We start from the raw sequence: 57,671 nt of genomic DNA, 5'->3' as shown, positions 1-57,671 counted from the left end.
GCTGGACTTTCAGAGCAGTTTCCGTGCGCGTGTGGCGCTACTGAAAGGTATGGATGCTTCTGTATTGCCTAAAATTGCAGAACGTTTAACGATTACTGAAGGTGCAGAACGTCTTATTTCAACCCTGAAATCTTTGGGTTATCGTACGGCTATTTTATCTGGTGGCTTCCAATACTTCGCTGAATATTTACAAGCAAAACTTGGGATTGATGAAGTTCATGCCAATATCTTGGATGTTCAAGATGGGCAGGTCACTGGCGAAGTTAAAGGGCATATTGTGGATGGCGCTCGTAAAGCATTTTTATTAGGCCAAATTGCGGATGAAATGGGCATTTCACTTGAGCAAACGATTGCAGTAGGTGATGGTGCGAATGATTTGCCAATGCTCTCTATAGCGGGCTTGGGCGTTGCATTCCGTGCTAAACCATTGGTGCGTCAAAATGCAAATCAAGCCATCTCAAGTGTTGGTTTGGATGGTGTTCTGTACCTGTTAGGTGTACATGATAAAGATTTAAGTCGAGCTTAAAATCAAAAAAAGCTTATTAAAAAGGCGACCAAATGGTCGCTTTTTTTTATCTAAGTGAATCATTCTTAGACAAATTTTAATCAGCTAAGTTCAGACGAAAAAACAGATGGTCATCATCGAAAAAAAGATGTTTTTGACAAAAAATTACGAGGTATTTTTTTGTAATGACACGCCAAGATTGACTGATCCTGATTCTATGAAAAATGTCTAATCTTAAAAAATGTAATGACAAAAGAATGTTGCGACAATATGTGTCGCTTACAAAAGCATCAGGTCTTTTTTTCTGAAAAAAACTCACCATAATGCTTTCATAGACGCCAACAAGACCATTGAAGAAAGTGAAGCGTTATTTAATTTGTTGTGAAACATCATTGGACAGTATTTGAAACATCTAAATTTTGACGGAGATTTTTATGGTCACTTTAACTTTTGCAACGATACTCGGATTTGCTCTGATCGCTGTAGCATTGGCGGCCGTATTCTTTTCACCTTATCGTCATTGGCTAGGGTTTATGTTGGCGGGTATGGTCTTCTGGGGTTTACTTGAAGGTATTCGTTATAGTGTTCAACACGTCTTTGACATGTCCTTGGCATATAGTTATTTAACAGCGATTAGCTTAGCCATGGTGGCTTTAACGGCTTTCTTACTTCGCGAAGATAGTCGTGCGCAAAAGGCTTTAGAAAATCGTCGTTATATTGAACATACTCCTGTATATGAGGACGATTAAATCCAGCTCATGACAGATGAGATGTAGACCAAAACTGCGTAGTAACAATTTTATATTTAAAGGTGTATCAAAATGATATACCTTTTTTTTGCCTATACGTTTTGTTAAACAAAGCTGCATTTCCTTACTTATAAGATATGCTAGGATGAATCAATTATTTTTGATATTAAAAAAACGGACTTAAATTGTCATGAAACTATCTTCAATACCTGTTGTGAAATTACCTATCGTTGATGCAAGCACAGATCCACTAGACCTTTTGGTGTTAGGTTTGGCGTTGCGTATGAAACAATTGTCACGTACGAGTCCAAAATTTATTGAGTTAATTCATGATCGTGAGTTCCGTATTCAAATTGGTACAGATCTAGGTGTTGCACGTCAGATTTTAGTCAACAATGGCCAGATTGATTCTGTTTCAGGTGATGCAGAGAAAGCAGATTTCGTACTTCAGTTTGCTGATAGCGAGCAAGGTGTTAAAACCCTGATGAAAGGTGATCCAACTGCATTCATGACGGGTATGCAAAATGGCAGTATTAAAATGGAAGGTGATTTCAGCTTATTGGTATGGTTTAACCAAGTCGCTAAATTAATTCCACCGAAAATTCCTAAACCTGTAAAAGAAAAAATACAATTTGCTCGTCAATTTATTAAAGAAAAGACGGGTAAGTAATACAGCACCTATACGGAATTTTCTCGTTTTGATTCTAGAAATGAGTATTTAAATGCAAGAGAAAAAGCCCTCATCAGAGGGCTTTTCTAGTCATTCAACTTCAAGATTGAAGGTTACCGGACCATCATTGATGAGATGCACTTTCATATCCGCTGCAAAGATTCCTGTTTGTACATGTTCAAACTGAGATTTTGCGTATTCAACTAACTGTTCATACAGTTCTTTTGCTTCGAGAGGCGGCATTGCAGGGCCGAAGTCAGGACGCAAACCTTTTTGGGTTTGTGCCATCAGGGTAAATTGCGAGACTAATAATAACCCGCCTCCGGCTTGGCTAAGATTCCAACCCATTTTTCCTTGGTCATCATCAAAAAAACGGTATTTTAAAATCTTATCGATGAGCTTCTTACCTTTTTCAAAGTTATCTTCTTTGCCAATACCAATAAAAACTAAAATCCCTTTTTCGATTTGACCAGTAATCTCACCATCCACAACGACTTTCGCTTCAAGGACGCGTTGGAGTAAAGCACGCATAATTCAACCAAGTTTGATGTTTTTTAATTCAAATGAATTGTATCAAATTGGAAAAAAGAAAAGGGATAAAGTCGTCATCTATCCTCATAAGTTGTTGTTAAAAAAATAATTAATCTGAGCATATACCTTTGATCTGATAAAGCGATTGAAATGATAAAAATTAACCTTTTTACCAATTTTGTTAAAGAAGGTACTTTACGCCTGCAGGAAAGGTAAATTTGAGAGAGAAAACGATGTTTAAGCGTTCAATGTTGGTTGCAATGCTTGCAACTGCGACAGCAGCATCAGCTGCACCATTAACAAAAGATAACGGCGCACCAGTGGGTGATAACCAAAATTCAATCACTGCAGGTCCAAATGGTTCTGTATTATTACAAGATGTACAGTTGATTCAAAAACTTCAACGTTTCGGTCGTGAGCGTATCCCTGAGCGTGTTGTACACGCACGTGGTACGGGAGCTTATGGTGAATTCGTTGCAACTAAAGATTTATCAGATCTTACTATTGCTTCACTTTTCAAAGCAGGTACGAAAACTCCAGTATTCTTACGCTTCTCTACAGTAATTCATGGTAAGCATTCTCCAGAAACTTTACGTGACCCACATGGCTTCGCAATTAAGTTTTATACTCAAGAAGGTAACTGGGATTTAGTTGGTAACCAAACGCCTGTATTCTTCATTCGTGATGCGATCAAGTTCCCAGACTTCATCCACGCAATGAAACCAAGCCCAATTGACAACGTTCAAGACGCTAATCGCGTATTTGACTTCTTGTCTAGCCAGCCATGGGCAACAAATATGTTGACTTATGTATATGGTAACCAAGGTGTTCCTACGAGCTACCGTGAACAAGACGGTTTCGGTGTACATGCATTTAAATTGTACAACGACAAAGGCGAATATAAATACGTTAAATTTAACTTCCGTTCTAAGCAAGGTGTTAAAGGTCTAAACGTTAAAGAAGCTGCTGAATTACAAGGTAAAGACTTCAACCACTTAACGAATGATCTTTATAAGAACATCAATGCGGGCAATTTCCCGAAATGGGATCTTTATATCCAAGTGTTGGATCCTAAAGATTTGAATAGCTTCGATTTCGATCCACTTGATCCAACTAAAATCTGGCCTACTGATTTAGTACCAGAAACAAAAGTGGGTACTTTGACATTAAATCGTATGCCGAAGAATTTCTTCCAAGAAACGGAACAAGTTGCTTTAGCACCAGGTAATTTAGTACCAGGTATCGAGCCATCAGAAGACCGCTTACTTCAAGGTCGTATCTTCTCTTACTCTGATACACAAATGTACCGTTTGGGTGCAAATCACCAGCAAATTCCAGTAAACCGTCCATTGGTAAATGTGAACAACAATAACCAAGATGGTTATATGAATGTTGGTGCAACTTCATCTAACGTGAACTATGAACCAAGCCGAATGGAGCCAAAACCATCGACTCCTAAAGCACGTGCTGTTGAAACTCCACTTTCTGGCACAGTTCAGCAACGTGGTGTGAAAGAGCAAAACTTTAAGCAAGCGGGTGATTTATACCGTTCATACTCTGCTAAAGAGAAATCTGACCTCATTATGAACTTAGCAGCTGATCTTGGTAACGTAAAAGATTCAGAAACTAAACACATCATGTTGTCTTATTTCTATAAAGCAGATGCGGATTACGGCACACGTATGACTAAAGCTGTAAACGGTAACTTAGCGACTGTTAAAGCGAAAGCGGCAGCTTTAAAAGACTAATCAAGATTAGTCTTTGAATTGGTGATTAGGGTCTAAGGTGTCACCTCAAAAAAGTCCTGTAAAACTCAATTCCTTTCCTGCAACCCTAGGGGAGTTTTACAGGCATTCGTTATCGAATTTAAACTCAGGTGAGGGAAGAATGAAAAATATTGTATATAGTTTATTAATCGCTTTACTGAGTTTAAGTTCAGTAATGCTTCACGCTCAAACGACGTCTGTCAGTGGCTCACAACAATCAGATCAGAAAGAAGTGATTGACTTATTTTTTGCAGCAGCGAAAACAGGAAACAAAGAAGTTATTCATGAATTTTTGAAACATGGTTTTCCAGTCAATATTAAAAACCATGCTGGTTTTACACCATTAATGATGGCGACCTACTATGGTCATCAAGATATTGTAACGACTCTATTGGAAAACGGCGCAGACCGCTGTGCTCGTGATAATAAGGGTAATACAGCTTTGATGGGTGCTATCTTTAAGCTTGAATGGTCAATTGCCAAACAATTACGCCAGGTCGATTGTGATGCTCAAGCAAAACAGACAGGACACAAGACCACAGAAGAATTCGCAAAAGTTATTGGGCAAGATAAAGCATTGAAAGCTTTGACTGAGTCATATAGTCAAGACAATGCAAAAAAATAATCAGTTTAAGTTTTAGTAATTAGTCGAATAATCTTCGACAATTACTAAAACGAGCTATGAATCGCAACAAAATGTGCTTTAATGCAATAAGTTGCTAAAAACTGAAAAATAATATGTCTGCCATTATTCAATCCTTACTTGATACTGACTTGTATAAATTCACGATGTTACAAGTGGTATTACATCAATTTCCTCAAACGGATAGTGTCTATCAATTTCGTTGTCGTAACCTTGAAGATACAGCCTATCCACTCGTGGATATATTAGAGGAACTGAACGAACAGTTAGATTTACTGTGTCAGCTCAAATTTAAAGAAGACGAATTACAATATTTAAGAAGTTTGCGCTTTATTAAAAGTGATTTTGTAGACTATTTAGAATTATTCCAACTTAAGCGCCGCTTTATTAAAGCCAGTATCGATGATCAAGGTCGTTTAGATATTCGTATCGAAGGACCTATGGTTCAAGCAATGATGTTTGAAATTTTCGTGCTTGCAATCGTCAATGAGCTCTATTTTCGTCGTATTCGCGATGAGCAGGTATTGGCAGAAGGAGAGCGCCGTCTTAAAGCTAAAATTGAATTGTTGAAACACTATGAAAGTAGTCAACAACCGAATGATCCACCATTTCTTGTTTCCGATTTTGGAACACGCCGTCGCTATAGTTTTGACTGGCAGAAACATGTGGTGGAAGAGTTTAATAAGGCTGCACCACATATTTTTCGTGGCACAAGTAATGTTTTATTGGCAAAGCAGTTGGGTATTACACCCATTGGTACGATGGCGCATGAATTTTTACAAGCTTTCCAAGCACTTGATGTTCGCTTACGTGATTTCCAAAAAGCTGCACTTGAAACTTGGGTGCAGGAATATCGCGGAGATTTAGGCATTGCACTGACAGATGTTGTTGGTATGGATGCATTCCTAAGAGACTTTGATTTGTATTTTGCCAAATTGTTTGATGGTCTACGACATGACAGTGGTGATCCATATGAGTGGGGCGATAAAGCCTACGCACATTATAAAAAATTAAAAATTGACAGCAAAACTAAAATGCTCACTTTCAGTGATGGTCTAAACTTAGAGAAGGCATGGGATTTGCATCAATATTTTAAAGATCGTTTCCAAGTCAGTTTCGGGATTGGTACTAACCTCACCAATGATATGGGACAAACTGCTTTGAATATTGTTTTAAAGTTAGTCGAATGCAATGGTCAATCGGTAGCTAAACTCTCTGATAGTCCAGGAAAAACGATGACTGATAATGATACCTTCCTCGCATATTTGCGTCAGGTATTTGATGTTGAGTCTCCTTAATCATAATTTCCCTTTTCTGATTTTTTGCTAATACCATGCAAAAAATCAGAATAATTTTGAAAAAGTCTTGTGCTAAGATTTGAACAAGGCCAATAGAACTATTCAATAAATATGACCACTAACGCTTTTGATTTCGGTCTGCTCATTGAAGCAGAACAACTTGTTCCTCATTTAGGAAGTGAAAAGTTACGTATTGTTGATTTGACCCGAAGTTCGGTCTATGAGCAATTACATATTCCGCATGCTATACATCTGAAGCCAAAATTTTTAGTGCGCCAAGAGGAACAAGCTACGGGTTTATTGCCTGATGATGAAGGGCTTCAGCAGCTAGTCCAGATATTAAACATATCACCTGAGCATCATGTCGTGGTCTATGATGATGAAGGTGGGGCATGGGCTGGTCGACTGATCTGGAATCTACACTGTATGGGTTTTTATAACACCAGTTTATTAAATGGTGGTATTCATGCATGGTTAGGCGCCAACTATCCTACGTCTTCAGAAGTTGAAGAGGTTCAGCCAATCACATGTCTTTTTGAAGTGGAGACATCCAATGTTGATCAACACCGTATTGATTATTCAAATTTAATAAAAAAAATTGAAAATAAAACTTGCCAAGTATGGGACTGCCGGACGGCTGAAGAGTATACCGGGCAACGTCTCGCAGCACGTCGTGGTGGACATATTCCAACGGCTAGACATTTTGAGTGGAGTACTGCACTTAATCGTCAAAATCATTTAAAATTGCACCCCTTAGAACGCACGCAACAACGTTTAGAACAATTGGGGTTTCAATTTGATCAGCCAGTCGTCGTATATTGTCAGTCTCATCACCGTTCAGGTTTAGCTTACATTATTGGTCGATTACTGGGTTGGGATATCCAAGCTTATGATGGTGCGTGGAGCGAGTGGGGCAACCGCCTCGACAGTCCAATCATTACTGGAGAGTCACCTGAGTGAGTCTGACAAATTTAAAAAAGAAACTATTTATTCAAGCGCAGCAAATCGTCCCGCAACAAAAACTCAGCCGTTTGGTGGGTAAAGTCGCAGCTAGTGAAAACCCAGTATTAAAGAATGTTGTCATTCAAGCATTTAAAGCAAAATATGGCATTGATATGTCAATTGCTGAGCAACAAAATGCCTTGAAATTTAAATCCTTTAATGAGTTTTTCACTCGCTCTTTGAAAACAGGCGTTCGTTCAATTGATCCTAATCCTAAAAGTGTCGTGTCACCTGCAGACGGTGCAATTTCACAATTGGGTAAAATCAATGAGGGCGATATTTTTCAGGCAAAAGGTCAAAGCTTTTCAGTTGAAAAGTTAATTGGTGATCCTCAATTGGCAGCACCATTCAAAAATGGTGAATTTGCAACAGTGTACTTATCACCGCGTGATTATCATCGTGTGCATATGCCTTATTCTGGTACATTGACTGAAACTTTATATATTCCAGGTGAATTATTTTCAGTCAACCAAACTACAGCTGAAAATATTCCGGGTTTGTTTGCACGTAATGAACGAATGGTATGTTTATTCGATACTGATATTGGTCGTATGGCTGTTGTTTTAGTTGGCGCAATGATTGTTGCTGGAATTGAAACTGTTGCGACAGGTAAAGTAAAACCAACAGGTCGCTTAGAGCTGAACCATCATGCGATGAAACTTGAAAAAGGTGATGAGCTCGGACGTTTTTATTTGGGTTCAACGGCTGTAGTTTTGTTTGAGAAAGATAAAATGCAATGGGACCAAGCATTTAAGGCGAACTCAACTGTAGTAATGGGTGAAGCGTTGGGTCATCTTATTTGAGTATATCTTTTGAATAAGAAAAGCGCCTAAGGCGCTTTTTTTATTCGTGCATTTTATACAAGCGTTCTTTGGGAAACACGGCAATAAATGTAGAGCCTTCGTTTTCTTTCGACTCGATTTCAATATGTGCGCCATGTTGCATAAGTACGTGCTTAACGATGGCAAGGCCTAAACCAGTACCACCTGTTTGACGACTGCGTGCACTATCCACACGATAAAAACGCTCAGTTAAACGCGGTAAGTGTTTTGGATCAATTCCAATACCAGTATCCTGAACAGAAAAATAGCCACGTTCTCCATCATCATGCCAGCCGATGGTGATGGTGCCACCTTTCGGGGTGTACTTTATGGCATTGGTAATTAAGTTGCTAAATGCACTCGCCAATTCCATATCTGAACCAATTAAGTCACAGTGGCTGTCTATATCAAGGTTAAGTGTATGACCATAATCAATATTGTAAGCTTGCGCATCATCAAACAGATGGTTCATTAAACTTGGCATTTCGATAATTTGATTTTTCGCAATTTGTTTTTCATTTTCTAAACGAGACAAAAGCAAAAGATCATTGACCAATGCATTCATGCGTTTAGTTTGCGATTGCATTTGTTCAAAGGCACGTTTCCAACGCGGATTGATATCTTCTTGATCTGTGAATGTTTCGATATACCCACTTAACACTGTGAGTGGTGTTCTTAATTCATGTGAAATATTGTCAACAAAATCTGAACGCATTTGCTCGAGATTTTTCATACGCGTAATGTCGTGAGCAACTAAGAGGCGACTTTCATTGCCAAAGCGAGTCAGTTTGATTTGCGCGTACTTATTATCATGGTTCACCAATTTAATTTTTACACCATCTGGTGCTTGATGGGTATTATGAAAATATTCAATAAAATCTGGCTGGCGAATAATCGTGAGCAGGTTGCGGCCACGATCAACAGCTTGAATGCCAAATAACTTTTCCGCAGCAGGATTCCACCATTCGATTTGATGGGAATCATCCGTAAGAATAATCGCTTCTGATAAAGCCACGAGAGAAGATTGAGTTCGATCGATCAGTCCAACCATTTCAGACTGAACAATACGTTCTTGGCGTTGAGCCCGATATACATTGAACAGTAATGCCCCCCAGATTCCATTTAAATTTGGTGGTACATCGTAAGGACGATTCGAAATCCAATCATTGACTAAATATAATGAGCGTAATTGGATACCAAAAAATATGAGACAGGCAATGCCTAAGCATATCCAAAGATAGCCAATCCCTAACCCGATACAGCCCGCAATAATCAGTAGAAATACCAGTAAACGTAAGTCTTGCTTGGCAAAAGTCCATAAACTGCTATATAGAAACTTTTGATGTTCACGTGCCAATTCTGGGACGGGGTAGGGTTCGTACATAAAATCTAAATTAACCTAAAGCAACATCAGCTCGTGTTGAAAAACGATAGCCAGTACCACGCACAGTTTGAACATAACGGTCTGCACCATAAGGTTCGAGCACCTTACGTAAGCGACGGATATGGACGTCGATGGTTCTGTCTTCAATATACACATTTCCACCCCATACCTGATCAAGTAATTGAGCACGGGTATAGGCACGTTCTGGATGAGTCATAAAGAATGCCAATAGACGATATTCTGTTGGCCCCATATCAAGAATATTTTGATTATAGCTGACACGTTGGCTTACTGGGTCAAGAATTAAGCCATTTGCATCAATGGTTTTTTCGCCATTTAACGCATTTGCACGTCTTAACACTGCTTTAATACGGGATACCAACTCACGTGTTGAAAATGGTTTCGTCATATAGTCATCTGCACCAGCATCAAGACCTTGAACTTTATGGTCTTCTTCGCCACGCGCAGTCAACATAATGACTGGAATTTCTGAAAGTGTTTCATCACGCTTAAGGCGACGACACAAATCTACGCCACTCACGCCACCCGGTAACATCCAGTCGAGTAGGATAAGCGCTGGACGTTGATCAACAATCATTTGATGTGCTTGTTTCGCATCTTCTGCTTCCAAGCATTGAAAGCCTGCCATATCTAAAGAAGTATGGATCATTTCCCGAATTGGGAGCTCGTCGTCGACAATTAAAATGTAGTCATCTTTCACAACGCAATATCCTATGATGAACGGTGAACCGTTTTATATTTATGACAGGCTTATTACAAAGATTAATTATGACAGTATCATTGCAAGATGGAAATCGAAGTTAAATATAGCAATGTTTTGTGACAATTAGGCTGATATTTTGTCTCATTGATATTTATTAATCTGAAATTAAATCAATATCTTAAATTTACTTACGATTTGTCACAATTTCTTCATCTTAATTTGATGCTACTTTTTCATTAGATCATTCAATAGGGCGAGAAAAACGGTTTTACATGCCTGAACGACCTCAGCACGTGGAAGTTTAAAACCACCTACTACCCAGCGAACAGCAACTTGAGTGACATAGCCATTTAGACCAGTTGCAATCAAGGAGATCTCTTTTTCAGTGAGATGGGTATGTGGCATCATTAATGTGACAAAGGCATGAATCATTCGGTCGAAACGGCCCATTGTTTCTTGAATGGTTGCATGATTATGAAGTTCTTGGACGAGCATTGCATCAATATAAATAATCCGAGCGGTACGCGGATCATCTTCTAAAAAACTAAAGAACGCATTTAGACCTGCATCAATCATGTTTAGAGGCTCAGGAGAGGCTTTCATAATAGCTTGCATTAATGTTTGTTGAAGCTTCTCAATCAGTTCTAAAAAGATCGTTTGGAATAAGTTTTCACTTTTCTTAAAAGATTCATAAAAGTAACGTTCAGTTAATTTCGCTTGTGTGCAAATATCTTTAACGGTTACTGAGAAAAAACCATGAGTTCCATATGCTTCAATACCCGCTTCAATAAGTTTCTCACGGCGTGCTTGTTTGCGTTCAGTTAAGGACATCCCTTTAAATTGACGCTCTTTTGCGGGAGGCTTTTCAATCGCTTGCTCGTGTTCTGATGGAGTGAGGTTCTCTGGGTTCATAGCAATTCGAGTCTTTTTATAAAAGTGTTATGCTGCGGTCAGTATAGAGTACTGATCAGCTAAAGATACTAAATTGGCCTATAGTAACAATAAAAATGGTCGATAGTTACATTGACAATAATAATTGTCAAAATTATAGTGAACATGAATGACCCAGATCAACGCTGTGGTGCATAAAAATCAAAAAAAGGATTCACAATGAAAAATTTTAAAAACAAAGTGGCTGCAATCACAGGTGCAGGTTCTGGTATTGGTCAACAACTTGCAGTGTTACTGGCTAAGCAAGGTTGTCATTTGTCTTTAAGTGACGTAAATGAAAAGGGCTTAGCAGAAACAGTTGAACTGACGAAGAATGCAAATGTACGAGTCACAACCAAGAAAGTAGATGTTGCGAATCGTGACGAAGTTAAAGCATGGGCGGCTGAAACTGTACAGAATCATGGTTCAGTGAACATGATTTTCAACAATGCTGGGGTGGCATTGGGTTCGACCGTTGAAGGCGCAACATACGAAGAGTTGGAATGGATTGTTAATATTAACTTTTGGGGTGTCGTGTACGGCACTAAAGAATTTTTACCGTATATTAAAAAAACAGGTGATGGACACATTATCAACATTTCAAGTTTATTCGGTTTAACTGCGCAACCCACTCAGTCTGCTTATAATGCAACTAAATTTGCTGTACGTGGTTTCACTGAATCTCTTCGTCAAGAGCTAGATATTGAAAATGTGGGTGTGAGCGCGCTGTGCGTACATCCAGGTGGCATTCGTACCAATATTGCGAAAGCTGCAAAAATGAATGACAGTTTAAAATCTTTGGGCATGAATCCACAGAAATCTGCACAGACATTTGATAAGTTATTACGTTGTCCACCTGAAGAAGCAGCGCGTCAAATTCTAGAAGCAGTACAAAAAGATCGCCGTCGTTTACTGATTGGCAACGATGCGAAAGTGATTGATTTGATGCAACGTGTGATGCCAACGGGCTATCAAAAAGTGACTGCATTTGCGACTAAAATGAGTAAACGTTTCGATTCTAAATAATCGTTAAAAAAACCCGCGTCATGCGGGTTTTTTATTTTCCTGATTTCTAATTTAAATCAGTACTTGGACAGTTTTCTTTTTCCAAACAAATTGATAATACAAACCTTGCATCACACATAAGCAAACGAAAGCCAAAGCATAGGCGTACCAGATTCCCGCCAGCCCCCACCATGCGCTAAATAGATAAGCTGCTGGGAGTTCTATACAAAGTATGGCCACTATATTGATGATCATTGGCATAGTGACAGTGCCACTTGCACGCATAATTGAGGCGAAAATAGCACTCGCGCCAAAAAATAAAATTGACCACAGCACAATAAACAATAATTGTTGCCCGAGTATCACAACTTTATCATCTGTAATAAATAATGCCATGAGATATTTTGAGAACAAATAAGCCAAGATTACGAGCCCGCCTGTAAAGACAAAATTCATGCCCAGTGCTGTTTTAGTTACACGTGATAAAGAATCCGCTTTACCTGCACCAATCGCTTGAGCCCCAAAAATAGAAGCGGCAATTGCGATAGACAGAGCAGGGAATTGGATATAGTTCAAAACCTGATTGACTGCGCCATAAGCAGCTGTTGCTTCTGAACCATAGCGATTGACCAAGCCGACAATGACTAAACCTGCCACAGAAGTCGTGACCATTTGAATGCCAGTAGGAACGCCAAGCCTGAGAATAATTTTGCTTAGTTCAGGATTGTGGCGTACATGTTTACACATTGCTAAATCTGGACGTAATGGATGATTTTTTTTATTTAAATAAACGTACAGAAAAATAAGCACGGCCAGATAACCCACAATCGTGGCGATGGCAGGTGCAATGATACCCAATTGAGGAAATCCAAAATATCCAGCGATGAGAACAGGGGTAATAAAGAGCCCAATTAAACTGGTCATTCCCAAAGCGATGAGAGGTGTAATGCTATCACCGACACCACGTAAGATAGAGGTATAAATAATATAGATAAAGAGGAGTGGGCTACCTGCTAACATCCATTGAACATAAGGCAAAGATAAATGCATGACACTTGGGTCTGTGCCCAAGGCCTCAAGAATGTGGCGTGCAGATAGAACACCTAAAATGGCAATAATCGTCCCGCCGATCAATGTCATAAAAATAGTAGAGCCGACAACTGCTCGAACTTTTTCTAAATTTTGTGCTCCCCACGCTTGACCAACCAATACCGTCGAGCCAGCCGAAAGCCCAATTACAAAAGCCAAGAGACAGAACAAAATAGGGAAGAAGACTGAAACAGCAGCAATTGCTTGGACGCCCATCATTTGCCCGACGAAGATCGTATTAATTGTGCCTGATAAATTTTGCAGGATATTGGTTGCAATCAGCGGAACTAAAAAAACTAAAAAAACTTTCCAGAAACCAGGTTCATCAATCGGCCGTAAGGTTCTCGCCATATATAAGTCTTATCCATTATTGTTTTCTATATCAACGGATTGACCTTAGCACCTTATCATTCAAATTGCTTTAGTAATAAAGTAATCCGTTGCATCTCTTTTCGTTATTGTGATTAAACCTTCGTTAAAATTTCTCCTGCAAGATGCAAGGTTTCTTCTTGTTTTGCAAAACAGACTCGAATGAGCTTCAGATCTTGAGGTGGCTGTTGATAAAACACTGATATAGGAATCGCTACCAGTTTGTGTTGTTCTGCAAGATATTGGCACATTTCTATATCTGTGAGCTCAGGTCTTAGTGTACTGAAATCTAAGTTTTGAAAATAAGTTCCTGGTGACGGCAGATATTGAAATTTTGAATGTTGAATTCCATGGATGAATAAGTCACGTTTAGCTTGATAAAAATTGGGGAGATCTAAAATATGTTCAGGATGTTGTTCGATGAATTGATTAAGCGCGACTTGAATCGGATGGACACCACAGAAATTGGCAAATTGATAAATTTGACGAAATACTTTCATCAGTGCCTGAGGTGCAACGCAATATCCAGTTTTCCAACCAGTAACATGAAACGTTTTTCCGAATGAACCAATCACAAAACTACGATCTCGAAGTTCAGGAAAACTAAGCGCAGAATAATGTTGTTGACCATCAAACACTAAATGTTCATAGACCTCGTCAGAAAGTACACAAATGTTTTTATCCTGAATCAACTCGATCAGTTGTTGCCAATCTTGCTTGGACCAAATTGCACCTGAGGGATTATGTGGTGTATTTACAATGATTAATCGCGTTCGTTCATTTATTCGATCTTTCACCACATTCCAGTCAACATGGAAGTCTTGATGTATCAAGTTGATATGGATCGCTTGCGCCCCAGCGAGTTTCACTGCAGGTGCATAACTATCATAAGCAGGATCGAAAATAATTACTTCATCTCCAGCATTTACAACAGCTTGAATCGCACACAAAATTGCAGTCGTTGCACCAGGTGTAATGGTGATTTCGCTGATCGGGTCTAAATCGACTTGGTCTCGTTGGCAGAATTGGGCTGCAATTTTTTGTCTTAAACTCAGCAGACCGTCACCAGGTGGATATTGGTTATAGCCTTGTTGTGTGGCTTGAGCTAAAGCTGCAATTAATTCAGGAGGAGGTGGAAAATCAGGAAAACCTTGAGAAAGATTTAATGCGTTCAACTTTTGGGCGAGTGCTGACATCACGCTAAAAATAGTGACACCTAAGTCTGGTAATTTAGATTCAATTTTAATCATGCTGGATAGTAATATTTAGCCCGTTTCTTCGTAGTTTAGCAGTTGAAATGCCTGCACTAAATACAAATATCTGCGACATATTCGTTTTAATTTTCATAAGATTCTAATGATCTTCAATTAAGTTTAAAACCTTAGATGATCTATGTGATCTCATGTTAAAAATGATTGATCTGACTTTGCTTCATTTCATTTTTTAACCAATTTAAAAAAATAATCTTCCGAGGATCTTCAATAAATCTAGTATGGGACAGTAGATAATAGGCAGAACCATCCTGAAGAATTGGTGTTATTTTTTTTACAGACTTGAGCTCTAATTCTTTTTCAATCATGTAGATAGAAATGATCGTCTTTCCTAGGCCAGCCAAGCAGCCTTCTAAACATAAGTAAAAATGCTCTAATTCTATTTTGGAATGTTTCTTCAAAATATCTTTGAGTTCATCCAATTGGTGTAATTTTTTTGAAAAATAAGGGCGTGATTTAGAAATTAACAATTCTTTGGTTTTAGGGTGGTGAGATGCTTGGACTGCCACAATATATTCATCGCCAATTTTCTCACTAAACAGATGCGACCCCCATTCAAAATCATTTCTTCGTATTGCGATATCGATATTATCTTTTTCAAAGTCGACTACACCACCACCTGTGAGCAAAACCACTTCAAAATCATGTCCAAGTTTTTTAAATTCAACAAGTCGTGGAATTAACCACTTCATCGAAATGGTTGGTTCACAGGACAGTACCAATTGTTTGTTTTCAGTTTTATTTTGAGTTAGTCCAATTAAACAATCATCCAATTGATTGAAAATATTCTGAGCGCAATGAAAAAGAGTTTCTCCTTCTTTGGTGAGTATCAAGGTTTTATTTCGTCGTTCAAATAATGTGATATTTAATATTTCTTCGAGATTGTAAATTTGCTTACTGACGGCACTTTGCGTAACAAATAATTTCTTTGCTGCAATCGTGACACTGCTGTATTTAGCGACAAAATAAAAAAACTTCAGTGAATTCAAAGATATTTTTTCTATCATTCCAAAAACTCATATATTTTTAGTCGATTTTATTGATTTTATTTTTTTAACTTTTGTTCAAAATGAAGATTACCAAAAGCAAAATAAAGCTAATACAATGGAAAATATATTAAAATTCAGTCCATTTAACAAGCAGCATCTCCATGAATACACATATTCAAAAGAGATAATCAAAAAGGGGTATGCGTTTATTGATTTAAATACATTCCAAGAAATACAGAAAAATAATAATTTTCACGATGTTAATGAGCAAGATGTCAGTGATTTTATAGACAGTTGGAACGCTCTAGATTTAGATCAATTTATGTCGGATAAAGGTAAATATCGAACAAGAAAACATGCAACTTTTACTATTAATGATAAGCATAAAATTTTACTGAAAAATTCTTATATTCCTCATTTTCAGACGATTGAATACAACACTTTGAATGGTGGAATTGCGAGATATTTTTCAGAGATTGATAAAAATACAATTGAAAATCCAATTTTTAGAAATTTACTACAATTCGCATATCTCACCTTTTCAGAAATTGAAACTGAAAATTGGTTTATCGAAGCGCATCAATTTCGCATTGAAGCAAAATTTAACGATAGTGGTAAGCCAACCCCTGAGGGGATACATCGAGATGGGGTGGATTTCGTTTTAATGGCCATGATCAACCGTCAAAATGTTCAGGGTGGAATGACCCGAATTTATGACTTAAATAAGAATTTGAAAGCAGAATTTATGCTTGAAAATTTTTTAGATATCGCACTTGTGGATGATCATCAGGTCTATCACAGCGTAACGGAAATCAAAGTCAATGATTTTACGTTGGGTGATACTGGATTAAGAGATGTATTAGTGATCACGTTTAAAAAGGCATAATGAATGGGTGAGTTTATAGCAGTTATTCTCATCACCATACTCGCTGTTGTGAGTCCTGGTGCTGATTTCGCTATCGTGACAAAAAACAGTTACTTATATGGTAGAAGGATAGGTGTTCTCACTTCACTGGGAATTTCTTTAGGTGTGTTGATTCATGTGACTTATACGCTCATTGCTGTCGCATTTGTCATGGCGTATACACCTCAAATTCTAAATATTGTGAAGTATATTGGAGCCATCTATCTCATCTATATCGGTTATAAAACTTTTGTACAAAGTCCGGTTGTCGAGACGTCATCAACTGCTGCAATTAATCCTTTTCAAGCAGTGAAATATGGCTTTTTCACCAATGCACTTAATCCTAAAACGACTTTATTTGTGATTAGTACATACACTCAGATCATCAGTGTGAGTACGCCGAAAGCGATTCTGGTCGGTTATGGGCTATTTATGTCTTTTGCTCATTTTTTATGGTTTGGATTGGTGGCTTTGCTTTTTTCATCGATTGTTTTAAGACAGAAAATGTTAGCTAAGCAAGTACAGATTAACAGAGTGATTGGAACTGTATTATGTCTGCTAGGGATAGCACTTCTGTTTGCTAAATTTCAATAATAGGGTAGCAATATGAAAAAGATGGCTTTTATCGATATGGAAGGTGTTCTTGTCCCTGAAATATGGAAACACTTTTCAAATGTATACAATATCCCAGAGTTGGCGATTACAACTCGAGAAGTCGCAGACTATAAGTCTCTGATGGAATTTAGAATTAATTTACTGAAAGAAAATAAAATTCCTTTAAAACAATTAATCGATGACATTAAAGAACTGGATGTCATTCCAGATGCTAAGGAGTTTTTAGAATATTTGCAAAAGGCTGAAAATTTTGAAGTTAACATTATTTCAGATTGCTTTTATGAGTTTTTATTTCCCTTTTTTGAAAAATTAAATCTTCCTGTTAAAAATACATATTGTCATCACTTAGAAATTGGACCAGATGGATTTATAGAAAATGTTCTGTATACACGAGATAAAGGGAAACATGAAATTATTGTAAAGTTCCAAAAAGAAAACGTTTCAATGACCAATAGTATTGCGATCGGTGATGCATTCAATGATTTTTCGATGTTGCATTTAGTTGATTATGGTTTTTTATTTCAACCTTCAGAAGACGTGAGAAAGAACTCCCCAGCTTATTTTTGTAAAGTAGACTCTTATCAAGATATTATTTCACATTTAAATCGTAAAAAAAATATGTAACCTTATAATATTATTATGGTTTATATAAGATGAAGCAGATAGGAATGACTCTAGTGATAGCTTAGTTCTTTAAATGGATTAAGAATAATAAATACAGCCCATTCATGCAGAAATGGGCTTTTTGATGACGTCAATTCACAATGAATTCAATTTTAGTCAGCGACCAAATTTAAATTTCATTTCTAAGTTAAATCAAAAATTCAACTGCTGCTCGGATGATCCCTAACACTAAACCGATAAATGCACCAACGACAACACCGTTGACGCGAATCATATGTAAGTCACCACCGACTTCATTTTCAATTTTATCGATCATTTCTCGTGAGTCCCATTCGTGAATGCGTTCACTGATAAATAAAATGACTTTTTCGCTGTATTGATCACTGAGATTGACTGCCATTGAACTCATTTTTTCATTTAATAATTGGCGTAATGCAGGATTGGAAATGATGTTTTGACCGACTTGTTGAATCGCAACACGTAAATTTTCAGCTATACCTGAATCTGCTTTCTCCAAATCTTCACGAATGGCATTGCACAGAATGACGACGGCACCAGTAATAAAATTTAAAACTTGAGGACTATCTAACAATGCATTTTTAGTTTCATTTAATTTAAGACTCGCCTGACTTTCAGGATTTGCCAGTTCAGTCATTAAATGCTGTGCAATACTCTCAATTTTTTGACGCCATGGATGCTCTGGATCTGCCAACATTGACTCGACACGCTCTATTAAAGAGTCAATCGTTCTTTGTTGAACATCGATACCGATCCAACTTGCGCCTTTGGCTAAACGCCACACTCCGAGTTCTTTAAATAGGGTGCGGGTTAGCTCCCGAGTTTGTTCAGGATGTGAAGTCACCCAACCGTGCGCAACATCGAGACCACGTTGTAAAACATCTTGGTGGAAGTCATTTTCTAATACGGCACGCATCATTTCACTGGCCAGGGTATTGATTTGAGTGTTCTTTACCCATTGCACACTGTTAGTTTGAATAAACCTACCGACTTGTTCTTGTCCAACAAACTCAAAAACTTTAGGCACTGTCTGTTGAATCACTTGAGTCACTTGACGATTGTTATCTGGATTGGCTAGCCATTGTCCTACTGCCAAACTCACATCTGTTTGACTCAAGCTTTTTGCCACAATCTGTGGCGATAGGAAGTTTTCTTGAACAAAACGTCCCATGGATTCTGCAATACGCGCTTTGTTACGTGGAATAATTTCGGTGTGATCTTTTAAAAACTTAGGAATAGGGATACGGCCGAATGGGTTCCGAAACAAAACCGTAATGGCATACCAATCTGCTAAACCACCAACCACACCTGCTTCAGCAGACAACATTAAAATATGAATAAGCCAAACATATTCTGGAAAAATTTTGGCAGCCACCATGAGCGATATCCAAGCCAATACAGCGACAACCAGTGCGATCATGGCAAACCGTTTGCTTCGATCCAGACTAGGGGTAGTCATTGTTGGTGATGCACTCATGCATAATTCCTATGTAAGCTGTTGTATTAATATTATTTTATTGTGATTGAGAAGGCTGTGTTTGTACAGGCAGTACGTCGCCTGTAGCACTTAAACCATATTTAGACCCTAAGGCCTGTAAAATTAAACGTGCATCAAAAGCATCTTGAGGTGCTGTTTTTTGATCTTTAAAACAGGTGATGGTATAGGCTACTTGAACTGGCTCTAAACTGACCACCTGTGGCACATCATAAAAAGGATCAAAGAACATAGGATGTCTACGATATCCATAACCATACGGGTAAGGATTGGAATAAACCACAGCTTGACGAGGTGGTTGTTGTGTGCGATTGCTTGGATCATCTTGGACTTTAAAAAAATGAAAGCCCTGTTTGACCGTTGTTTGTGCAGCTTTAAGTAAGGTTATTTCTTCAGCTGTACCATAGCTCATGTTGGATGAGCCTTGAAAACTAATACGATACGTTGATTGGTTCAAGGGAATAGTTGCGAATTGCCCAAGCTGATCAAATGTACGCGGTTTACTTGGCGTCGTGACACAACCAGACAGCAGGATCATGCCAGATAATCCCAAAATCATGCATAAGTTTTTCATTTCGCTCTCCTGAAGTCTGTTGTATCAATATCAATTTAGAAGCTACTGTTTGGCTGTTTTAAGAATTCTATTTCCTCAGGCGTAGAGAGACGATTTAAAATTTCATTACGATGAGGATAGCGACCGAAACGTTCAATGATGACTTGATGCTTCTTCTCAAAGTCTAAATTTACAGGGTTGCCTAATGCCTCAAACAAACGAAGTGCTTGAGTGTGAATGATTTTTGATTCGCTATGCATGAAAGGCATATATAAGAAGCTACGTTGTTCAGGTTCCAGTTCGAGATCTAAACCAAGACGAACCGCTTCTTGAGCTAGCCCAAGTGCTAACGGATCTTGGGCAAAAGATTCAGCTTTGCCACGATAAACATTACGAGAAAATTGATCTAAGACAATGATTTCTGCTAAGCGTCCTAAAGCAGTTTCCCGCCATGTCCATAGTTCGCCTGCGGCAGCTTGTTGGATGGTGTGACCAAATTGCGCTTGAATAAGTTGATCGAAAGCATCGCTTTTCGCAAACCAATGCGGTTGAGTTTCAGCACTGAACCAAAAATCTATAACGTTGTGATAATTCATATTCTTTACAGTTTGTTAGCATTTATTCTGCAATAAAATCACAAATTTCAGATGTCTTAAAGACTAAGATTGTGTTAAAAATTTGCCAAAATAAAAGGTTTATCCAACTGAAATGTATATGCAAACTGCATTTAGGAATATAAATCACGGTATACTTGATATAAATCAATAATTTTTTATCTCAGTCGATCTTCTAGATAAGCGAGTAAGTAATGAGTCAATCCGAAGCGCTCTCTGAAACAATTTTACCAAATTGGGTGGATTCGACGGTTTTTAAAGGTATGTTACGAGGCATTGAGCGCGAAAGCCTAAGGATGCAAAGTGATGGCTTTATCTCCCAGAAAGATCATCCTAAGGGTTTAGGCTCTGCGTTAACTCATCCTCATATTACGACAGATTATTCTGAAGCTTTACTTGAGTTTATTACGCCTCCTCAATCTTCAATTCCTGAAGCATTAAGCTATTTAGAAGATATTCATGCTTTCACCCATCGACACCTAGAAGATGGTGAAAAGCTATGGCCAATGTCGATGCCTTGTATGTTGGATGATGAAGAAGAAAGCATTCGTCTTGCGCAATATGGCTCATCCAATATCGGTAAATTCAAAACCTTATACCGCCGTGGTTTAGGTGTACGTTATGGTCGTCGTATGCAGACGATTTCAGGTGTACATTACAATGTTTCATTCCCTGATGCGTTGTTTGAGCAGTTGCAAGCAAACGAGCAAGATGAAGCTTTAAAACAGCTCAGTTTGCAGGATTATCGCAGCCATCGATATTTCGCTTTAATTCGAAATTTCATTCGTTTAACCCCATTGGTTATGTTCCTGATAGGTGCAAGCCCATCGGTCTGTCGTTGTTTTATGACGGGTCGTGAACATCATTTATTGCCTTTAATTAAGGGAACATTGTATTTGCCATATGCCACTGCATTGCGTATGGGGCGCTTTGGATATCAAAACTCGGCGCAGAAAGAGTTAGGTATTCATTACAATGATTTGAAAGGATATTTAGCAGGTTTACAAAAGGCGGTGAAAACGTCTTATGCTGCTTTCAGTCGTTTGGGATTAGATGACGAAGCGGGTGAGCCGATCCAAATTAATGATCACGTACTGCAAATTGAAAACGAGTACTACAGTCTTGTACGTCCTAAACAAGTACCACAGTCTGGTGAAACACCATCTGATGCATTAGCAAACCGTGGGGTAGGGTATGTTGAATTACGCGCAGTAGATGTGAATCCATACAGCCCAATTGGTATCAATGAAGATACTGCAGGCTTCCTTGAGGTATTAGCGCTTTATTGTTTATTAAAAGACAGTCCTGAACTGCTAGATGATGAACTTGAAGTGATTGAGCAAAATCAGCAAGAAGTTGTGAATCGTGGGCGTGCACCAAATGCTGCCATTGTTGAAAATGGTCAATCAATTGAAATTGAGACATGGGCAAATCAATATCTCAAACAGATGCAGCCTTTAGCAGAAACGTTAGATCAAGCTCACTCGACCTCGTTGTATTCTGATGCAATGCAAATTATGCAATCACGAGTAGATGAAGTGGATGAAACCTTCTCTGCGAAAATAGTAGAAGATACAGTAAAACATAGTGGTACTTGGAGCTTAGGTAGTGTGCTCGCGCATCAACATGCTGATCATTATCAAAACTATGTGTTATCTCAGGATAAAGTCACCTATTTTGAACAACTCACAGTGCAATCACTTGAACAGCAACAACAGTTGGAAGCAGAGTCTAGTTTAAGCTTTACAGAATATCTAAAAGTATATCGATAAAAATATTGAGGAAAGTATATGCAGTGGCAAAATTACCGCATGGTGAGTGGCCTGTTGTTTATAGCCAGTGTGATTGGAATGGCCTTCGCGTTGTATCTCGAACATGTCCAAGGTCTTGAACCTTGTCCATTGTGTGTATTTCAACGGTTAGGTCTGATCGGATTGGGGCTGATTTCTTTTATTGCGTTTCTACACAATCCCGTCCGTAATGGTTTAAAACGAGTATATGCTTTCCTAGGGACATTATCGATTTTATGGTCAGCGTGTGTTGCTGCACGTCATGTCTGGCTGCAGAGTTTACCTCCAGATAAAGTGCCAAGTTGTGGGCCTGGCTTAGATTATTTGGTAGATGCTTTGCCGCTTAAAACTGTGCTTCAACAAGTGCTGTCAGGATCAGGCGAATGTGCGGTAGTAGACTGGACTTTCCTAGGTCAGTCTTTACCTGTGTGGTCTTTGGTATTTTTTAGTATTCTGCTGATCATCTCGATTTGGCAGTTATTCAGAAAGTATCCTGCTTAAAATAAAAAAGCCAACTGATCAGTTGGCTTTTTTATTGAAGATGGTCAGGTTTCTACGATTCCTTCCATGCTTTCTAATTTGATTAAATATTTACGGATTTGCTCTTCAGCTAATTCATCGTGATGTGGATAGAACCATTTAACGATTTGCTCAGCAACACTGGAATGGTATTGAATCTCCATATGATTGAGCCCGTAGAACACCGCTTTGTGTGATTCTGGCAATTTCAGTTGGAATCGCGGATTTGGATGCTCACCCAAAGCACTTTGCACACTCACTAAGTAATCGCCAATGACTTTAAGTGTACGATTTTTACGATTTTCAAACTCAATTGTTCCAGCTACTAAGAATGTATTGATATGTGAAGGCAGCGGTGCAGGTTTACGATTATCATCCATCATGCCAATACGAGCGTGATTGTGTTCCCAGTCGTCATCACGGACACTACCATGGCGTAAATCCAAAATACCATCACTGCGAATATTCACAATGTGGCTGGCTAACTTGATGACGGGAAAGTGTCCAATTTTTTCTTGAACGGCAAAGCCAATACGTTCTAGAACCGCACCATGATGTGGAGAACCTAAGCAGACCAAATTCTCTGCCATGTGAAACCATTGATGGAGATTTTGTTTACCATAAAACAAAGCACTTCTAGAAACCAAACCACCCATACTGTGACCGATTAAATCAAGACTGGTGATACGTGGATTGCGCTTTACCAAGTCTTCAAGCATATTGGCCAACGAACGACCATTCGCTGAAATTCTGCGACCAGTGTTGTAATGCAAATAAAGCATGGTGTTGTTGTCGCGTTGTGCAAGCAGTTTTTCACCAATACCGCCATAGTTGCGATTGGTCCAATCAAGATGATTCATGCACAGACCATGGCAAAAGATCACGACACGACCTGACAGGTCACCCTGTTGTAACTCTCCATAGTGATCATACAGATTACTGGTAATCGCCAACGGATTTTGATTTTTAAGTAAATAGTCGCCAATCACGCCATTAAGAGCACTGACCAAAAAAATCATTTTTGGCGTGAGGGGCTTATCATGGAGTTTCGGAAATTGATCAATGATTTTGCGCAGGGCTGGTGCGACCAAATAATTTCCGTAATTTAGAAGCGTGTCATATGAAAATTGATATAACTTTCGAACGTAGGTTTTCTTTTGAAATTCTTTTGATGTTTTTTTACTTAAACCAAATACGGTTAAGAGCACTTCACGTTGAAGTGATTGAATGAGATTTTGAACAGCGTGGTTAATTGGAGTGCTGACCAGTTGTGCCAAACCTTCAAGCACATCGGCCTGACTCGGAGGAGATCGATCCCATTTACAATAGGTTTCATGTAGTGGCGTTAAACTCGGCATCTAGTCTTATCCTGATAGTGCATGATCATCTAAAGACACTTTATTTTTAGCAATGATCACTGTATAAAATTCCTTGTATTTATCTTATGTTGTTCATCCCGAACAATTTTTAAGATAACTTTGATTTCAGGTCGGCTCTAATTTTTTTGTCTGACAATATTTGTTATCGTACAAAAGAGAAACAAATATGTGATCTGATTCACAATAAAAATTAGAACAATTTTGAGGAAAATGCAATTAATCAGTTTATGAATATTATCTATCTACATGGATTTCAAAGTAGTCCTTTTTCGATTAAAGGGCAACTGATTCGTCAGTATTTTGAAAGACATGAACATGTACAAGTGCATTTGCCCGATTTAAATATGCCGCCTGATCAGGTCATTACTTCGATTTCGACACTCATCGAGTCTATGTCGAATGTCGTTTTGATTGGGAGCAGTTTAGGTGGATTTTATGCGACGCAGCTTGCCGCGAAACATGGAGTCGCAGCTGTACTGATTAATCCCGCTATGCAACCATGGAAATTATTTAGAAACTTGTTTTCAACGGCGCAGTTTCCTTATCCAGTCACTGCGAATTGGTCGTTAGATGAAGCTCAGCTTGATCAATTGGAGCATATGGCAGTTCCGTTTGTGCAAGATGCAGACAAAATCTTGGTCTTGTTACAACAAGGTGATGAAGTTTTGGATTATCGTGAAGCGGAACGTTATTATAATTGCGATGGTCATCAAGCGTTCCTCATTACAGAAACATATGGCAATCACGCGATGGATGATTTCGCGGATAAAATACCCTTGGTATATCAGTTTTTAGCTGACAGCTTAAAATAAGGAAACAATTCAACGTGTCTCAATATACGGCCCAATCCCTTGAAGTCTTATCTGGTTTAGATCCTGTACGCCGTCGTCCAGGCATGTATACCGATACCACGCGTCCAAACCATTTGGCGCAAGAGGTCATTGATAATGCGGTCGATGAAGCATTGGCAGGACACGCGAATAAAATTACAGTGACTGTGTATAAAGATGGTTCATTGTCAGTAGAAGATAACGGGCGTGGTATGCCAGTTGATATTCATCCTGAATATGGTCAAAGCGGCATTGAAATTATTCTGACTAAACTGCATGCAGGCGGGAAATTCAGCACAGATAATTATCAATTCTCTGGTGGTTTGCACGGGGTTGGTATTTCTGTTGTAAATGCGCTTTCCACACGTGTGGAAGTTCAAGTTCAGCGCCAAGGTAATTTATACAAAATGGCCTTTGAGCAAGGTGAAGCAACGGCACCACTTGAAGTTCTGGAAGGTAAAGCACCTAAACGTGCATCGGGTACCTCAGTTCACTTTTGGCCTGAAGCGAAATATTTTGATTCACCTAAATTTGCATTAAAGGCACTTAAACACAATTTAAAAGCGAAGGCGGTATTAGCTGCTGGCTTACAAATCAATTATGTTGATGAAATTAACGACGAAAAAATCACTTGGCAGTTTGAAAATGGTCTCGTCGATTATTTGATGGATGAATTAGAAGATCGTGAAATCATCCCTACGCCTGCATTTGTCGCTACAGGTGACGCGGAACGTGCCAGTGCGGAGTTTGCGATTTGTTGGAATGTTGAAGGTGGAGAGAGTATTCAAGAATCTTATGTGAACTTGATTCCAACGGCGCAAGGTGGCACACATGTGAATGGTCTTCGTTCAGGTGTGACGGATGCGATCCGTGAGTTCTGTGAGTTACGTAATCTCTTACCACGTAATATGAAGCTTTCAGCGGAAGATGTGTGGGATGGCGTGAACTATATTCTGTCTTTGAAATTTCAAGAGCCACAATTTTCAGGTCAAACCAAAGAGCGTCTTTCAAGTCGTGAAGCCTCTGGGATTGTGCAGAACATCGCAAAAGATGCTTTTGCCTTATGGTTGAATCAAAACTCTGAAATTGCAATGCAATTGGCTGAAATGGCGATTTCAAAAGCGGGACGTCGTTTAAAAGCTGCAAAGAAAGTTGAGCGCAAAAAAATCGTTTCAGGTCCAACTTTACCAGGCAAATTATCTGATTGTGTGGGACATAGTTTGGAAGAGTCAGAACTATTTATTGTGGAAGGTGATTCTGCTGGAGGATCTGCCAAACAGGCGCGTGATAAGAATTTCCAAGCGATTATGCCGATCCGCGGAAAAATTTTAAACACTTGGGAAGTATCTTCAGATGAAGTACTTGCTTCTCAAGAGGTGCATAATATTGCAATCGCAATAGGAGTCGATCCGGGTTCTGATGATTTGTCTGAACTCCGCTATGGCAAGATCTGTATCTTGGCCGATGCTGACTCTGATGGTCTGCATATTGCGACTTTGCTGTGTGCATTATTTGTGAAGCACTTCCCAAGCCTAGTTGAAGCAGGGCACTTATTTGTTGCGATGCCACCTTTATTCCGTATTGATGACGGTAAAGATGTGCATTACGCGCTTGACGAAGCAGAATTAGAAGGCATATTGAAAAAAGCCAAAACTAAATCCCCACAAATCACACGATTTAAAGGTTTGGGTGAGATGAATGCAAGTCAGCTCCGTGAAACAACATTGGATCCCAATACTCGTCGTTTGGTGCAACTAGATTTGGATGATGTGCATTTTACTTCAGGTTTATTAGATAAATTATTAGCCAAGAAACGCGCAAGTGATCGTAAAGAATGGTTGGAACAAAAAGGCAACTTAGCTGAATTAGTCGTTTAATTTTCTGCAGACACGAGCATTAAAGCCCGCAGATGCGGGCTTTTTTATACTTCACAGAGTGAACAATTCACACCACGACAGTTGTGTAGCACTGAACTGCGTGCACTATTTTTATTGGTACCTGGACCGCCCACTAAAGGTCCTGCAAGTTGTTCTGCGCCTGACCCTGGACGCCATTTGGTCTTCATGTTGATTTGTTGTCTGCCAGTAATCATTGGTTTAGCTAAGGTGGGTTGTTGACAGTATTTACATTCGATAGTGTCAGTTGCAATCCTAGAAATAGGCACACGTTGTTCAAAAATTCCTTCGCAGTGCTCACAGCGGAAATCGTATAATGGCATGGTCGTGCTCCTACTTATTTTTAAGCATGTGCATGTTTAAAAGTTAAAAAGGAGGTAGCTCGCATGCTTACTCAAGCTACCCCGTAAAATGGTGAAACCTGTAACAACAATAATGCGCTAATTAGCGCTTATGCCCCCAAAATTTATCGTCATTTAAAGCACCTTGCGGCAAGATATTTTGTTCAAAAATGGAGGTTGGGAGTGAGACGGTACATGCACAGTTTGGAATATCTACAATACCTCCGATACGACCTTCAACTGGTGCAGCGGTAAGTAACATGTAGGCTTGTGACCCAGTAAAGCCAAAGTTTTCAAGATACTTGATGGCTTTTAAACATGCTTGGCGGTAAGCCACTGTCGCATCGAGATAGTGATTTACACCATCTTCAACACTGATCCCTTCGAAAGTCAGCCATTGATCATAATTTGGACGCACATTGCTTGGAACAAAGATGGGTGAATCAATATTGTATTTTTCCATCCCACCTTTGATTAAATCGAAACCGACACGTGTAACGCCATCCATTTCTATCGCACCACAGAAACCAATTTCACCATCACCTTGTGAGAAGTGGAGGTCGCCCATTGAGAAGCCAGCACCTTTTTGATAAACAGGGAAGTAAATACGGCTTCCTGCAGCAAGGTCTTTAATGTCTGTGTTACCCCCATGTTCACGTGGAGGAACTGTGCGTGCAGCTTCAGCCGCCATACGATCAAATTCGGGACCTTTTACACCACGCAGAACGGCTGTACGTGGATCAGGAGGGTTTGCTTGACCTTTAGTAACGAGCAATGCTTCACGGCGATTCCATTCTTTCAGTAAATCATGTGATGGTAGAGTTCCCATCAAGCCAGGATGTTTTAATCCTGCAATACGTACACCAGGGATATGACGTGAAGTTGCAAATAAACCTTTCAAATCCCAAATGGCTTTATCTGCTTCTGGGAAATAGTCCGCCAAGAAGCCACCACCATTTTCCTTGGCAAAAACACCCGAAAAACCCACATCAGAAATCGGTTGAATGTCTAGTAGATCAATGACCAACAAATCACCTGGTTCTGCACCTTCAACATAGAATGGACCTGTTAAAGGATGAGCACGTGTTAAATCCACATTTTTAACATCAGAAATATCGTCAGTATCTTTAATTTGTGCGTCAAGGAAATCCAAACTTTCAATCAGAATTTCTTCACCAGGTTTTACTGATGTCAGAAAAGGTAAGTCTGGGTGCCAACGGTTGTGACCAATTTCGGCTTGCTCCGCAAGTGGAACTCCTGGTTTGATTTTAATATGTTGCATAATGTATCCCCTGTATTGAGGTCAAATAAAGTTTAGGTCTCAGTGTTGTTGTGATGCTTCGTGTATCAGTAACGGATCAAGTTGTTTCACTGCAGGCTCAATCATCTGAATTTGAAGCTTCGTATTGTCGTAATCGATGATGAATTCACTAATGTGCTTGTTGTTTAGAAAAGCTTTCGCGAGTGCAGGTTCAACTAACACTTTAAAACGACGGCTTAACCCCCGAGCACCAAATCGAACATCATGTCCTGAACTCAGGAATCGAATGGCAGCATCGGTCAAAGCAATGGTTCGACTTTGCTTTTTTAGACGTTGGTTCATTTTGTCAATTTCGAGTTGGACTAAGGTTGCAGCAAAATCAGATTCAACTGGCTGATAATGTAAGATTCGCTCAATTCGATTTAGAAACTCAGGATCAAACTTTTTATCGAGTGCTTTTGTCGTGATTTCACTGTCATCTAATTTCAAATGCTTGGCTAAATTCTGGAGTGGTTTTGGTAATTGACTGAGTTGTTTCAGACGCTTTTGAGCATCTTTGGCACCTACATTACTGGTCATAAAAATCATGCAGTTTTTAAAGTCTAAAACCTTTGTACCCGCAGTTAATTTTAAAGTTCCTGTTTCAAGCACATTGAGTAGCCCTCGAATGACTTCAGTACTGGCTTTTTCAATTTCATCAAAGAGAACAATGCCAGGTTTGGAGAAACTCCCTTGAATCAGGGCTTCATCGAATAAAGTATTTCCTTCTTTAGAGCCGACATAGCCTGGTGGGGCACCTGTCAGGGCGGCTGCATAATGCTCTTGTGCCAATGTATTCATATCAATTCGGCAGAATGCATCAGCTTTACCGTGTATCGCTTCAGCAATGAGGCGGACTGTTTCCGTTTTTCCTACACCGGTAGGACCTAACATCAGTGTGACACTTAAAGGACGATGAGCTGCGTTAAAATCTGCTTTCACTGTGGTGAGCATATTTTCAATTTCATCAAGTGCGGCTTCTTGTCCAATAATATGTTCACGTAGATGGGTCATCACGGCATCTGGTTCAAAACTGAATCGGGAAGTACGTGCAATACATTCCTTGCTTTGCATGTCATAGCGTTGTTTTGCCAAACTTTCCTGATTGGCATGTATACGGTCACTGGCAAATGTCATGTTCGAAACCTCCTGAAATCAAGTCGGACGAAGCTTCTTTAAGAAGCTTCTTTCTCTAACCCTTCGTGAGGTAAGTTGCCAATTGGGCACTCTGCAACGCCAATGGTTGAACGCGTAAACTGCTCAACATTTTCCTGTGCTTTTTGTGCGTCTAAGACCCATGTTTTGTAGAAGTCGAATGGACAATCGGCAACCCCTTTATCACCATCACCATTGTTGTATACGCCTGTGTAACCACGGTGTAGCAGCTTGAACAAGTGGTTTTGTGATTGATCGTATTTACGTGCATCACGTATTTCTGTGAGTGATAACTGTGCGTATTGGATACCATTTTCTTCCGTACCACATTCACCTAATGTACGTCCGTCAAAGCCGACCACTGCCGAATGTCCAAAGTAGGTATACACCCCATCAAATCCAGTACAATTGGCAACAGCGACATAAACGTTATTTGCCCAAGCCATACATTTGGCCATATTGATTTGCTGCTCATCAGCCGGGTACATATAACCTTGGCATCGCACTACAAGTTCAGCACCTTTCATCGCACAGTCGCGCCAAATTTCAGGGTAATTACCGTCGTCACAGATAATGAGTGACATCTTGATGCCTTTAGGGCCCTCTGTCACATAAGTCGTATCTCCAGGGCACCAGCCTTCAATTGGGCACCATGGAATAATCTTGCGATATTTTTGAACGATTTCACCTTTGTTATTGATGAGCACTAAGGTGTTATATGGCACTTTATGCGGGTGTTCTTCGTGCTGTTCCCCAGTAATTGAGAATACGCCCCAAACATTTGCTTCAATACAAGCTTGAGAGAAAATTGCCGTTTCATCACCTGGGATTGTGGCTGCCGTTGCCATCATTTCATCATGATCATACATAATGCCCATGGTGCTGTATTCAGGAAAAACAATGAGATCCATACCTGGAATACCTTGTTTAATTCCTTTCAACATTTCAGCAATTTTTTTTGCATTCTCAAGTACTTCTGCTTTGGTGTGCAAGCGTGGAATTTTATAGTTCACTACTGCTACACCTACTGTATTTGGACTACTTGAGATATCACCGTGACGCATTCAACTTACTCCCCATATCTTTAAAATTAAAATCTATGTAAGGAGTTTCTCGTGAAATTGATCGATGCAAAATACGGTGAATTGCGTATATGAAGCGATATTTTGAATGAGTCTTTAGATCGAAATAACAATACCACTCCAACAAATGGTCAAAAAAAAATCCCCCGAAAAATCGAGGGAGATGCCAAATTAAGAATTGATGAGATGACGTGCTTTAAACTGAAAGATATTTGCTAATGGTCGCTTCATCGACATTCGCTCTGACATCTTCATAAGCAAAACGGCCTTTATCGATGACCAAGAAGCGATCTGCCATCGCCATAGTAAAGCTCAGTACTTGCTCGGAGACCACGATAGTGAGGTCTCGTTGATCGCGAATTTCTTTTAGCGTTTTCGCAATATCTTTAATAATCGAGGGCTGGATTCCCTCGGTAGGTTCATCGAGCAGCAATACTTTGGGATTGGTGGCGAGTGCACGTGCAATTGCCAATTGTTGCTGTTGTCCACCAGATAAATTTCCCCCTTTGCGTTTACGCATATCCCAAAGTACAGGGAAAAGCTCATACAGATCGTCAGGTACTTTGCCATGGGCAGACGCAGGGAGACCTGTTTGAATATTCTCTAGAACAGACATGGTTGAGAAAATCATACGACCTTGAGGAACATAAGCAACACCATTTTCCACACGTTGATACGGGTCAAGCTTTTCTAAGTTTTTACCATCGAGCTTGATTTCGCCTTGAGTATTTTTAATATCACCGATAAGGGTTTTAAACAGTGTGGTTTTTCCCATCCCATTTCGCCCCATAATCGCCACAATTTCTTTGGGTTGAATTTTAAGTTCTAGATCATGAATGACTTGGCTTTGTTTATAACCTGAACACAAAGAACTAATTTCTAATAATCCGCTCATAAGGCCTCCTTAGTGTCCGAGATAGACTTCAATGACTTTTGGATCACTTTGTACATCATCCATTTTTCCTGCTGCGAGGATTTTCCCTTGGTGCAATACTGTCACTTTATCTGCAATGGTTTTTACAAACTCCATATCGTGCTCAATCACGAGGACTGAGCGTCCTTTACTGATTTCACGAAGCAGTTGTGCTGTCTGTTCACGCTCAGAAACACTCATGCCTGCCACAGGTTCATCCAGCATTAACAACTCGGGGTCTTGCATAAGCAACATCCCTATTTCAAGCCATTGTTTTTGTCCATGAGACAATAAGCCTGCGGAGGTGTGTAATAAATCAGTGAGAAAAATTTTTGAAGCGACTTCTTGGATACGCTCTTCGACATCTTTGGTTCGCTTAAAGAACAAAGCCCCAAACACATTACGACCACGTGGGAAAGACATTTCGAGGTTGTCATAGACTGAAAGGTTTTCGTAAATATTGGGATTTTGAAATTTACGACCGACACCTTTACGAACGATTTCGAACTCTTTGAGCTTAGTCAGTTCAATATCATTAAATTTGATCGTGCCAGAAGTTGCTTTAGTTTTACCGCAAATCAAATCTAACACTGTTGTTTTACCTGCACCATTAGGGCCGATCATCACGTGAACTTCGTTTTTATCGAGATAGAAGTTGAGATCGCTGACGGCTTTAAAGCCGTCAAACGAGACTGTGAGATCTTCAATTACAAGTACAGGTTTTGCCATTTCTACGCCGACTTTACTCATTTCACACCTCCTTCTACTTCAATATTGCTATTTTTTTTGGACTCCGTGGGTTGATGGGGGGGAGGCGAAGCCGTTGTTTTTTTATCTTTGAAGATAAGTGGGCGAACATATTTTTCATATAAGCCAGCTAAACCATTCGGTAAAAACATCACAACGCCTATGAACAATGCACCAAGGAAGTACAACCATACTTCAGGGAATGCTTCAGAGAAGTAAGTTTTACCGAGGTTAACTAAAACTGCACCATATACAGCTCCAATCAGTGATAAACGACCGCCTACTGCAGCCAAGATCACCATTTCAATAGATGGGATGATGCCAATAATCGTAGGTGACATGAAGCCGACTTGCAGCGTAAACATTGCCCCACCGACGGAAGAAACGACTGCCGCAAAGCAGAAGATAAAGACTTTGTACATTGAAACGTCATAACCAGAAAAACGTACACGTTCTTCTTTTTCACGCATTGCAGAAAGTAAGCGACCTAACTTTGAGCTGAGAACAAAGCGACTGATCATGATGACTGCGATGAGTAATAATGCATTGATGTAATACAGAACGTACTTTGCCTCATCCGTACGGATGTCCCAGCCATGTAATGTCTTGAGATCAGTAATACCGTTGATACCACCAGTAAAGCCTTGTTGACCAATAATCAAAATTGTCAAAATCGCCACAATCGCTTGCATGATGATAGAGAAATACACGTCTCCTACACGACGAGTAAACATTGCAAAACCAATAATAAAAGCCAATAAAATTGGAATAATTACAATCGCGAATAGGGTAAATGTGAAACTATGGAACGGTTCCCAGAACATTGGTAAACTGGTAATTTGGTTCCAGTCCATAAAATCAGGAATACCGGGTGTGGTTTGAGCTGCTGTGGATTGCATGTCAGAAGCTTCGAGCTTGAGGAACATGGCCATACAATAGCCACCGATCCCAAAGAAAATACCCTGACCTAAACTCAAAATGCCGCCGTAACCCCAGCACAGCACTAAACCAATCGCGACAAAGGCAAACGTAAGATATTTACCCATTAAATTGAGACGGAAAACATCTAAAAACATGGGCATTACAAATAGGATCAGTACTGCCAATATAGCCAGTCCAATCGCACCTTCTTTACCGCCTAACAAGGCATTCATTGGATTACTCATATCAATCTCTCCTGAATACCTATTTACGAACTTTGATTGAGAACAAACCTTGAGGACGTAACATCAAAATGATGATGACCGTCGCTAAGGTAATGACTTTGGCAACAGAGCCTGACAGGAAGAACTCTAGGATTGATTGGGCTTGTGCAATACTGAAAGCCGAAGCGATAGTGCCTAATAGACTTGCAGCTCCACCAAACACCACAACCAAGAACGTGTCTACGATATAGAGAGAGCCTGCAGTTGGACCAGTTGAGCCAATTGTCGTAAACGCCGCACCAGCAATACCGGCCAAACCACAACCTAATGCGAATGTTAGACTGTCCACACGCTTTGTATTAATACCAACGGCACCACTCATGAAACGGTTTTGGTTTGTCGCACGAAGCTGTAAGCCCCAGCGAGAACGATAGATGAGGAAATAGACGAAAGCGGTCACGGTGAGTGTGACACCGACAAGGAATAAGCCATTAATAGGAATATCAATCGTCTCTGTCGGTTGATAAGAGCCCATAAGCCAATCAGGTAGTGTTGGACTCACTTCTTTGGGACCAAATGTAGAGCGAAACACTTGTTGCATGATTAAGCTCAAGCCCCAAGTTGCAAGCAAAGTATCGAGTGGCCGCTGATAAAGCCGACTAATCATGAGCCGTTCGACCATATAGCCGATAATGCCTGCTGTCAGAAAAGCTGCCACAATCGCTACAATAAAATAATAGGGAAGCAATTGAGGAAAATAGCTTTCAGTCAGGGTTGAAATGACAAATGTGGTATACGCGCCTATTGTGAGGAATTCACCATGTGCCATATTGATGACACCCATTTGCCCAAAAATAATTGCAAGGCCCAGTGCCATTAACAACAGCACACAGAAAACAGAAAGACCATTAAAGCCTTGCATCGCAAATATTGCACCGAAGTCAGCTAAAGATAAATCCATCGCCTCATCCTCCAAGCTTTAAATAATAGGTTTGAAATGAAAAGATCAGGAGAGGGCTCTCCTGATCATGTGCTGTCGATTAGTAGCCTTTAGGGAATGGATTAGGCTTGATTAAACCTTTTGATTCGTAGACCACTTTGAATTGACCATTGGTTTGCACTTGTGCAATACGTGATTTGCTCCATAAATGATGATTGGCATCAATTTTCACGTAACCTTCAGGCGCATTTTTCATTTCGATGCCTGGAGAGGCTTTGGTCACTTTAGCAACATCAAAACTACCAGCTTTTTCAACTGCGGCTTTCCATAGCCATGGACCAAGATAAGCGGCTTGAGTCACATCACCAATTACTGCTTTAGGACCATATTTCGCTTTAAATGCTTTTACGAAAGCTGCGTTACTTGAATTATTTAGACTTTGGAAATATTTCATTGAAGAGTAGAAGCCCTTCATATTTTCGCCACCAATCCCCAGTAATTCATCTTCTGTCACAGAGAAGGTGAGCAGTGTTTGCTTATCGCCAGTCACGCCTGCAGCTTTCATTTGCTTATAGAATGAAACGTTTGATCCACCCACCACGGCAGCGACAATTGCATCTGGTTTACGAAGTTTGGTTTTGTTAATTAAAGAACCAAATTGCGTATGTCCAAGCGGGTAGTATTCTTCACCGACGACTTTACCTTTCAACACTTTTTCAATGTGTGTACGGGCAATTTTCATGGTGGTACGTGGCCAAATATAGTCAGAACCGATTAAATAGAATGTTTTGGCTTTTTTCTCACGTGCAAGCCAATTCAGAGACTCAAGCACCTGTTGCGTAGCTTCTTGACCGGTATAAATCACATTTTTAGATTGTTCTAGACCTTCATAGAATGTTGGGTAATACAGAAGCGAATTATTTCGTTCAATAATAGGTAATACGGCTTTACGAGAAGCTGAAGTCCAGCAACCAAAAATTGCTGCAACACGATCCTTTTCAGTTAATTTTCGGGCTTTCTCAGCGAAAGTTGGCCAGTCAGATGCACCATCTTCTTGAACAATTTTAATCTGACGACCTAATACACCACCTTGTTTGTTGATCTGCTCAATGGCTAAACGTTCTGCTTGGATGGCTCCTGTTTCAGAGATTGCCATCGTTCCTGTCGCTGAATGAAGCTGACCGACATAGACGAATTTATCATTTACGTTAAGTTTGGTTGTATTTACTTTTGCTGTCGCTGGAGCACTCGCAGTGGTCAAGACAGGTGCCAGTAAAAAAGGAACAGCGAGTAGTCCTGCGAGTAAGCCAGATGTTTTAACTTTAGATTTTAAGGTCATTGGTGTTCCCCTGATGAAGTGGATAAGGCCATTGCGCGATTTATTGTTTGCGCTTGCTATGGACTTAAGCCTAAGGGGTGTTAAAAAATGAGCATATACGTCACTTTACGTATATCGATGTTCCTCAAAATGTTTTTTGATGAAAGTTAAGCTGGGCATAGATTTTGCTAACTGTAAGGGTCTATTTAAATTGCCTAGCTTTATGGTTTCATCTAGCAATACTCCTCAAGCACCGCAACGGGTGATTCATACACGCCGTAAATACAATACTTGGGTGGTTGATGAGAGTATTGAAGACTATGCACTACGCTACGCACCGAGGTCAGTAAGACGGTGGTCCCTTTGGACGGTGACCAATACAGCGCTTGCAGCAGTCAGTTTTCTAGCGATGGAAGCGCTTGGTGCAACCATGTTATGGCAATACGGCTTTAGCAATGCATTCTGGGCCTTAGTGGTCGTTTCAATCATTATCTTTTTGACCAGTTGGCCTATTGGATATTACGCGGCCAAATACAATGTTGATATTGACCTACTTACACGGGGCGCAGGCTTTGGCTATATCGGCTCATCTATAACTTCAGTCATTTACGCCAGTTTTACTTTCATCTTCTTTGCTTTTGAAGCCGCTATCATGGCTTTGGCGCTTAAGCTTGGTTTAGGTGTGCCGCTGAGTTTAGGTTATTTAATTTCTGCGCTTATTATTCTGCCCCTAGTGATCAAAGGCATAGGATTTATTAATAAAGTACAAGCGTTTACCCAACCATTATGGATTTTTTTATTATTACTACCATGGTGCTTTGTTTTGGTGAAGCATCCGACTCTGCTTTCTGAAGTTGCCCTAATAGAAGGCGCGCAAAGTCAAAGCGCAGGATTCAATTTGGCTTTTTTTGGCGCATCTTGCACTGTTTTGTTTGCGCTGATTACGCAGATTGGTGAACAAGCTGATTATTTAAGATTTTTGCCAGACAAAAAAAATGCTCAAAAGAAATGGAATTGGGCGGTATTTTTAGGCGGTCCTGCATGGATATTGGTGGGATTCATTAAAATTTTTATGGGCATGATTTTAATGGTACTCGCCCTTAAATTTATGGTACCGAATCATGAGTTAAGCAATCCGAATTATCTATATTGGATCGCCTACCAACAAGTGATTGAGCATCCTGGTGCTGCATTATTTCTTACAGTCATGTTTGTGTGTATCGCACAGTTAAAGATCAACGTAACCAACGCTTATGCTGGCTCATTGGCATGGTCTAATTTCTTTGCACGCTTAACGCACAGTCATCCCGGACGTGTGGTCTGGTTAGTATTCAATATTTTTATTGCGCTATTGTTGATGGAGCTGGGTGTCATCCATGCGGTGGAGCGTGTATTAGGGCTTTATAGTAATGTGGCCTTGGCATGGGTGGGTGCCATCGTTGCTGATCTCGTCATCTGTAAGCCATTGGGGCTGAGCCCGAAAGGAATTGAGTTTAGGCGTGCTTACCTCTATGACATTAATCCAGTCGGTGTTGGCAGTTTATGTATTGCATCCTTATTGTCGATTTTATGCTACTGGGGATTATTTGGTGATATCGCAAAATCCTTAGCAGGATTTATTGCTTTAGGTTCAGCTATCGTCTGTGTCCCAATGCTTGCTTATTTTACTCGTGGCAAATACTACATCGCACGTCATGAAGATAAATCATTAAAACCAATAGAGACACAACGATGTGTGGTTTGTGAGCATGAGTATGAAATGGCTGACATGGCGACTTGTCCTGCTTATAACAATATGATTTGTTCTTTATGCTGTTCCTTAGAAGCTCGTTGCCATGATTTATGTAAGCCTCATGCACGGTGGTCTGCACAACTTAAGCATTTTGCAGTTTGGTTTCTACCGCGCCAATGGTTGAGATACATCAATACTAGATTGAGTCTTTATATTTTGATGATCTTTGTTCTGAGTGTGGTTTTGGCAGTCAGTTTAAGTCTGGTTTATTTACAAGAACTGAGTAAATTCGGCACAGTATTTGGATCAACTCAACAGCATGAGTTGCTGATGCTATTTGTGAAAATTTATGCCGTATTATTTTTACTGTTATGTGTTGCAGCATGGTGGTTGGTACTCAATGATGAAAGTCGCCGACAAGCTCAGCTTGAAAGTAATATGCAAACACAACTGCTCATGGACGAAATTGAAGCGCATAAAATTACAGATCGGCAATTACAAGATGCACGAACTCAAGCTGAAAAAGCCAATGAGGCCAAAAGTCGTTATGTTGTTGGGATTAGTCATGAACTGAGAACACCTCTAAATAGTATTTTAGGATATAGCCAGTTACTCAATAAACAAGAACAACTCTCTGAACAAGGAAAAGCTGCGCTGGGCGTGATTCGTCGTAGTGGGCAGCATTTAACGTCCTTGATTGATGGTTTACTTGATCTTGCAAGGATTGAAACAGGTAAAATTTCTTTAGAAATGTCGAATATTGAATTTCCGAAGTTTCTCCAACAAATCGTGAATATGTTTGAGCCACAATTCCAACAAAAACAACTGAAATTTACGGTCGAAATTAGTGAAAAAATACCACAATACGTACGTATAGATAAAAAAAGACTTGAACAGATCCTTATCAATTTAATGGGAAATGCTTTGAAATTTACGCTCGAAGGAGAGGTGAAATTTCGAGTGGATTATCGCTTTCAGACGGCATATTTTGAAATTCATGATACGGGATGCGGAATTGCTGAAACAGATCTAGAGCGAATATTCCAGCCTTTTGAGCGCGGACAAAATGTCGTACAAGGTAGCTTTGCTGGAACAGGTTTGGGTTTACCAATTGTTAAACTATTGGTGGATATTCTCGGTGGGGAGTTAAAGGTAAGCAGTACGTTAAAAAACGGTTCTATTTTTAAAATAAAACTATATTTACCTTCAAAGTCGGTCATTCATCCGATTGCTGATGTCGCATCGAATACAGTATCTGGCTATATGGGACATCGCCGTAAAATATTGGTCGTAGACAATGAAGCAACTGATCGTGGACTAGTTTTAAATTTCCTTAAACCTCTCGGCTTTATTCTTGAAGAAGCAGAATCGGGATTGCAATGTCTAAGAAAAGTCCCTGAATTTCGACCAGATTTAATTTTAATGGATTTGAGTATGCCTTTGATGGGAGGGTGGGAAACTGCGAAATTATTGAGAAATAATAAAATGACCAATGTTCCCATCATCATTATTTCCGCAGATGCCAATGAACGAATGCAGAACCCTGAAACCGATGTATTGAATGAAGACTTTCTGGTCAAACCCGTGGACTTAAATCTGCTACTGAACAAAATTGGAGATAAATTAGGCTTAAACTGGGTTCATCAGAATGAGCCAACTCAAGTCGCAGAAGAACCTCAAAAACAGGTTGAACCCTTACACTATGATAGTAACGCTTTATCTGTCAGCGTGATTGATGAGGATGATGTAGCACCAGAACAAGCGCTAATCAAACTAGAAGATTATTTGAGTATTGGTTATATCCGTGGAGCCAAAGAGATGCTCGAAATTTGCAAGAAACGCAATGTCTGTGATCCTTCTATATGGCAGCACATAGAATTTGATATTCAACGCTTCGATACCCAACGTGCATTACAACGATTACACGAGCACCTATCTGATATCAGATCTGATTTGGAAGGGAGTTAAGCAATGTTAGAAAGCATTTTAATTGTCGATGATATTCCTGAAAATCTAAGTTTATTACATGAAAGTCTTGATCAAGCCGGCTATCAGGTCTTAGTTGCCACCAATGGTTTTACTGCTATTGAAATTGCGCACCGTTCACAGCCAGATATGATTTTATTGGATGGGAGTATGCCTGAGATTGATGGTTTTGAAACCTGTATCCAGCTTAAAGCGAGTCCAATGACTGAGCACATCCCTGTCATATTTATGACGGGTTTGACGGAAACCGAACATATTGTAAAAGGCTTTCAAGTCGGGGGCGTAGATTATGTGACAAAGCCACTGAATATCGATGAAGTACAAGCACGTGTCAAAACGCATTTACTGCAAGCCCGTTTAATGCACCAACAGAAACAAATGCTCGATGCAACAGGCAGTGCAATTTTGTCGATGAATATGGATGGGGAAATTATTTGGCAGACACCTGTAGTGCAAGGTTTATTAACGCAACATGGAATTGATATTGCTCATTTTAGAAAGAGTATAAATCAGTGGTTAAAAGCACTTTTCCAGCAATCGAATCAAGAAGAAATGCTACATGGTCAATATGGTCATGGGCATCAGCAATTACAATTAAATTTATTAACCAAGTTGAAAGAAGGACAATTACCTAAACATGTTTTGGTTCAGCTCAAAGAGCAAACACACATGCCAAGTGTTGAAGAGATCGCTCAAGCTTGTCCGAATTTAACACCACGTGAGGCTGAAGTTATGCATTGGGTAACGCTTGGCAAAACCAACCGAGATATTGCAGAAATTTTGGAGTTGAGTCCACGCACCGTCAATAAACATTTAGAGCATGTTTTTGAGAAGCTGTTTGTGGAAACGAGAACTGCTGCGGTGTTACATGTGATGTCAGCTTGTCAAAATCAAGCAGTCGTATAGAACTCATCGTTTCTAGCAAAATCTTTAAATCGCTATACCAGCTGATAGTGATCTTTCACTCTCCCTTCATTAACCTCTTTTTATCCTAAGATAAAAAGAGTAAATAAAATGAGTATGATCAATTCACTTCAAATCATAGACCAAATGTTTGAGGCATTTAGGTCTCAAGATTTACTGGCTGCTGTTGCAACAGTAACTGAGGATACGGTATGGATTCACCATGGCTCACAAAAACTGCCTTCAATTCGATTTGAAGGAAAAACGGGTGTAGAACAGTTCTTCAATACCAATTTCACAACCATGCATGTCGCATACTTTGATATTTTACGTATGGTCAAAGAAGGTAACAAAGTGGTGGTTTTTGGACGCGAAAAATTTACGATTGATGGTCAAGATGGTGAATTTGAGCAAAAATGGGTACAAGAGTACACCATTGAAAATGGACTAATTTCAAGAATGGAAGAATATGCGACATCGGTGAATGACAATGATTACCTGGTTGTAAAATAATAGTCAAAGATGGACATAAAATTAGATGGTCTCATGATCTGCATAACTGAGATGCATAAGCACCAGATTCAATGTGATATTTCAATTTGATCAAACTTAAACACGTCACAATTAGATCCACTGCCAATCCGATCCACCACCGCAAAATCACTCGGGCTTTCCAATGTTAAAAGTGGATGATGCCAAGTCCCCGTACGATAGTTTACACCTTGAGAGCCATTAGTTATAAAAGCTTGTAGGTTTGAAATATCGGGCTGATTCGCATTTAAGACTGGTGCAACCACTATTAAAAACTTTTGTCCCTGCATCGGGATAAAAGCTTGTGATCCATGAGGATGACGTTCAAGCATCGAAATTTTGAACGGAATATTGGTACTTTGAATATTTCGAAAAATACTAATCCCGGCTTTGGCATCGCCAATAATTTCAGTGGTCACTAAAGCATGATAGCGCTCTGTATGCGCATCGTTAATATGAAAATAATCATTTCCTTGGCAAGCAATGACGTCACCAAAAGGTGCAAAATTTTCGGAGGTTAAAGGTTGTAGGGTAATGGTATGCATCATAAAAATTCGCTAAAAAGATACTGCATTTTCAATTTAGAATTGAGTCGAAAATGCAGTCAAAATAAGATCACTTTAAAAGTAACAAATGCTCAACTAAGGATTTACTTTACCCCAGAGGCGTATACGGCTAATCCCTCCATCAGGAATCATATTCACCCGAATATGAGAAATTTTTTCGTGTCCCAATACTTCATTTACAAAGTTATGAATGTGATCCATTTGCATTGGTTGAGCATCTAATAAGAAAGGCCAAAACATACTTTGTGGAATCAATTGAGGATCCGTTGCATCTTCTATATAAATGGCTTGAATGGACACTTCAGCAGGATAATTTCCTTTAAAGTGGGCTGTATCAATCTCGATCTTTTCAATGTGACCAGCTTGCCCTAAAGCTAAAATACACCAGTCGAAACCGGGTGCACGACGGCGTGCGGTTTCCCAACCATCACCCATATTAACCCCACGTCCTGGATTGATCAGATTACGTGGATGTCCGAAGTGTGCATCACTATAGGCAATAACACGTCCACCATTTTCAAGTGCAAGCAGGTCGAGGGTTTGGTTTTGATCTTGGATTTGAACGCTGACTTCACCATATACGCGGAATCGTGCGATACCTCCATCTGGAAAAATATTTAAACGCAGATGGGTAAAGATCTGATTCATTGAAACTTCAAAGACATGGTGCTGACTTGGTCCCAATATACTATTTGGTAAAATTTGGTGCCATTCAGCATCATCTAAGTTTTCATTTGGTGCATAACACCCTTCTACTGAAGCAGAAGCGGGATAATTACCACTAAAAAAAGTGGTATCAATATCGAGTGCTTTAATTTTACCTGCAACACCTAACTGAACAATCGCCCAATCATAACCACTGTGACGTTTACGACGGGTTTCCCATCCATCCATCCACTTGCCATGATCATCAAATTTACCTTCTACAAAGATAGGCGCATCAAACTGAAGCATACGTTGAGCTTCAGCAAAAAAATCATCAGAACATGTTGTGACTTTTGCACCAATTCGGGCATCTGCAAGGTTAGTAAGTTGCTGTAAAGGAGTAGGGATTTCAAATTCCGGTGCCAATAGTGTTGCCATGTCATCTTCCATTATTGCTTTAAAACTTGATTCTTATCAAAAGAATGCATTCTTAGAATCGTAATGCGTTGTTATGTCGCATCTGCTTAAGGGCTTTAAAAAGAATGCACAGCATGTGCCAACCTTGCACTTATGTAGCGCTCTATTGGTGGAAATGGCACGTTTTTCGCTTTAAGCAGTGGGTTAAAGCAAAAAAAATTGTGGAAGTAAAAATGAATATCACCATTATTGGTGCCGGAATGGCAGGATTAACGACCGGAATTGCGCTGAAGAAATTTGGTCATCAAGTTTCAATATATGAACAAACTGAAAAAATTTTACCCGTGGGTGCTGCGATTTCATTGTGGTCAAATGGTGTGAAATGTTTGAACTATCTAGGACTCACGGATCAAGTCGCTCAACTTGGTGGGAAAATGGATCACCTTGCTTATGTCGATGGGCTCACGGGTGATGTCATGACGCAATTTAATTTATATCCGTTGATTGAAGAAGTTGGGCAGCGACCTTATCCAGTTTCTCGCGCTGAATTACAAAATATGTTGATGGATGAGTTTGGACGTGAAGATATTCATCTTGCAAAAAAAATGATCGGACTTGAGGATCAAGGTGATGACGTCAAAATCCATTTTGCTGACGGAACACAAATAACGACGGATTTATTGGTCGGCGCGGATGGCACTCATTCGATCACGCGTGCCTATGTTTTAGGTGAGCAAGTTGAGCGTCGTTATGCAGGTTATGTGAATTGGAATGGGTTGGTCGAAATTTCTGAGTCGCTGGCACCTGCTGATCAGTGGACCACCTTTGTAGGAGAAGGGAAGCGAGCTTCTTTAATGCCAGTCGCAGGTAATCGTTTTTATTTCTTCTTTGATGTACCACTTGAATTAGGTTTGGAAAATGATCGTACTCAGTATAAAAAATTACTAAAACAATATTTTGACGGTTGGTGTCCGCAAGTACAAACTTTGATTGATGCTATTGATGAACAGCGAACCAATCGTGTTGAAATCCATGATATAGAACCATTTGCAGATTTCTATAAAGGGCGAGTGGTGATTGTTGGCGATGCAGCACATAGTACAACACCTGATATTGGGCAGGGCGGTTGCCAAGCGATGGAAGATGCCATTTATTTGGCTCGGGCATTACAGATTAATACACTGGGAATTCAGGATGCTTTAAGACGTTATCAAAACAAACGTAATGAACGCACTGCTGAAATGGTATTGAGAGCGCGTAAACGTTGTGATGTGACGCATATGAAAGACGAATCGATTACTCGTGAATGGTATGAGGACTTAAGAAAAGAACAAGGACCTCATATTATGAAAGGTATTATCAGTAATATTGTTGGAAATCCTTTGGATTAAAGATTTCAACTAAAAGGGCTAAATGCCCTTTTTAAGTATTTAGATTCAGTTGGAATAAGACGAGATTGCGCCAAGATCCAAATTTTTGTCCGACTTCAGGTAAATAGCCTGTTTGTTTAAATCCAAAGTATTCATGTAATTTGATGGATGCAAAATTTTCATGATCTATAGCAGCGATCATGACATGAATTTTATGTTGGCTTGCGTGTTGAATTAAATGTTGGAGTAAAGCTTTGCCTAAACCCAAAGGTGTAAAATTGGGATGAATATACACAGAGTGTTCGACAGTTTGTCTAAAACCACTGATCGCTCTAAATGTACTATATTCAGCATAACCTGCAATTTGTTGGGTGAGTTCGTTTTCAACCACAAAAATAGGGAAATGATCTATTAGATGCTGACGATACCAATTCTGATAATAATAAATGTCTTGATCTTGCTCATTCCATGTTGCAAAACCATTCAGAATTTCATCGTTGTAAATATCTTGGATTTGAGTTAAATCCTGTTCAGTTGCGAAACGAATTTTAAAAGACATTTTTTTATTCTAATCGTCAGTATTTATAACTTTATTTTGATTATTGAGCATAAAAAAAAGCAAGACACTAGTCTTGCTTTTTTATTATAAATATCAATTAGAAATGATATTTAACCAATGCGCTTACATCGTTTTGGTCTTGACCTTTTTGACCGAATTTATTGTTCCAAACAGAGTGTTCAACACCTACATACAATTTGGTTTTTGGAGAGATATGTTTACCAACATTCCATTTATATTGGCTTGTCCAGTTCAATTCACTCGCATGACCAGGACCTTCATTTGTAGACCAATCAAGGAATGCATCTGCCAAGAATTCTTCATTGCCTAGCTTGAATGGAACAGCGTAAGTGATCGTCATTTGGTAGTCATCTTCAGTCAAGTCATTGTCAACTCGATAGAAGTTAATATTTGCATATTGCGTGTAAGGAATATCTAAAGCAAAGCCTACGCCATACAAGAAGTTATTGAACTCAGTATTGTTGTTATAACCAGCGTTGTGTTCCCAAGTCGTTGCAATCAATACATCTTTGATTGGACCAGCGCTTAGTTTTTGGCCAGAAACTTCACTTAAACTTAATCGTGGAGCTAATTCAAGGTAAGTTGAATCGCCATCTTTTCCGCCCCATTGTTGATCGACGAAAAAGAAAACATCCGAGTACTTAAGCTTTGCAGCATATTCAGCAGTGATGGTATAGCGTTCACCTTCTTGTTGAGAGAAAGGGTTTAGGTAGTTATCGCCATAAAGACCAGTTAGGCTGAAATCTTGCCAAACAATTGGACTTGCTTGAGTAAACGCTGCTGTAGAAGCTAATGCGCAAAGTGCTGCGATTTGATTAAGTTTCATAAAAGAATCCCCAGAGAAAGCGGTAACAGAATAACGATTCTTTTGCAAAAATAAAGCCAAAAGTGGATGAAAGGAAAAATTAATGCCCACGTATGCAGGCATTGATACAAAGATGGTTTAAATTAATGATGAGAATCAATTATTTGTTTACTTTTAATACTAATTTTCGGTCCAAATAATTTTAAGTGATTAAATAATATATTGAGGATTATCGCCATTAAGCAGGTTGAGCTAATACCCGAATGGAACAAGGTTTGGACCCATTTTGGGAAGTCGGAATAGAACGAATGGTCAATAATGGGTACCATTCCTGCAGCAATGGAAGTCGCGACAATAATTAAGTTTTTCTGATCGTTATAATCAATTTTTGCCAGTGTACGGATACCACTCGCGGCTACTGTACCAAATAAAACAAGGCCAGCCCCCCCAAGTACAGGCACAGGAATCGCTGCAATAAAACGCCCCATCACTGGGAGTAATCCAAGTACGACCAGAATTATCCCGCCAGCAGCGACAACATAGCGACTTTTAATCCCTGTTATTGCAACTAAACCAACGTTTTGCGCAAACGCACTTTGCATAAATGAACCAAAGATCGGTGCTGCTGCACTTGATAACATATCTGCGCGTAGACCATCTGAAATACGTTTTGAATCTACATCGGTACCGATAATTTCACCGACTGCAATAATATCAGCTGTAGTCTCAGTCATAATCACGAGGGTAACAATGATCATGGAAAGTATTGCTGTAAACTCAAAGGTCGGCATACCAAATGCAAAGAAGCTAGGAACCTGTAACCAATGACCTTCCCCAACTTTGCTAAAATCACCAAAGCCAAACATAAATGCTAAGACAGTGCCAAGAATAATTGCCAGTAAAATTGAAAGGCGTCGAATTGTGGCACTGCCAGCCATATTCAATATTATGACGATTGCAAGCGTCGCTAACGCTAAACAAATATTTTCAGCACTTCCCCAATCAGGTGCACTTTTATTGCCGCCCATCATCCAACGCACAGCAACTGGCAGGAGTGATAAGCCTATGATTGTAATTACACAGCCTGTAACAACTGGGGGAAAAAATCGAATAATTTTAGAGAAGTAGGGCGCTAAGAAAAAACCTAAAAGGGATGCCACAATGACGGCACCATAGACTGCCTGTAATCCGCCACCTGTGGTGACAATTGCGACCATTGTGGCTACACCAGCAAAAGAGACACCCTGAACCAAGGGCAATTGTGCGCCAATATGTTTAACGCCTATGGTTTGTAAAATTGTCGCTAAGCCACCGACAAATAAAGCAGCAGCGATGAGTAGCCCAATTTCCATACCTGATAAGCCTGCAGCCGTACCCACGATCAGAGGAGGCGCTATAATGCCACCATACATGGTTAAAACATGTTGTAAGCCATAAGCAGCACTTTTACCAGCACCAAGATATTCATGTTCGGGTGATTGTTGTTGTTCGTGTGCAGTCATAATAAATCCCTCTATATTTTAAATTTGCGAGTGCTCAGCTGCCACGATAGGTGGAGTAGGCATAAGGGCTAATGAGCAAGGGAATGTGGTAATGTTGGTGAGCATCGTTTACTGAAAAATGAATGACGGCTTTAGGAAAAAAAGTTGGGATGTTCTGCGCTGAGAAATAAGCTTGCGTCATAAATTCGATGCTGTATTCAGCGACATCAATTTGATCGAGTCCAAAATCTGCTGCTGTCACACGTCCATCAGAATTGGTTTTGGCTATCGCTAATAACTCTCCAGACGCAGAAAAAAGCTTAACTTCAACATTACTTGCAGGACGTCCAAGGTGGGTATCTAAAATATGTGAGCTGATCATGCTTGAATTTCCTGTGAGAGGCGCAGTAAAGCAATTTCTAAAAGTTGGCGATGGACGATTCTTTTTTCAGTCTCAAAATCGTTTAGCAAGCGGTATTCCAATGCAGTCAGAATCTCTTCACTATTCAAACCAGAAGCTTTAATCAGAAAAATAAAACCGAATTTTTTTTCATAGGCCAAGTTGCCTTTATATAACGCATCTAAAACTTCTTGATCATGTGTGATGCGTGCTTGTTCACGCCTTGAAAAAGTTTGTTCTTGTTCTGATAATTCAATTTTTGCTTTTCTTTCGCCAATCCTTGGGTGTGTATTTAGGGCTGCTAAAATTTCATCCCATGTCCATGTAATGGCATGTTGTTCAGCATACTTTAATAGTCCTTCTCGTGTGTCAAAAGGACCGTAATGAATGATTTCCTCGCCCCATCGTGGGATATGAACACATTGCAATAAAAATGCTTTCTGATGTTCAACAGATGTTTGATTAAATTCTGAAAGCAACACAATTCAAACCTATACATTGAAACTTTAGGCTTAAATTGCAATAACAATGCCAACGTAGATTTGGTGGAAAAAGTGACTGAAAAAAGATCAAAAGAGCACCTTATAAAGCACTCTTTTTCTCGTGAATGTGAAATTATGGTGCGAAATGATCGATCCAATGTTGCGCAATATCTCCACGACGACAAATCCAAACATGTTCATGAGATTGAACATAGTCTAAGAACTGTTGTAGTGCCTTGAAGCGTCCTGGGCGTCCTAAAAGACGGCAGTGCATCCCAATAGACATCATTTTTGGTGCAGTTTCCCCTTCGGCATACAAGACATCAAAGGCATCCTTTAGATATTGATAAAACTGTTCACCATGATTGAAGCCACCTGCTGAACTAAACTTCATGTCGTTGGTGTCCAGGGTATAAGGAATAATTAAATGCGGATGCTGCTCGCCATTGGGATGGGTGAGCTGTGTCCAAAAAGGTAAATCATCGCCGTAATAATCGCAGTCGTATTTGATTTGAGGAAATTCAGTTAAAAGTTGACGTGTGTTGGGACTATCTCGACCTGTGTACCAACCGATTGGGGCTTGTCCGAATAGCGTTTCAAGTACACAAATGGCTTGATCCATATGCTGCCTTTCGGTCTCAATATCCATATTCTGATAATGCAACCAACGTTGACCATGAGATACCACATCGTAATCCGCAGATTTAATTGCTTCGACCACATCTGGATGACGTGCCAAAGCCATTCCCACACCAAAAATAGTCATGGGTAATTGACGTTTCTTGAACTCATTATGAATACGCCAAAAACCGACTCTTGACCCATACTCATACATAGAATCCATTGACATATGCTTAGCATTAAAACTGGCAGCACCAACGATTTCAGATAAAAATTGCTCTGAACCTTGATCACCGTGCTCAATGTGGTTTTCACCACCTTCTTCATAATTTAAGACAAATTGCACTGCGATACGCGCTTGATTAGGCCAATGAGGATGAGGTGGATTCGCCCCATAACCTCTTAAGTCTCTGGAATAAGGTGCATTTTGAATCGAATCAATAAGCGCCTGTCCGCGTAAGTAAGTACTTGTCACAATGAGTAATCCTTTTATTAATTTTTTAAAATACCACTTGCATATTTTTGAGTTAGGCCCGATATTCAAAGTATAAGGACACGGTTCTGCAGACTCAAAAAGTGTTCATCATTCAATGTGGAGGGACGTATTCCAAACAGTAATTGAAGATGTTCGATGCAATTAGATTGCAAGCTACAAACGTGCCAAGATAAAAAGTTTTGCACAAAAATGATTCAGAAGAAGAGTGAGGATGATATTTATGAACATAGAAATCCGTACAGATAAGAATATTCAAAACAGTGAGCGATTAATTGATTATGTACGTGCAGAACTAAATACAGAGTTTCAACGCCATAGTGAAAGAATTACCCATTTTTCGGTTCATTTAAGTGATGAAAATGCCCATAAAGGCGGTGCAGACGATATTCAATGTATGATCGAAGCTCGCCCAGCTGGACTAAAACCAGTTGTGGTCAATCACAGAGGTCATAATATCGACACAGCGATTCATGGTGCGATTGACCGATTAAAGCGTAGTCTTGAACATGTATTCGAGAAAAAAGAGAACCCTCGTGGAGCGCCCATCCAACTGAAAGAAGATGAAGTGGATGTGGAATAGCAAAAAGCCCTTCGGGGCTTTTTTTTTTGAATAAAATTTTGAATGAACAGTTTTGATTTATTTAATTGAATAATGATCTGCATTATTAGGCATAATGTCGTTATAGATAAATAGTAGAGAAAGTAAATGCTAACAGCACATCAACAAGTGTTTTTACAGGCCTTAGAAGAATTAGACCTAGCACAGGTACAGCGCCTGTTAGCAGAAGGTTTAGATCCAAACTTTATCGCAGGAGAGAAAGGCCCTGCGGTTTCTGTGTGGTCAGACACTTTATTTCAATGGTGGGAAGAAATTTGTGAAGCGTATGAGCAAGGAAATGCGCTTTCAACAGAAGAAAAACAACAGAAATTACAAGTACATCTTGATATTCTAGATGCACTGATTGCAGCGAAAGCTAATTTCCATTTATGGGATGCAGAGGAATGTTACGGCCCACTTTGGGATGCTGCGAGTGCTGCATGTGTGCCTGCAGTTCAACGCTTACTTGATCATCAAGTTGATCCTAATACCAAAGATGAAGAGGGGAATACCATTCTGAGTTCAATTAGTGATTTATTTTTCGACTGCGATTTTGATACCATTGATTGGTCACAGGCTTTACCGGAAGAACGTGAGACACTCGAGTTATTACGTAGCCGTGGCGCAAAAATGACGAAAGAATTAAATTAATTTGGGTGCCCCATGACAAAATTAAAACAACTGAGCTTGATACTTTGCTCAACTGCGAGTGTAAGTGCGATGGCTGCAGATTTTGCCTTCGATCGACCTGGTACGAGTTTCAGCACAGGCATTACGCCCGTAGGTCAATTGGCATGGGAGCAGGGACTTCCAACTGCACAGTATGTTGAAAGTACTGAAAATGGTTTTAAAAATAAATCATTGCGACTCAATGCTGATGTCCTGTTGCGTACGGGATTGAGTAAGAATACTGAGCTTCAATTGGGTTGGGATGGCCCAGCGTGGGAGCGGACCCGAATCCAAAATCGAACTGATGACCATGATGGTTTAGGTGATGTTTCTGTTGGGATTAAGCATCACGTTGACTTACAAGATGATCAACTGAAAATGGCTATTTTGGCGCAAGCTAAAATCGCAACAGGAAATGATCGTTTTACTTATGTTGATGATATTTATACCTTGGGCTCATCTGTTGAGTATCAATATAACGATACTGTAACGACAGGAATAGGAATGTTCTATTCAGCTCAAAATAGTGATTGGTCTGTGACTGCTGTCCCGACAATTGGCTATAAAATCGTGGGTAATTTATCGGGCTATTCTGAAGCAGTATTTACCAAGAAAGAAAGCCAAGAGCGAGAGTATGGACTGGCATCTGGTTTAATCTATGCCTTGAATGATCGTGCGCAGTTAGATGCAAGCATCGGTGTAGACCTAAGTGGATCCGATCGAAGTTATCATGGTGGATTTGGTGTCTCATACTTATTCTAAATGAATAAAAAAGGAGTAGCTTACGCTACTCTTTTTTATGTTTACTTCAGTTTTGATTCAATCAGTCTTTATCCAAACGATGGGCAAACTCTGCGATATCGGTCAAAGCTTGCTTTGCTTCATCAAACCAAGCGCTAAACATTTGGAAGTTATGCCACATACCGGTGTATAACTTAAACTCAACATCTACTCCAGCTGCTTTAGCCTTTTCTTCAAATCGCGTAGAGTCGTCTAACAAAATTTCTTTTGAACCCACCTGAACCAATGTCGGTGGCAATCCTTTGAGATCTCCAAAAATTGGGGAAATTTCGGGAATTGAGACATCTACACCTTTAGGAACATAATGATTTATGCCTGCTTCTAAAGCTTCAATTGACAATAAAGCATCATGCTTTTGATTGTAGCGTAGAGATTCACTGGTCAAAGTTAAGTCAAGAAAGGGTGACATTAAAATCAAGCCACTTGGAAGAAGTTTTGGATTTTCTTCTTTTAAACGTAAAGCCAGTGCAAGTGCTAAATTGGCACCACAAGAATCGCCAGATAAAATAATATCTTTCGGTTGAGCACCTTGCTCTACCAATAATTGGTACACATCATAGATTGCTTCTCCGAGATCGGGGAAACGTTGTTCAGGTGAAAGAGGGTAATCGATATGTAGCACTTGCATTTGAGTCCGAAGTGCCATTTCAGTCATCAATGCGCGATGTGTATTTAACGATCCTAAAAAGAATGCGCCACCATGAATGTGAAAAATGAGCTGAGTCGTTTCAGGTTGAGGCAAAATTTCTTCGGCACGAATACCTGCGATTCTTAGTTTGCGAATACTGACATCTTTGGACTGTGGAAAAACACGCGTCATCTGCTCTAAGGCAACACGAAGTACGGTGGGGGGAAGATTAAAGCGACTCGGAAAGCGAAGACTCGTTTTTAAAAAAGACTCTGTTATGTATTGTTTCAAAACCGGATTGATCTTCATTGTTTTTCCATATTAATGAAATTATGTTTATTATCAGCACACAGCATTACAATGGTACACTAAATAGTCACATTCAAAAATTGCTTAAATGTTATCAATTTTTAATAATATTAAAGTCAATTCAGCAAGGGAAACAAAAAACAATGAAAAAAATTGCACTAGCGTTAGGATTACTCGCTTCAGCAGTATTTGCAAATGCTGCAGATCCACTCAATGGTACCGTGTGGAATACGATTGATGAGAAAACTAAAAAAGCTAAAGCTTTTGTAAAATTCACTGAACAGCCAAACGGAACATTGAATGCAACGATTCAGAGTGTTGTCACACCGGGTCAAGAAAATTCATGTACGAACTGTGAAGGTCCCTATCACAAGAAATCTTTAAAAGGTTTAACCATTGTGAAGGGTCTTAAAAATGTAGGTGGAACGAATTACGATGGTGGTTCAATCTTAGACCCACAATCTGGAAAAACTTACAAATTGAAGGGTTCATTGAAAGACGGTGGTCAAAAGCTCGAACTTCGTGGTTTCATCGGCGTATCAGCGCTTGGTCGTAACCAAACTTGGGTACGCGTGAACTAATTTAAGATTCATAAAAAAGCCGAGTAGTTGCTCGGCTTTTTTTATTTCTTATTTCTTTAATGCTTTTATCGCATTCTCATCAAAACCTACTACATAGCCTGATTCAGTAGTGATCACTGGTCTTTTAATAAGGCTCGTATGTGTAGTCAGTGCTTCAATCAAACCCTGTTCAGATGCAAGGGCAATTTGTTGATCTTCCTCAGACAATTTACGCCAAGTCGTTCCCTTTTTATTGAGGACAAGTTCAGCACCAAGATCCTTTAGCCATTTTTGTACTGTTTCAGCATCAATACCTTGTTTCTTATAATCGTGGAACTCATAACTAAGCCCCAACTCATTGAGTAAATCGAATGCTTTTTTCATCGAGTTGCAATTTTTAATGCCGTAAACTTTAATCATCTCTAACAGTCTTATTCATTGTGATCAGTCTAGAGCTTAGCAAAATTTACGCAAAAACATAAATGTGATCAGAATATTTTAAATAGGTTTGAAATCTACAGTGTGGCTTCATGGTGGTTATCAATAAAATGGTGGAAAATTTCTTATCTTAAAATTTGTATTGATCTTTTAAATAGAGAAAACCCGCATTAAATCATCCTGATCATGCGGGTCTCAATTCAACGTCCAATGTCTTCATCCTTGGAAAATAAACCGAAATTTATTTTCTTTTCATCCTACGGCTTCCAATCCCTATTGTCATCCTGACATGTCCCTGTGCCGTGCGACAATAATGCACTGAATTAGTCGGAATAAAAATACGTTAACACGACAAGATTTGTGAGCAATTGGCGTACATTTAGGAAACAGTTGTTCACTCAGTTTGCACGACACTAAATTTTATAATCGATAATGACAGGGGCATGATCGCTAAACCACGTTTCTTTATATACCCATGCATTCACAGTACGATCTTTCCAATCTGGTGAGCAAGCATGATAGTCAATCCGCCAACCCACGTTCTTGGCACGGGCTTGTCCTCGGTTTGACCACCATGAATAAAGTTCTGCTTCTTTACGCACTTCACGGAAGGTATCGACATAGCCTAAATCATCATAAATATGATCGAGCCATGCACGTTCATGTGGTAAACAACCTGAAGCTTTTTGATTGCCTGACCAGTTCTTAATATCAATGCGTTTATGTACGATATTGTAGTCACCGCAAACAATCACAGATTTACCTTCATCACGCCATTGTTTCAAGATTTGCTTGTATTCATTTAGAAAGTGATCTTTACGGGCTTGTGCTTCTTCACCAGAAGAACCTGATGGTAAATAGAGTGAGCAAATATGAGCTGTTTTCTCTAAGCCTAGATCAAATTCTGCTGAGATAAAACGACCTTGTGAATCAGCCAATTCAAAACCCAGACCATCGGTAACTGAGATAAACGGCAAACGACTATAGATTGCGGTACCAGCATAGCCAGGACGCTCAGCTGGGAATAGGTGTGTATACCAACCTTCGGGCTTAAATTTATCTGTCCATTGTTCGTGTGTAATACGGGATTCTTGCATGCAAATGACATCGGCATCTGAAGTTGCCATCCAGTCAAAAATTCCTTTTTTTTCTGCAGAACGAAGACCATTTACGTTGATTGATACGACACGTAAAATTTTTTGATCACTAGGATAGCTACTCTTTGGTATCATGCTCGAGTTTAACCTCAATTTAATAAATGGAGCACCTCATGACAGCGCAAGCGGCATTTAATCCACAAGCTTTTATCGAACTGGCATTATCACGTGGTGTGCTTAAATTTGGTGAGTTTACTTTAAAATCAGGTCGTGTGAGTCCTTATTTTTTCAACGCCGGTTTGTTAAATGACGGTGAAGCCTTAACTGGCTTGGCTTCTGGCTATGCAGCAAAATTAACTGAATGTGATAATGTTGAAGTGATTTTTGGCCCTGCGTATAAAGGTATTCCATTTGTCGCTGCAACGGCTGTGGCATTGTCACAAAACCACGGTGTAAGTGTACCTTGGGGCTTCAACCGTAAAGAAGTTAAAGATCACGGTGAGGGGGGGGTTTTAGTTGGTGCTTCAGTTGAAGGTAAAAAGGTATGGATCATTGATGATGTAATCACTGCGGGTACAGCCATTCGTGAAGTTGTGACCATTTTAAAAAATGCAGGCGCGCAAATAGCGGGTGTATTGGTTGCGCTTGACCGTCAAGAAAAAGGTCAGGGTGAATTGTCTGCGATTCAAGAAGTTCAAAAAGAGCTTGAAATTCCTGTGCATGCGCTTATCACAATGAAAGATTTAATGGATTACTTAGATGCTAAAGGCGACAAAGATGCTTTAGCGAAAATGGAAGCGTACCGTGTGAAGTACGGAATCTAAGTCTTATAAAGTTCTACTTAATATTAATGTGAAACATTGCTTAATAAATAAGCGTGGAACTTGAAGAATCTATAAAAAAGCCCAGATCTATAGGTCTGGGTTTTTTATATTGATATAAGTTATTGATTTGTATTTAATAAAAAATCATTTCGCATAAGGTGTATTATGTTAATTTTAGGAAATCTAGATACTCTTTTGATTCACACGCTTTGAAAGCTCTTCTGCACTTTCTACACGTTCAGAGTAACGGTCTGTGAGATATGAGGACTGTCCCCTGGTTAAAAGCGTAAATTTATAAAGTTCTTCCATCACATCGACAATCCTCATGTAATAAGAAGAAGGCTTCATACGACCATCCTCTTCAAACTCTAGAAATGCTTTAGGGACTGAGGACTGATTTGGTATCGTGATCATACGCATCCAACGCCCTAAAATACGTAATTGATTTACAGCATTAAAGGATTGCGAACCTCCACACACTTGCATTACAGCTAAGGTTTTACCTTGCGTTGCACGGATTGCACCCGCTGCTAATGGAATCCAATCAATTTGAGCTTTCAATATCGAACTCATTGAGCCATGACGCTCAGGAGAGCACCACACCATGCCTTCTGACCATGCTAAGAGTTCATGGAGTTCCTTAACCTTTGTATGTTGCATATCACCATCTTCAGGGAGGGGTAGCCCTTTTGGATGGAAGATTTTCACTTCCGCACCAAAATATTCAAGAATTCGACCAGCTTCCTGAACAGCTAAACGGCTATATGATCTATCACGATTTGAGCCATACAAAAGCAGTATTCTTGGTGGATGTTTAAGGTTCTTTGCCTGAACTTTTTCTAAAGTCGGTTTTTCTAAAAGACTAGGATCAATATTTGGTAGGTTCATTCGACTCATGCCTCTTTAAACACTTTTTTTCTAAGCCATAGCGACACTGTCACTAAAGCAATCAATACAGGAACTTCAACAAGCGGACCAATCACGGTTGTGAAAGCTACAGGTGAAGCTAATCCAAAAGTGGCAATCGCTACAGCCAGTGCTAATTCAAAATTGTTGCCTGCCGCAGTAAAGGAAATAGCAGTCGTTTTAGGGTAATCATTGCCCATCCACTTACTCATAAAGAAGCTGATGAAGAACATCGCAACAAAGTAAATTGTCAAAGGAATAGCGATTCTAAGCACGTCTAGAGGAAGGCTAATCACTTCACCACCTTTAAGACTGAACATGGCTACAATCGTGAATAAAAGGGCAATAAGGCTGATTGGGCTAATCTTTGGGATAAATTTATCCTGATACCAAGCCAAACCATTCTTTTTAACCAAAATCAGTCGGGTTAAACACCCAAGTAAGAACGGAATACCTAGATAAATAAGAACAGCATGGGTAATTGTCCAAAAGCTCACATTAATGATTTGTGCTTCTACCCCAAAGAATGGTGGTAAGAAGGTTAAGAATAACCAGGCATAAGTACTAAAGAATAAGATCTGGAAGATACTGTTAAACGCGACTAAGGCAGCGACATATTGATTATCCCCACATGCCAGATCGTTCCAGACGAGGACCATCGCAATACATCGGGCTAAGCCTATGAGAATTAGGCCAGTCATGTATTCAGGATAGGCATGTAAAAAAATGATTGCCAAACCAAACATTAAGCAAGGTGCTATTAGCCAGTTTTGAACGAGAGATAATGTAAGGGTTCGCTTGTCCTCAAAGACTTTAGGCAAAGTCGCATAGTCTACTTTGGCAAGTGGTGGATACATCATCAAAATAAGCCCTATTGCGATAGGGATATTCACTGAATTAATACTTAATTGATCGAGTACCACAGATGCTTGAGGAAAAAATACACCAATACCTACTCCTAATGCCATGGCAATAAAAATCCATAGCGTTAGATTTCGATCTAAGAATGAGAGCTTTGATCCGGACATTGAATTACTCGCATTGCATAGAGATAGATAAGTTGCTTGCAGGTTTATTCAGTACTTCATCATTTAAGACATTGAGCACTGCATTTACCCATTCTGGTAAATCAGGATTTAATCGGTAATACACCCATTGTCCCTTGCGCTCATCTAGCAAAATTGAGAGGTTACGGAGTAAAGCCAAGTGACGAGAAATTTTGGGTTGGCTCAGTTGTAATATCTCTGTGATTTCACAAACACATACATTTTGTCTTGCTAAAATAATTTTTAAAATATCTAGACGTGTCGGGTCAGATAGGCATTTAAAGAAATCTGCTTGATCCATCATCTACACTCCAATATATGCTATTGCGAATATACGCATATCCATATATAAATGCAATATTACTAAGCTTTGAGTTAATCCAATGTCATCAAAAGTTAAGATCTATCACAACCCTGCTTGCGGAACATCAAGAAATACACTGGCTTTAATTCGAAATACCGGAGAGGAACCTGAAATTATTGAGTATCTTCTCAATCCTCCGAGCAAGAGAGAACTGATTAATTTAATTGAAAAATCAGGTCTTTCTGTACATGAAGCTATTCGTAAAAATGTAGAACCTTTTGAAACTCATAAATTGGATCAGCCACACTGGACAGATGAACAGCTCATTAATTTTATGCTTGAGTATCCAATTTTGATTAATCGTCCATTCGTAGTAACTGAGATCGGTGTAAAACTTTGTAGACCATCTGAACTCGTTTTAGATATTTTATCTGCACCTCAAATAGGTGCTTTTACTAAAGAAGATGGTGAAATAATCATCGATAAAAATGGTAAGCGGATTAAATAAATCCGCCTCATTTAACATAATAGGCGTTATGCGAAATGAAAATGT

60 protein-coding genes (1 of these 60 running past the window's edge) are annotated in these 57,671 nt (G+C 39.6%); 26 read left to right on the top strand and 34 right to left on the bottom strand.

What is annotated here, in order from left to right; all coding sequences use genetic code 11:
* The 3 genes from serB to CL42_RS02675 form a co-directional block, all read left to right on the top strand.
* A protein-coding gene (gene serB, locus CL42_RS02690; protein WP_035264823.1) for a phosphoserine phosphatase SerB crosses the window boundary here: on the top strand, positions 1–526 show its end. It extends 695 nt beyond the left edge of the window; 526 of the gene's 1,221 nt are visible here — the last part of the coding sequence; its start codon lies beyond the left edge, outside the window; its stop codon occupies positions 524–526.
* A gap of 413 nt (positions 527–939) precedes the next feature.
* Positions 940–1,254, top strand: a complete 315-nt coding sequence (aciT, locus tag CL42_RS02680; RefSeq protein ID WP_035264816.1) for a ciprofloxacin tolerance protein AciT — start codon at positions 940–942, stop codon at positions 1,252–1,254.
* Between the two features lie 190 nt (positions 1,255–1,444).
* On the top strand, positions 1,445–1,924 hold the full coding sequence (locus CL42_RS02675; protein ID WP_035264813.1) for an SCP-2 sterol transfer family protein: 480 nt from the start codon (positions 1,445–1,447) through the stop codon (positions 1,922–1,924).
* 90 nt (positions 1,925–2,014) lie between these two features.
* Here CL42_RS02675 and dtd read toward each other — a convergent pair whose 3' ends face one another.
* The gene (gene dtd / locus CL42_RS02670; protein WP_035264810.1) at positions 2,015–2,455 is read right to left on the bottom strand and encodes a D-aminoacyl-tRNA deacylase; all 441 of its coding nucleotides are present in this window, start codon (positions 2,453–2,455) and stop codon (positions 2,015–2,017) included.
* Between the two features lie 233 nt (positions 2,456–2,688).
* On the opposite strand from dtd, the gene CL42_RS02665 reads away from it, so the two are divergent.
* The 5 genes from CL42_RS02665 (at position 2,689) to asd (ending at position 7,967) form a co-directional block, all read left to right on the top strand.
* Complete coding sequence (locus CL42_RS02665; RefSeq protein WP_035264807.1) at positions 2,689–4,203, top strand: catalase; 1,515 nt, start codon at positions 2,689–2,691, stop codon at positions 4,201–4,203.
* Between the two features lie 139 nt (positions 4,204–4,342).
* Positions 4,343–4,846 (top strand): ankyrin repeat domain-containing protein, encoded by a 504-nt coding sequence (locus tag CL42_RS02660; RefSeq protein WP_035264806.1) that lies wholly within the window; start codon positions 4,343–4,345, stop codon positions 4,844–4,846.
* Positions 4,847–4,959: 113 nt separating this feature from the next.
* Entirely contained in the window at positions 4,960–6,162 is a 1,203-nt protein-coding gene (gene pncB, locus CL42_RS02655; RefSeq protein ID WP_035264803.1) for a nicotinate phosphoribosyltransferase, read from the top strand.
* Positions 6,163–6,273: 111 nt separating this feature from the next.
* Entirely contained in the window at positions 6,274–7,122 is an 849-nt protein-coding gene (locus CL42_RS02650; RefSeq protein ID WP_035264802.1) for a sulfurtransferase, read from the top strand.
* Positions 7,119–7,967 carry an archaetidylserine decarboxylase gene (gene asd, locus CL42_RS02645; RefSeq protein WP_035264801.1) on the top strand — a complete coding sequence of 283 codons (849 nt, stop codon included), beginning with the start codon at positions 7,119–7,121 and terminating at the stop codon, positions 7,965–7,967. The genes CL42_RS02650 and asd overlap by 4 nt, the downstream gene beginning before the upstream one ends.
* Positions 7,968–8,007: 40 nt before the next feature.
* Here the strand turns inward: asd and phoR are convergent, their stop codons facing one another.
* From phoR to CL42_RS02630, 3 genes are all read right to left on the bottom strand, one after another.
* The gene (gene phoR / locus CL42_RS02640) at positions 8,008–9,369 is read right to left on the bottom strand and encodes a phosphate regulon sensor histidine kinase PhoR (RefSeq protein WP_035264800.1); all 1,362 of its coding nucleotides are present in this window, start codon (positions 9,367–9,369) and stop codon (positions 8,008–8,010) included.
* A 10-nt stretch (positions 9,370–9,379) separates the two neighbouring features.
* Entirely contained in the window at positions 9,380–10,090 is a 711-nt protein-coding gene (gene phoB / locus CL42_RS02635; RefSeq protein WP_035264799.1) for a phosphate regulon transcriptional regulator PhoB, read from the bottom strand.
* 228 nt (positions 10,091–10,318) lie between these two features.
* The gene (locus CL42_RS02630) at positions 10,319–11,005 is read right to left on the bottom strand and encodes a TetR/AcrR family transcriptional regulator (protein ID WP_035264798.1); all 687 of its coding nucleotides are present in this window, start codon (positions 11,003–11,005) and stop codon (positions 10,319–10,321) included.
* A gap of 198 nt (positions 11,006–11,203) precedes the next feature.
* On the opposite strand from CL42_RS02630, the gene CL42_RS02625 reads away from it, so the two are divergent.
* Positions 11,204–12,049 carry an SDR family NAD(P)-dependent oxidoreductase gene (locus tag CL42_RS02625; RefSeq protein WP_035264797.1) on the top strand — a complete coding sequence of 282 codons (846 nt, stop codon included), beginning with the start codon at positions 11,204–11,206 and terminating at the stop codon, positions 12,047–12,049.
* A 51-nt stretch (positions 12,050–12,100) separates the two neighbouring features.
* On the opposite strand, the gene CL42_RS02620 is transcribed toward CL42_RS02625, so the two are convergent.
* The 3 genes from CL42_RS02620 to CL42_RS02610 all read right to left on the bottom strand — a co-directional run bounded on the left by CL42_RS02620 (position 12,101) and on the right by CL42_RS02610 (position 15,764).
* The gene (locus CL42_RS02620; RefSeq protein ID WP_035264795.1) at positions 12,101–13,468 is read right to left on the bottom strand and encodes an MATE family efflux transporter; all 1,368 of its coding nucleotides are present in this window, start codon (positions 13,466–13,468) and stop codon (positions 12,101–12,103) included.
* Positions 13,469–13,581: 113 nt separating this feature from the next.
* Positions 13,582–14,736, bottom strand: coding sequence for a methionine aminotransferase (locus CL42_RS02615; RefSeq protein WP_035264793.1), 1,155 nt, complete (start codon positions 14,734–14,736; stop codon positions 13,582–13,584).
* Between the two features lie 155 nt (positions 14,737–14,891).
* Complete coding sequence (locus CL42_RS02610) at positions 14,892–15,764, bottom strand: LysR family transcriptional regulator (protein ID WP_035264791.1); 873 nt, start codon at positions 15,762–15,764, stop codon at positions 14,892–14,894.
* Positions 15,765–15,861: 97 nt separating this feature from the next.
* Here CL42_RS02610 and CL42_RS02605 point away from each other — a divergent pair, with 97 nt between their 5' ends.
* From CL42_RS02605 to thrH, 3 genes are read left to right on the top strand one after another with little or no spacing between them, the layout of a single operon-like run.
* Entirely contained in the window at positions 15,862–16,632 is a 771-nt protein-coding gene (locus CL42_RS02605; protein ID WP_035264789.1) for a 2OG-Fe dioxygenase family protein, read from the top strand.
* A 3-nt stretch (positions 16,633–16,635) separates the two neighbouring features.
* Positions 16,636–17,244, top strand: coding sequence for a LysE family translocator (locus tag CL42_RS02600; RefSeq protein ID WP_035264787.1), 609 nt, complete (start codon positions 16,636–16,638; stop codon positions 17,242–17,244).
* Positions 17,245–17,256: 12 nt separating this feature from the next.
* On the top strand, positions 17,257–17,889 hold the full coding sequence (thrH, locus tag CL42_RS02595) for a bifunctional phosphoserine phosphatase/homoserine phosphotransferase ThrH (RefSeq protein ID WP_051586509.1): 633 nt from the start codon (positions 17,257–17,259) through the stop codon (positions 17,887–17,889).
* A gap of 187 nt (positions 17,890–18,076) precedes the next feature.
* On the opposite strand, the gene CL42_RS02590 is transcribed toward thrH, so the two are convergent.
* The 3 genes from CL42_RS02590 to CL42_RS02580 are packed head-to-tail and all read right to left on the bottom strand — an operon-like array spanning position 18,077 to position 20,551.
* Positions 18,077–19,384, bottom strand: coding sequence for a DUF445 domain-containing protein (locus CL42_RS02590; RefSeq protein WP_035264785.1), 1,308 nt, complete (start codon positions 19,382–19,384; stop codon positions 18,077–18,079).
* A 37-nt stretch (positions 19,385–19,421) separates the two neighbouring features.
* Positions 19,422–19,976, bottom strand: coding sequence for a CC0125/CC1285 family lipoprotein (locus CL42_RS02585; protein WP_035264781.1), 555 nt, complete (start codon positions 19,974–19,976; stop codon positions 19,422–19,424).
* Positions 19,977–20,011: 35 nt separating this feature from the next.
* Positions 20,012–20,551: a DUF924 family protein gene (locus CL42_RS02580; RefSeq protein ID WP_035264779.1), complete on the bottom strand. Its 540-nt coding sequence runs from the start codon at positions 20,549–20,551 to the stop codon at positions 20,012–20,014.
* Positions 20,552–20,763: 212 nt separating this feature from the next.
* Between CL42_RS02580 and gshA the strand changes: the two genes are divergently transcribed.
* Positions 20,764–22,341, top strand: coding sequence for a glutamate--cysteine ligase (gene gshA, locus CL42_RS02575; protein ID WP_035264778.1), 1,578 nt, complete (start codon positions 20,764–20,766; stop codon positions 22,339–22,341).
* A gap of 18 nt (positions 22,342–22,359) precedes the next feature.
* Complete coding sequence (locus tag CL42_RS02570) at positions 22,360–22,860, top strand: disulfide bond formation protein B (protein WP_035264777.1); 501 nt, start codon at positions 22,360–22,362, stop codon at positions 22,858–22,860.
* A 44-nt stretch (positions 22,861–22,904) separates the two neighbouring features.
* Here CL42_RS02570 and CL42_RS02565 read toward each other — a convergent pair whose 3' ends face one another.
* Entirely contained in the window at positions 22,905–24,236 is a 1,332-nt protein-coding gene (locus tag CL42_RS02565; RefSeq protein WP_035264768.1) for a hypothetical protein, read from the bottom strand.
* 248 nt (positions 24,237–24,484) lie between these two features.
* Between CL42_RS02565 and CL42_RS02560 the strand changes: the two genes are divergently transcribed.
* Together CL42_RS02560 and parE are read left to right on the top strand one after the other, a co-directional pair.
* A complete protein-coding gene (locus tag CL42_RS02560) occupies positions 24,485–25,069 on the top strand; it encodes a YqiA/YcfP family alpha/beta fold hydrolase (RefSeq protein WP_035264764.1) in 585 nt (194 codons plus the stop codon).
* A 14-nt stretch (positions 25,070–25,083) separates the two neighbouring features.
* Positions 25,084–26,964 (top strand): DNA topoisomerase IV subunit B, encoded by a 1,881-nt coding sequence (parE, locus tag CL42_RS02555; protein WP_035264762.1) that lies wholly within the window; start codon positions 25,084–25,086, stop codon positions 26,962–26,964.
* A gap of 44 nt (positions 26,965–27,008) precedes the next feature.
* Here parE and CL42_RS02550 read toward each other — a convergent pair whose 3' ends face one another.
* The 9 genes from CL42_RS02550 to urtA all read right to left on the bottom strand — a co-directional run bounded on the left by CL42_RS02550 (position 27,009) and on the right by urtA (position 35,944).
* Positions 27,009–27,305 (bottom strand): FmdB family zinc ribbon protein, encoded by a 297-nt coding sequence (locus tag CL42_RS02550; RefSeq protein ID WP_035264759.1) that lies wholly within the window; start codon positions 27,303–27,305, stop codon positions 27,009–27,011.
* A gap of 121 nt (positions 27,306–27,426) precedes the next feature.
* Positions 27,427–28,605 carry a formamidase gene (gene fmdA / locus CL42_RS02545; RefSeq protein ID WP_035264756.1) on the bottom strand — a complete coding sequence of 393 codons (1,179 nt, stop codon included), beginning with the start codon at positions 28,603–28,605 and terminating at the stop codon, positions 27,427–27,429.
* Between the two features lie 39 nt (positions 28,606–28,644).
* Positions 28,645–29,760 (bottom strand): AAA family ATPase, encoded by a 1,116-nt coding sequence (locus CL42_RS02540; protein ID WP_051586508.1) that lies wholly within the window; start codon positions 29,758–29,760, stop codon positions 28,645–28,647.
* Positions 29,761–29,798: 38 nt separating this feature from the next.
* The gene (locus tag CL42_RS02535; protein WP_035264753.1) at positions 29,799–30,842 is read right to left on the bottom strand and encodes an aliphatic amidase; all 1,044 of its coding nucleotides are present in this window, start codon (positions 30,840–30,842) and stop codon (positions 29,799–29,801) included.
* Between the two features lie 214 nt (positions 30,843–31,056).
* Positions 31,057–31,755: an urea ABC transporter ATP-binding subunit UrtE gene (urtE, locus tag CL42_RS02530; RefSeq protein WP_035264750.1), complete on the bottom strand. Its 699-nt coding sequence runs from the start codon at positions 31,753–31,755 to the stop codon at positions 31,057–31,059.
* A 9-nt stretch (positions 31,756–31,764) separates the two neighbouring features.
* On the bottom strand, positions 31,765–32,523 hold the full coding sequence (gene urtD, locus CL42_RS02525; protein WP_035264749.1) for an urea ABC transporter ATP-binding protein UrtD: 759 nt from the start codon (positions 32,521–32,523) through the stop codon (positions 31,765–31,767).
* Complete coding sequence (urtC, locus tag CL42_RS02520; protein ID WP_035264746.1) at positions 32,520–33,686, bottom strand: urea ABC transporter permease subunit UrtC; 1,167 nt, start codon at positions 33,684–33,686, stop codon at positions 32,520–32,522. The genes urtD and urtC overlap by 4 nt, the downstream gene beginning before the upstream one ends.
* A 19-nt stretch (positions 33,687–33,705) precedes the next feature.
* On the bottom strand, positions 33,706–34,626 hold the full coding sequence (urtB, locus tag CL42_RS02515; protein WP_035264743.1) for an urea ABC transporter permease subunit UrtB: 921 nt from the start codon (positions 34,624–34,626) through the stop codon (positions 33,706–33,708).
* Positions 34,627–34,705: 79 nt separating this feature from the next.
* Positions 34,706–35,944 (bottom strand): urea ABC transporter substrate-binding protein, encoded by a 1,239-nt coding sequence (urtA, locus tag CL42_RS02510; protein WP_035264741.1) that lies wholly within the window; start codon positions 35,942–35,944, stop codon positions 34,706–34,708.
* Positions 35,945–36,146: 202 nt separating this feature from the next.
* Here urtA and CL42_RS02505 point away from each other — a divergent pair, with 202 nt between their 5' ends.
* The 3 genes from CL42_RS02505 (at position 36,147) to CL42_RS02495 (ending at position 41,057) form a co-directional block, all read left to right on the top strand.
* Complete coding sequence (locus CL42_RS02505; RefSeq protein ID WP_035264935.1) at positions 36,147–39,623, top strand: ATP-binding protein; 3,477 nt, start codon at positions 36,147–36,149, stop codon at positions 39,621–39,623.
* Between the two features lie 3 nt (positions 39,624–39,626).
* Complete coding sequence (locus CL42_RS02500; protein ID WP_035264738.1) at positions 39,627–40,547, top strand: response regulator transcription factor; 921 nt, start codon at positions 39,627–39,629, stop codon at positions 40,545–40,547.
* 108 nt (positions 40,548–40,655) lie between these two features.
* Entirely contained in the window at positions 40,656–41,057 is a 402-nt protein-coding gene (locus CL42_RS02495; protein WP_212771590.1) for a nuclear transport factor 2 family protein, read from the top strand.
* A 68-nt stretch (positions 41,058–41,125) separates the two neighbouring features.
* On the opposite strand, the gene CL42_RS02490 is transcribed toward CL42_RS02495, so the two are convergent.
* Positions 41,126–41,623: an ureidoglycolate lyase gene (locus CL42_RS02490; protein ID WP_035264735.1), complete on the bottom strand. Its 498-nt coding sequence runs from the start codon at positions 41,621–41,623 to the stop codon at positions 41,126–41,128.
* Positions 41,624–41,716: 93 nt separating this feature from the next.
* Positions 41,717–42,724 (bottom strand): allantoicase, encoded by a 1,008-nt coding sequence (alc, locus tag CL42_RS02485; RefSeq protein ID WP_035264731.1) that lies wholly within the window; start codon positions 42,722–42,724, stop codon positions 41,717–41,719.
* A 212-nt stretch (positions 42,725–42,936) separates the two neighbouring features.
* Between alc and hpxO the strand changes: the two genes are divergently transcribed.
* Positions 42,937–44,094 carry an FAD-dependent urate hydroxylase HpxO gene (gene hpxO, locus CL42_RS02480; RefSeq protein WP_035264930.1) on the top strand — a complete coding sequence of 386 codons (1,158 nt, stop codon included), beginning with the start codon at positions 42,937–42,939 and terminating at the stop codon, positions 44,092–44,094.
* A 31-nt stretch (positions 44,095–44,125) separates the two neighbouring features.
* On the opposite strand, the gene CL42_RS02475 is transcribed toward hpxO, so the two are convergent.
* The 6 genes from CL42_RS02475 to puuE all read right to left on the bottom strand — a co-directional run bounded on the left by CL42_RS02475 (position 44,126) and on the right by puuE (position 48,917).
* Positions 44,126–44,632: a GNAT family N-acetyltransferase gene (locus CL42_RS02475; protein ID WP_035264728.1), complete on the bottom strand. Its 507-nt coding sequence runs from the start codon at positions 44,630–44,632 to the stop codon at positions 44,126–44,128.
* 97 nt (positions 44,633–44,729) lie between these two features.
* Positions 44,730–45,479 carry an outer membrane protein OmpK gene (locus CL42_RS02470; protein ID WP_035264928.1) on the bottom strand — a complete coding sequence of 250 codons (750 nt, stop codon included), beginning with the start codon at positions 45,477–45,479 and terminating at the stop codon, positions 44,730–44,732.
* Positions 45,480–45,601: 122 nt separating this feature from the next.
* The gene (locus tag CL42_RS02465) at positions 45,602–46,960 is read right to left on the bottom strand and encodes a nucleobase:cation symporter-2 family protein (RefSeq protein ID WP_035264726.1); all 1,359 of its coding nucleotides are present in this window, start codon (positions 46,958–46,960) and stop codon (positions 45,602–45,604) included.
* 34 nt (positions 46,961–46,994) lie between these two features.
* Positions 46,995–47,321, bottom strand: coding sequence for a hydroxyisourate hydrolase (uraH, locus tag CL42_RS02460; protein ID WP_035264724.1), 327 nt, complete (start codon positions 47,319–47,321; stop codon positions 46,995–46,997).
* A complete protein-coding gene (uraD, locus tag CL42_RS02455; RefSeq protein ID WP_035264722.1) occupies positions 47,318–47,821 on the bottom strand; it encodes a 2-oxo-4-hydroxy-4-carboxy-5-ureidoimidazoline decarboxylase in 504 nt (167 codons plus the stop codon). The genes uraH and uraD overlap by 4 nt, the downstream gene beginning before the upstream one ends.
* A 133-nt stretch (positions 47,822–47,954) precedes the next feature.
* On the bottom strand, positions 47,955–48,917 hold the full coding sequence (gene puuE / locus CL42_RS02450) for an allantoinase PuuE (protein ID WP_035264719.1): 963 nt from the start codon (positions 48,915–48,917) through the stop codon (positions 47,955–47,957).
* A gap of 241 nt (positions 48,918–49,158) precedes the next feature.
* Between puuE and CL42_RS02445 the strand changes: the two genes are divergently transcribed.
* The 3 genes from CL42_RS02445 (at position 49,159) to CL42_RS02435 (ending at position 50,967) form a co-directional block, all read left to right on the top strand.
* Positions 49,159–49,518 carry an HPF/RaiA family ribosome-associated protein gene (locus CL42_RS02445; protein ID WP_035264715.1) on the top strand — a complete coding sequence of 120 codons (360 nt, stop codon included), beginning with the start codon at positions 49,159–49,161 and terminating at the stop codon, positions 49,516–49,518.
* A gap of 126 nt (positions 49,519–49,644) precedes the next feature.
* The gene (locus CL42_RS02440) at positions 49,645–50,187 is read left to right on the top strand and encodes an ankyrin repeat domain-containing protein (RefSeq protein WP_035264700.1); all 543 of its coding nucleotides are present in this window, start codon (positions 49,645–49,647) and stop codon (positions 50,185–50,187) included.
* 12 nt (positions 50,188–50,199) lie between these two features.
* Entirely contained in the window at positions 50,200–50,967 is a 768-nt protein-coding gene (locus CL42_RS02435) for a transporter (RefSeq protein ID WP_035264697.1), read from the top strand.
* Between the two features lie 61 nt (positions 50,968–51,028).
* On the opposite strand, the gene CL42_RS02430 is transcribed toward CL42_RS02435, so the two are convergent.
* Complete coding sequence (locus CL42_RS02430; protein WP_035264694.1) at positions 51,029–51,943, bottom strand: alpha/beta hydrolase; 915 nt, start codon at positions 51,941–51,943, stop codon at positions 51,029–51,031.
* A gap of 143 nt (positions 51,944–52,086) precedes the next feature.
* Between CL42_RS02430 and CL42_RS02425 the strand changes: the two genes are divergently transcribed.
* The gene (locus tag CL42_RS02425) at positions 52,087–52,524 is read left to right on the top strand and encodes a DUF2147 domain-containing protein (RefSeq protein WP_035264927.1); all 438 of its coding nucleotides are present in this window, start codon (positions 52,087–52,089) and stop codon (positions 52,522–52,524) included.
* Positions 52,525–52,572: 48 nt separating this feature from the next.
* Here the strand turns inward: CL42_RS02425 and CL42_RS02420 are convergent, their stop codons facing one another.
* Complete coding sequence (locus tag CL42_RS02420) at positions 52,573–52,923, bottom strand: Spx/MgsR family RNA polymerase-binding regulatory protein (RefSeq protein ID WP_035264692.1); 351 nt, start codon at positions 52,921–52,923, stop codon at positions 52,573–52,575.
* A 431-nt stretch (positions 52,924–53,354) separates the two neighbouring features.
* Positions 53,355–54,173, bottom strand: a complete 819-nt coding sequence (locus CL42_RS02415) for an exodeoxyribonuclease III (protein ID WP_035264689.1) — start codon at positions 54,171–54,173, stop codon at positions 53,355–53,357.
* 38 nt (positions 54,174–54,211) lie between these two features.
* Between CL42_RS02415 and pyrE the strand changes: the two genes are divergently transcribed.
* Positions 54,212–54,862 carry an orotate phosphoribosyltransferase gene (pyrE, locus tag CL42_RS02410; protein WP_035264688.1) on the top strand — a complete coding sequence of 217 codons (651 nt, stop codon included), beginning with the start codon at positions 54,212–54,214 and terminating at the stop codon, positions 54,860–54,862.
* Between the two features lie 183 nt (positions 54,863–55,045).
* Here the strand turns inward: pyrE and arsH are convergent, their stop codons facing one another.
* The 3 genes from arsH to CL42_RS02395 are packed head-to-tail and all read right to left on the bottom strand — an operon-like array spanning position 55,046 to position 57,115.
* Positions 55,046–55,750 carry an arsenical resistance protein ArsH gene (gene arsH / locus CL42_RS02405; RefSeq protein WP_035264925.1) on the bottom strand — a complete coding sequence of 235 codons (705 nt, stop codon included), beginning with the start codon at positions 55,748–55,750 and terminating at the stop codon, positions 55,046–55,048.
* A gap of 5 nt (positions 55,751–55,755) precedes the next feature.
* Positions 55,756–56,796: an ACR3 family arsenite efflux transporter gene (gene arsB, locus CL42_RS02400; protein WP_035264685.1), complete on the bottom strand. Its 1,041-nt coding sequence runs from the start codon at positions 56,794–56,796 to the stop codon at positions 55,756–55,758.
* A 4-nt stretch (positions 56,797–56,800) separates the two neighbouring features.
* Positions 56,801–57,115 (bottom strand): ArsR/SmtB family transcription factor, encoded by a 315-nt coding sequence (locus tag CL42_RS02395; protein ID WP_035264683.1) that lies wholly within the window; start codon positions 57,113–57,115, stop codon positions 56,801–56,803.
* A gap of 82 nt (positions 57,116–57,197) precedes the next feature.
* On the opposite strand from CL42_RS02395, the gene arsC reads away from it, so the two are divergent.
* On the top strand, positions 57,198–57,626 hold the full coding sequence (arsC, locus tag CL42_RS02390) for an arsenate reductase (glutaredoxin) (RefSeq protein ID WP_035264681.1): 429 nt from the start codon (positions 57,198–57,200) through the stop codon (positions 57,624–57,626).
* Positions 57,627–57,671 lie beyond the last annotated feature (45 nt).

Source organism: Acinetobacter sp. Ver3 (assembly GCF_000632455.1).
GTDB lineage: Bacteria > Pseudomonadota > Gammaproteobacteria > Pseudomonadales > Moraxellaceae > Acinetobacter.
Note: the sequence above shows the minus strand (reverse complement) of the source record. Positions and strands in the feature narration are given on the sequence as shown.

Excerpts from the sequence above, each read along its gene's own strand:
- aciT (WP_035264816.1), top strand. The coding sequence starts at position 940 with ATGGTCACTTTAACTTTTGCAACGATACTCGGATTTGCTCTGATCGCT.
- CL42_RS02675 (WP_035264813.1), top strand. The coding sequence starts at position 1,445 with ATGAAACTATCTTCAATACCTGTTGTGAAATTACCTATCGTTGATGCA.
- dtd (WP_035264810.1), bottom strand. The coding sequence starts at position 2,455 with ATGCGTGCTTTACTCCAACGCGTCCTTGAAGCGAAAGTCGTTGTGGAT.
- CL42_RS02665 (WP_035264807.1), top strand. The coding sequence starts at position 2,689 with ATGTTTAAGCGTTCAATGTTGGTTGCAATGCTTGCAACTGCGACAGCA.
- CL42_RS02660 (WP_035264806.1), top strand. The coding sequence starts at position 4,343 with ATGAAAAATATTGTATATAGTTTATTAATCGCTTTACTGAGTTTAAGT.
- pncB (WP_035264803.1), top strand. The coding sequence starts at position 4,960 with ATGTCTGCCATTATTCAATCCTTACTTGATACTGACTTGTATAAATTC.
- CL42_RS02650 (WP_035264802.1), top strand. The coding sequence starts at position 6,274 with ATGACCACTAACGCTTTTGATTTCGGTCTGCTCATTGAAGCAGAACAA.
- phoR (WP_035264800.1), bottom strand. The coding sequence starts at position 9,369 with ATGTACGAACCCTACCCCGTCCCAGAATTGGCACGTGAACATCAAAAG.
- CL42_RS02630 (WP_035264798.1), bottom strand. The coding sequence starts at position 11,005 with ATGAACCCAGAGAACCTCACTCCATCAGAACACGAGCAAGCGATTGAA.
- CL42_RS02625 (WP_035264797.1), top strand. The coding sequence starts at position 11,204 with ATGAAAAATTTTAAAAACAAAGTGGCTGCAATCACAGGTGCAGGTTCT.
- CL42_RS02620 (WP_035264795.1), bottom strand. The coding sequence starts at position 13,468 with ATGGCGAGAACCTTACGGCCGATTGATGAACCTGGTTTCTGGAAAGTT.
- CL42_RS02615 (WP_035264793.1), bottom strand. The coding sequence starts at position 14,736 with ATGATTAAAATTGAATCTAAATTACCAGACTTAGGTGTCACTATTTTT.
- CL42_RS02610 (WP_035264791.1), bottom strand. The coding sequence starts at position 15,764 with ATGATAGAAAAAATATCTTTGAATTCACTGAAGTTTTTTTATTTTGTC.
- CL42_RS02605 (WP_035264789.1), top strand. The coding sequence starts at position 15,862 with ATGGAAAATATATTAAAATTCAGTCCATTTAACAAGCAGCATCTCCAT.
- CL42_RS02600 (WP_035264787.1), top strand. The coding sequence starts at position 16,636 with ATGGGTGAGTTTATAGCAGTTATTCTCATCACCATACTCGCTGTTGTG.
- thrH (WP_051586509.1), top strand. The coding sequence starts at position 17,257 with ATGAAAAAGATGGCTTTTATCGATATGGAAGGTGTTCTTGTCCCTGAA.
- CL42_RS02590 (WP_035264785.1), bottom strand. The coding sequence starts at position 19,384 with ATGAGTGCATCACCAACAATGACTACCCCTAGTCTGGATCGAAGCAAA.
- CL42_RS02585 (WP_035264781.1), bottom strand. The coding sequence starts at position 19,976 with ATGAAAAACTTATGCATGATTTTGGGATTATCTGGCATGATCCTGCTG.
- CL42_RS02580 (WP_035264779.1), bottom strand. The coding sequence starts at position 20,551 with ATGAATTATCACAACGTTATAGATTTTTGGTTCAGTGCTGAAACTCAA.
- gshA (WP_035264778.1), top strand. The coding sequence starts at position 20,764 with ATGAGTCAATCCGAAGCGCTCTCTGAAACAATTTTACCAAATTGGGTG.
- CL42_RS02570 (WP_035264777.1), top strand. The coding sequence starts at position 22,360 with ATGCAGTGGCAAAATTACCGCATGGTGAGTGGCCTGTTGTTTATAGCC.
- CL42_RS02565 (WP_035264768.1), bottom strand. The coding sequence starts at position 24,236 with ATGCCGAGTTTAACGCCACTACATGAAACCTATTGTAAATGGGATCGA.
- CL42_RS02560 (WP_035264764.1), top strand. The coding sequence starts at position 24,485 with ATGAATATTATCTATCTACATGGATTTCAAAGTAGTCCTTTTTCGATT.
- CL42_RS02550 (WP_035264759.1), bottom strand. The coding sequence starts at position 27,305 with ATGCCATTATACGATTTCCGCTGTGAGCACTGCGAAGGAATTTTTGAA.
- fmdA (WP_035264756.1), bottom strand. The coding sequence starts at position 28,605 with ATGCAACATATTAAAATCAAACCAGGAGTTCCACTTGCGGAGCAAGCC.
- CL42_RS02540 (WP_051586508.1), bottom strand. The coding sequence starts at position 29,760 with ATGACATTTGCCAGTGACCGTATACATGCCAATCAGGAAAGTTTGGCA.
- CL42_RS02535 (WP_035264753.1), bottom strand. The coding sequence starts at position 30,842 with ATGCGTCACGGTGATATCTCAAGTAGTCCAAATACAGTAGGTGTAGCA.
- urtE (WP_035264750.1), bottom strand. The coding sequence starts at position 31,755 with ATGAGCGGATTATTAGAAATTAGTTCTTTGTGTTCAGGTTATAAACAA.
- urtD (WP_035264749.1), bottom strand. The coding sequence starts at position 32,523 with ATGAGTAAAGTCGGCGTAGAAATGGCAAAACCTGTACTTGTAATTGAA.
- urtC (WP_035264746.1), bottom strand. The coding sequence starts at position 33,686 with ATGAGTAATCCAATGAATGCCTTGTTAGGCGGTAAAGAAGGTGCGATT.
- urtB (WP_035264743.1), bottom strand. The coding sequence starts at position 34,626 with ATGGATTTATCTTTAGCTGACTTCGGTGCAATATTTGCGATGCAAGGC.
- urtA (WP_035264741.1), bottom strand. The coding sequence starts at position 35,944 with ATGACCTTAAAATCTAAAGTTAAAACATCTGGCTTACTCGCAGGACTA.
- CL42_RS02505 (WP_035264935.1), top strand. The coding sequence starts at position 36,147 with ATGGTTTCATCTAGCAATACTCCTCAAGCACCGCAACGGGTGATTCAT.
- CL42_RS02500 (WP_035264738.1), top strand. The coding sequence starts at position 39,627 with ATGTTAGAAAGCATTTTAATTGTCGATGATATTCCTGAAAATCTAAGT.
- CL42_RS02495 (WP_212771590.1), top strand. The coding sequence starts at position 40,656 with ATGAGTATGATCAATTCACTTCAAATCATAGACCAAATGTTTGAGGCA.
- CL42_RS02490 (WP_035264735.1), bottom strand. The coding sequence starts at position 41,623 with ATGATGCATACCATTACCCTACAACCTTTAACCTCCGAAAATTTTGCA.
- alc (WP_035264731.1), bottom strand. The coding sequence starts at position 42,724 with ATGGCAACACTATTGGCACCGGAATTTGAAATCCCTACTCCTTTACAG.
- hpxO (WP_035264930.1), top strand. The coding sequence starts at position 42,937 with ATGAATATCACCATTATTGGTGCCGGAATGGCAGGATTAACGACCGGA.
- CL42_RS02475 (WP_035264728.1), bottom strand. The coding sequence starts at position 44,632 with ATGTCTTTTAAAATTCGTTTCGCAACTGAACAGGATTTAACTCAAATC.
- CL42_RS02470 (WP_035264928.1), bottom strand. The coding sequence starts at position 45,479 with ATGAAACTTAATCAAATCGCAGCACTTTGCGCATTAGCTTCTACAGCA.
- CL42_RS02465 (WP_035264726.1), bottom strand. The coding sequence starts at position 46,960 with ATGACTGCACACGAACAACAACAATCACCCGAACATGAATATCTTGGT.
- uraH (WP_035264724.1), bottom strand. The coding sequence starts at position 47,321 with ATGATCAGCTCACATATTTTAGATACCCACCTTGGACGTCCTGCAAGT.
- CL42_RS02445 (WP_035264715.1), top strand. The coding sequence starts at position 49,159 with ATGAACATAGAAATCCGTACAGATAAGAATATTCAAAACAGTGAGCGA.
- CL42_RS02440 (WP_035264700.1), top strand. The coding sequence starts at position 49,645 with ATGCTAACAGCACATCAACAAGTGTTTTTACAGGCCTTAGAAGAATTA.
- CL42_RS02435 (WP_035264697.1), top strand. The coding sequence starts at position 50,200 with ATGACAAAATTAAAACAACTGAGCTTGATACTTTGCTCAACTGCGAGT.
- CL42_RS02430 (WP_035264694.1), bottom strand. The coding sequence starts at position 51,943 with ATGAAGATCAATCCGGTTTTGAAACAATACATAACAGAGTCTTTTTTA.
- CL42_RS02425 (WP_035264927.1), top strand. The coding sequence starts at position 52,087 with ATGAAAAAAATTGCACTAGCGTTAGGATTACTCGCTTCAGCAGTATTT.
- CL42_RS02420 (WP_035264692.1), bottom strand. The coding sequence starts at position 52,923 with ATGATTAAAGTTTACGGCATTAAAAATTGCAACTCGATGAAAAAAGCA.
- CL42_RS02415 (WP_035264689.1), bottom strand. The coding sequence starts at position 54,173 with ATGATACCAAAGAGTAGCTATCCTAGTGATCAAAAAATTTTACGTGTC.
- pyrE (WP_035264688.1), top strand. The coding sequence starts at position 54,212 with ATGACAGCGCAAGCGGCATTTAATCCACAAGCTTTTATCGAACTGGCA.
- arsH (WP_035264925.1), bottom strand. The coding sequence starts at position 55,750 with ATGAACCTACCAAATATTGATCCTAGTCTTTTAGAAAAACCGACTTTA.
- arsB (WP_035264685.1), bottom strand. The coding sequence starts at position 56,796 with ATGTCCGGATCAAAGCTCTCATTCTTAGATCGAAATCTAACGCTATGG.
- CL42_RS02395 (WP_035264683.1), bottom strand. The coding sequence starts at position 57,115 with ATGGATCAAGCAGATTTCTTTAAATGCCTATCTGACCCGACACGTCTA.
- arsC (WP_035264681.1), top strand. The coding sequence starts at position 57,198 with ATGTCATCAAAAGTTAAGATCTATCACAACCCTGCTTGCGGAACATCA.